The sequence below is a fragment of the Streptomyces sp. NPDC057617 genome (assembly GCF_042800555.1).
Lineage (GTDB): Bacteria > Actinomycetota > Actinomycetes > Streptomycetales > Streptomycetaceae > Streptomyces.
Window position 1 is genome coordinate 462,511 of record NZ_JBHVGV010000006.1, and the last position, 47,068, is coordinate 509,578.

31 protein-coding genes, 2 rRNA genes and 1 pseudogene are annotated in these 47,068 nt (G+C 70.9%); 16 read left to right on the forward strand and 18 right to left on the reverse strand.

What is annotated here, in order from left to right:
- Window positions 1–183: 183 nt before the first annotated feature.
- The 4 genes from ACFU9P_RS18355 to ACFU9P_RS18370 all read right to left on the reverse strand — a co-directional run bounded on the left by ACFU9P_RS18355 (window position 184) and on the right by ACFU9P_RS18370 (window position 5,660).
- Window positions 184–861 (reverse strand): LPXTG cell wall anchor domain-containing protein, encoded by a 678-nt coding sequence (locus tag ACFU9P_RS18355; RefSeq protein ID WP_376374253.1) that lies wholly within the window; start codon window positions 859–861, stop codon window positions 184–186.
- A 269-nt stretch (window positions 862–1,130) separates the two neighbouring features.
- Window positions 1,131–2,237, reverse strand: a complete 1,107-nt coding sequence (prfB, locus tag ACFU9P_RS18360; RefSeq protein ID WP_376374256.1) for a peptide chain release factor 2 — start codon at window positions 2,235–2,237, stop codon at window positions 1,131–1,133.
- Window positions 2,238–2,688: 451 nt separating this feature from the next.
- Window positions 2,689–3,873, reverse strand: coding sequence for a serine/threonine-protein kinase (locus tag ACFU9P_RS18365; RefSeq protein ID WP_376374259.1), 1,185 nt, complete (start codon window positions 3,871–3,873; stop codon window positions 2,689–2,691).
- Window positions 3,874–3,980: 107 nt separating this feature from the next.
- Complete coding sequence (locus ACFU9P_RS18370; protein WP_384081769.1) at window positions 3,981–5,660, reverse strand: serine/threonine-protein kinase; 1,680 nt, start codon at window positions 5,658–5,660, stop codon at window positions 3,981–3,983.
- 469 nt (window positions 5,661–6,129) lie between these two features.
- On the opposite strand from ACFU9P_RS18370, the gene ACFU9P_RS18375 reads away from it, so the two are divergent.
- The 4 genes from ACFU9P_RS18375 (at window position 6,130) to ACFU9P_RS18390 (ending at window position 14,609) form a co-directional block, all read left to right on the forward strand.
- Window positions 6,130–10,581 (forward strand): FHA domain-containing protein, encoded by a 4,452-nt coding sequence (locus tag ACFU9P_RS18375; RefSeq protein WP_384081772.1) that lies wholly within the window; start codon window positions 6,130–6,132, stop codon window positions 10,579–10,581.
- 258 nt (window positions 10,582–10,839) lie between these two features.
- Entirely contained in the window at window positions 10,840–12,240 is a 1,401-nt protein-coding gene (locus ACFU9P_RS18380) for an ABC transporter substrate-binding protein (protein WP_384081776.1), read from the forward strand.
- Between the two features lie 4 nt (window positions 12,241–12,244).
- Complete coding sequence (locus ACFU9P_RS18385; protein ID WP_384081779.1) at window positions 12,245–13,591, forward strand: carbohydrate ABC transporter permease; 1,347 nt, start codon at window positions 12,245–12,247, stop codon at window positions 13,589–13,591.
- Window positions 13,592–13,805: 214 nt separating this feature from the next.
- Window positions 13,806–14,609 carry a carbohydrate ABC transporter permease gene (locus tag ACFU9P_RS18390; protein WP_376374374.1) on the forward strand — a complete coding sequence of 268 codons (804 nt, stop codon included), beginning with the start codon at window positions 13,806–13,808 and terminating at the stop codon, window positions 14,607–14,609.
- A 251-nt stretch (window positions 14,610–14,860) separates the two neighbouring features.
- Here ACFU9P_RS18390 and ACFU9P_RS18395 read toward each other — a convergent pair whose 3' ends face one another.
- Window positions 14,861–15,469: a TetR/AcrR family transcriptional regulator gene (locus ACFU9P_RS18395; RefSeq protein WP_376374273.1), complete on the reverse strand. Its 609-nt coding sequence runs from the start codon at window positions 15,467–15,469 to the stop codon at window positions 14,861–14,863.
- A gap of 259 nt (window positions 15,470–15,728) precedes the next feature.
- Between ACFU9P_RS18395 and ACFU9P_RS18400 the strand changes: the two genes are divergently transcribed.
- Genes ACFU9P_RS18400 through ACFU9P_RS18410 form a run of 3 tightly spaced genes read left to right on the forward strand, consistent with a single transcriptional unit; the run spans window position 15,729 to window position 18,890 of the window.
- Window positions 15,729–16,682 carry an ABC transporter permease gene (locus ACFU9P_RS18400; RefSeq protein WP_384081784.1) on the forward strand — a complete coding sequence of 318 codons (954 nt, stop codon included), beginning with the start codon at window positions 15,729–15,731 and terminating at the stop codon, window positions 16,680–16,682.
- A complete protein-coding gene (locus ACFU9P_RS18405; RefSeq protein ID WP_376374278.1) occupies window positions 16,588–17,487 on the forward strand; it encodes an ABC transporter ATP-binding protein in 900 nt (299 codons plus the stop codon). The genes ACFU9P_RS18400 and ACFU9P_RS18405 overlap by 95 nt, the downstream gene beginning before the upstream one ends.
- A 56-nt stretch (window positions 17,488–17,543) precedes the next feature.
- Entirely contained in the window at window positions 17,544–18,890 is a 1,347-nt protein-coding gene (locus ACFU9P_RS18410; RefSeq protein WP_384081787.1) for a glycosyltransferase family 87 protein, read from the forward strand.
- A gap of 63 nt (window positions 18,891–18,953) precedes the next feature.
- Here the strand turns inward: ACFU9P_RS18410 and ACFU9P_RS18415 are convergent, their stop codons facing one another.
- Window positions 18,954–24,029 carry an NAD-glutamate dehydrogenase gene (locus ACFU9P_RS18415; RefSeq protein ID WP_384081790.1) on the reverse strand — a complete coding sequence of 1,692 codons (5,076 nt, stop codon included), beginning with the start codon at window positions 24,027–24,029 and terminating at the stop codon, window positions 18,954–18,956.
- A gap of 434 nt (window positions 24,030–24,463) precedes the next feature.
- Between ACFU9P_RS18415 and ACFU9P_RS18420 the strand changes: the two genes are divergently transcribed.
- A complete protein-coding gene (locus ACFU9P_RS18420; RefSeq protein ID WP_376374285.1) occupies window positions 24,464–25,030 on the forward strand; it encodes a DJ-1/PfpI family protein in 567 nt (188 codons plus the stop codon).
- Between the two features lie 127 nt (window positions 25,031–25,157).
- Here ACFU9P_RS18420 and ACFU9P_RS18425 read toward each other — a convergent pair whose 3' ends face one another.
- Both ACFU9P_RS18425 and ACFU9P_RS18430 read right to left on the reverse strand, forming a co-directional pair.
- Window positions 25,158–25,823: an HAD family hydrolase gene (locus tag ACFU9P_RS18425; RefSeq protein WP_376374288.1), complete on the reverse strand. Its 666-nt coding sequence runs from the start codon at window positions 25,821–25,823 to the stop codon at window positions 25,158–25,160.
- 97 nt (window positions 25,824–25,920) lie between these two features.
- Window positions 25,921–26,427, reverse strand: coding sequence for a DUF6912 family protein (locus ACFU9P_RS18430; RefSeq protein WP_046507231.1), 507 nt, complete (start codon window positions 26,425–26,427; stop codon window positions 25,921–25,923).
- A 436-nt stretch (window positions 26,428–26,863) separates the two neighbouring features.
- Between ACFU9P_RS18430 and ACFU9P_RS18435 the strand changes: the two are divergent.
- Window positions 26,864–27,283, forward strand: a pseudogene (locus ACFU9P_RS18435) (Rv3235 family protein); the annotation flags it as partial.
- Window positions 27,284–27,417: 134 nt separating this feature from the next.
- Here the strand turns inward: ACFU9P_RS18435 and secA are convergent.
- Window positions 27,418–30,246, reverse strand: a complete 2,829-nt coding sequence (gene secA / locus ACFU9P_RS18440) for a preprotein translocase subunit SecA (RefSeq protein WP_376374294.1) — start codon at window positions 30,244–30,246, stop codon at window positions 27,418–27,420.
- A 240-nt stretch (window positions 30,247–30,486) separates the two neighbouring features.
- Between secA and ACFU9P_RS18445 the strand changes: the two genes are divergently transcribed.
- Window positions 30,487–31,059: a GNAT family N-acetyltransferase gene (locus ACFU9P_RS18445; RefSeq protein ID WP_384081795.1), complete on the forward strand. Its 573-nt coding sequence runs from the start codon at window positions 30,487–30,489 to the stop codon at window positions 31,057–31,059.
- A 30-nt stretch (window positions 31,060–31,089) separates the two neighbouring features.
- Complete coding sequence (locus ACFU9P_RS18450; RefSeq protein ID WP_384081798.1) at window positions 31,090–32,286, forward strand: winged helix-turn-helix domain-containing protein; 1,197 nt, start codon at window positions 31,090–31,092, stop codon at window positions 32,284–32,286.
- A 27-nt stretch (window positions 32,287–32,313) separates the two neighbouring features.
- Here ACFU9P_RS18450 and ACFU9P_RS18455 read toward each other — a convergent pair whose 3' ends face one another.
- The 7 genes from ACFU9P_RS18455 to mtnA form a co-directional block, all read right to left on the reverse strand.
- The gene (locus ACFU9P_RS18455) at window positions 32,314–33,075 is read right to left on the reverse strand and encodes a response regulator (protein WP_376374302.1); all 762 of its coding nucleotides are present in this window, start codon (window positions 33,073–33,075) and stop codon (window positions 32,314–32,316) included.
- 268 nt (window positions 33,076–33,343) lie between these two features.
- Window positions 33,344–34,033 (reverse strand): ribosome hibernation-promoting factor, HPF/YfiA family, encoded by a 690-nt coding sequence (hpf, locus tag ACFU9P_RS18460; protein ID WP_376374305.1) that lies wholly within the window; start codon window positions 34,031–34,033, stop codon window positions 33,344–33,346.
- Window positions 34,034–34,345: 312 nt separating this feature from the next.
- Window positions 34,346–35,068: a ComF family protein gene (locus tag ACFU9P_RS18465; protein WP_376374307.1), complete on the reverse strand. Its 723-nt coding sequence runs from the start codon at window positions 35,066–35,068 to the stop codon at window positions 34,346–34,348.
- Window positions 35,069–35,230: 162 nt separating this feature from the next.
- Window positions 35,231–37,084, reverse strand: coding sequence for an LpqB family beta-propeller domain-containing protein (locus tag ACFU9P_RS18470; protein WP_384081803.1), 1,854 nt, complete (start codon window positions 37,082–37,084; stop codon window positions 35,231–35,233).
- Window positions 37,074–39,143, reverse strand: a complete 2,070-nt coding sequence (mtrB, locus tag ACFU9P_RS18475; protein WP_384081806.1) for an MtrAB system histidine kinase MtrB — start codon at window positions 39,141–39,143, stop codon at window positions 37,074–37,076. Before mtrB ends, ACFU9P_RS18470 begins: the two co-directional genes overlap by 11 nt.
- 1 nt (window position 39,144) lies before the next feature.
- Window positions 39,145–39,822 (reverse strand): two-component system response regulator MtrA, encoded by a 678-nt coding sequence (gene mtrA / locus ACFU9P_RS18480; protein WP_009333493.1) that lies wholly within the window; start codon window positions 39,820–39,822, stop codon window positions 39,145–39,147.
- 7 nt (window positions 39,823–39,829) lie between these two features.
- The gene (mtnA, locus tag ACFU9P_RS18485) at window positions 39,830–40,984 is read right to left on the reverse strand and encodes an S-methyl-5-thioribose-1-phosphate isomerase (RefSeq protein ID WP_384081809.1); all 1,155 of its coding nucleotides are present in this window, start codon (window positions 40,982–40,984) and stop codon (window positions 39,830–39,832) included.
- 194 nt (window positions 40,985–41,178) lie between these two features.
- Between mtnA and ACFU9P_RS18490 the strand changes: the two genes are divergently transcribed.
- Genes ACFU9P_RS18490 through ACFU9P_RS18510 form a run of 5 tightly spaced genes read left to right on the forward strand, consistent with a single transcriptional unit; the run spans window position 41,179 to window position 46,651 of the window.
- On the forward strand, window positions 41,179–42,405 hold the full coding sequence (locus ACFU9P_RS18490) for a glycerophosphoryl diester phosphodiesterase membrane domain-containing protein (protein WP_384081812.1): 1,227 nt from the start codon (window positions 41,179–41,181) through the stop codon (window positions 42,403–42,405).
- A gap of 4 nt (window positions 42,406–42,409) precedes the next feature.
- Window positions 42,410–43,102 (forward strand): DUF4129 domain-containing protein, encoded by a 693-nt coding sequence (locus tag ACFU9P_RS18495; protein ID WP_384081815.1) that lies wholly within the window; start codon window positions 42,410–42,412, stop codon window positions 43,100–43,102.
- A complete protein-coding gene (locus tag ACFU9P_RS18500) occupies window positions 43,099–44,340 on the forward strand; it encodes a DUF4350 domain-containing protein (protein ID WP_384081818.1) in 1,242 nt (413 codons plus the stop codon). Before ACFU9P_RS18495 ends, ACFU9P_RS18500 begins: the two co-directional genes overlap by 4 nt.
- Window positions 44,337–45,329: an AAA family ATPase gene (locus ACFU9P_RS18505; protein ID WP_384081821.1), complete on the forward strand. Its 993-nt coding sequence runs from the start codon at window positions 44,337–44,339 to the stop codon at window positions 45,327–45,329. Before ACFU9P_RS18500 ends, ACFU9P_RS18505 begins: the two co-directional genes overlap by 4 nt.
- 11 nt (window positions 45,330–45,340) lie before the next feature.
- The gene (locus tag ACFU9P_RS18510) at window positions 45,341–46,651 is read left to right on the forward strand and encodes a DUF58 domain-containing protein (RefSeq protein ID WP_384081824.1); all 1,311 of its coding nucleotides are present in this window, start codon (window positions 45,341–45,343) and stop codon (window positions 46,649–46,651) included.
- Window positions 46,652–46,771: 120 nt separating this feature from the next.
- Here the strand turns inward: ACFU9P_RS18510 and rrf are convergent.
- A 5S ribosomal RNA gene (gene rrf, locus ACFU9P_RS18515) occupies window positions 46,772–46,888 on the reverse strand.
- A gap of 80 nt (window positions 46,889–46,968) precedes the next feature.
- A 23S ribosomal RNA gene (locus ACFU9P_RS18520) occupies window positions 46,969–47,068 on the reverse strand; the annotation flags it as partial.

Below are 47,068 nucleotides of genomic sequence, written 5' to 3' on the forward strand. Positions count from 1 at the left end.
GACCCGTCTGGGGGGGGGGGGGGGGGGGGGGTGGGGGGGGGGGGGGGGAAACGGGTGGGGGAAAAACCGAAAGGGGGGAGGGGGGGGGGCAGGAAACGGGGGGGGGGCCTTCCCGGGCCCCTCGTGCCTGTTCTGGCTCCTGGCCGGTCCCCCGCTGACGAGGGCCCGGCCGTCCGTACGCGCTTACGCGACCGTACGGCCACCGCCCACCAGACGCGGCAGCATCCGGAAGCCGATACCGCCCGCGATCATGGTCGCGGCACCGATCAGCAGGAACGAGGTCTCGGCGGCGCCGGTCTCCGCCAGCTCCTCCTTGGCCGAACCCTGCTGGACCGGCTGGGAGCCGGCGCTGTCGGTGTCGGTGTTGTCGACGCACTCGGCGCCGTCGAGGTCGACGGTGCAGGTGCCCGCGCCCTCGTCGCCACCCGTACCGCCGCCGTTACCGCCGGTACCGCCACCCTCACCGGGCTTGGTCGGCGTGCTCGGGTCACCGGTCGGCTCTTCGGTCGGGTTCTCGGTCGGCTCCTCCGCCGGAGGGTCGGTCGGCTCCTCGGCGGGCGGGTCCGTCGGCTCCTCGGCCGGCGGGTCGGTCGGCTCCTCGGCCGGCGGGTCCGTGGGCTCCTCGGCGGGAGGATCGGTCGGCTCCTCCTCCGGCGGGTCCGGGATCTCGCTCGGCGGCGCCGTCGGAGTGTCGGTCGGGTCGTCTCCGATACCGGTGAGGCCGACATCGACGGAGACACCCGCGACATCGACTCCGATACCGGCGGCCTGAGCGGCGCCCGCGATGGTCAGCGAGGCGCCGGCGGCGATCACCGCACCGGCCGCCACGCGTGCCACGCGGATCCGCGTCTTCTTGGTCATCTGCTTGCTACCCCCAGTAGCTCATTCGTCATCGGTGCAGCGCCCGGCGCAGCGGCCACGAGGGTCCGTCGTACTCCGCCCCCGGTCTCACGCGCCTCGGAATTACGCATGCCGCGCGCCAGCTTTCCGACTTTTCATATACGCGTCAAGGTGGTTGCGAGCGCGATGACCGTTATCGCGTCAGTTGTCCCGCGCCGGGCCGGGAACTGTGACGAAAAAGGGAACTGCCGCCCCGTAGGCGGCAGTTCCCTTGTCGACAAAGCGTGAGTTTACTTCTCCTGCTGCTTGCGCCAGCGAATTCCCGCTTCCAGGAAACCGTCGATCTCGCCGTCGAGCACGCTCTGCGGATTGCCCACCTCGAAGTCGGTCCGCAGGTCCTTGACCATCTGGTAAGGGTGCAGAACGTACGAACGCATCTGGTTGCCCCAGGAGTTGCCGCCGTCGCCCTTGAGCGCGTCCATCTTCGCCTGCTCCTCCTGGCGGCGGCGTTCGAGCAGCTTCGCCTGGAGGACGTTCATGGCGCTCGCCTTGTTCTGGATCTGCGAGCGTTCGTTCTGGCAGGAGACGACGATGCCGGTGGGGAGGTGCGTGATACGGACCGCGGAGTCCGTGGTGTTGACGCCCTGTCCGCCGGGTCCCGAGGCGCGGTAGACATCCACGCGCAGCTCGGACTCGTCGATCTCGACATGGTCGCTGGACTCGACGACCGGGAGCACCTCGACCCCGGCGAAGGAGGTCTGACGGCGGCCCTGGTTGTCGAACGGCGAGATACGGACGAGCCGGTGGGTGCCCTGCTCGACGGAGAGCGTGCCGTACGCGTAGGGCGCCTTGACGACGAAGGTGGTCGACTTGATGCCGGCCTCTTCCGCGTACGACGTCTCGTACACCTCGGTGCCGTAGCTGTGCCGCTCGGCCCACCGCAGATACATGCGCTGGAGCTGCTCGGCGAAGTCGGCGGCGTCGACGCCGCCCGCCTCGGCGCGGATGTTGACGAGCGCCTCGCGCTCATCGTACTCGCCGGACAGGAGCGTACGGACCTCCATCTCGTCCAGCGCCTTGCGCACCGACTCCAGCTCGGACTCGGCCTCGGCCCGGGTGTCCGGGTCGTCCTCGGCCTCGGCCAGCTCGAAGAGCACTTCGAGGTCGTCGATCCGCCCGCGGAGCGCCTCCGTCTTGCGGACCTCGGCCTGGAGGTGCGAGAGCTTGCTGGTGATCTTCTGCGCCGCCTCCGGGTCGTCCCAGAGGGACGGGGCCGCGGCCTGCTCTTCCAGCACGGCGATGTCGGCCCTCAGTTTGTCGAGGTCCAGGACGGCCTCGATCGACCCCATGGTCGAGGAGAGGGACTTCAGCTCTTCGGATACATCGACGACTGCCACGCCACCAGCCTAGCCCCTCTTTTTTTGGGCTCGGTTCGCCTCCCGGGCGCTCATGTCGGTGCCGACGGTCGACCGTGCTCGGTCCGCTCGTACCTCGCTACCCTGCGCGCTCTCCCTTTCGGCACCGACCGCGCCCCTTCGGCTCACTCGCCGGGCGTCCGGCAGCGGCCCGCACATGGTCCGTACCCCAGGCGGTCGGGGTGACCGGGCCCCGCGCGAGGCTCCGCCCGGCCGCTGCGGTGACGTCGATGTCCGGGCCCCGCACGGCCGCCGGCGAGTGAGCCGAAGGGCGCCGGGCGCTGTCGAAAGGGAGGCTGTGCTCAATATGCGGCTCCGCCGCGTGGGCGCAGGCCCCGAGGTACGAGGGGGCGAGCACGGTCGACCGTCGACAGGGTCTTGAGGCGCCCGGAGGCGAACCGAGCCTCCAAAAAAAGGGGGGGCGAACCGAGCCTCAAGAAAAAACAGCCAGCCAGCCGCCTGCGGCTACGGCTATGACCACCAGTGCCACCACCACCCCCAGTGTGAGTCGGCGCTTCCGGACCGTCTCCGCCTTGTGGCGGGCCGAGCCCGGCCTGCGCTGGCCCGGGGAGCGGGGGGCGCGGGCCGTGCCGCGGGCGCCGCCGGCCAGTTCGTCGGGGCCCGGGACGCGCATGCTCGTGTGCGTGTCCCGGTTGGAGTCGGGTGCCGCGCCCGGGACCAGGGGGACCGCGCCCCGGCGGCGCGGCTCCTCGGGGGCGACCGGCCCCCGCTCCTCGTACGCCGCCGGCTCGGCCGGCTCCGCGTCGGGCTCGTCCACGTCCAGCGGGGGGATGCCCGCCAGCGACGGGAGCTGCTCGCGCAGCCGCGCCGCCAGCTCGGAGGCGCGCAGCCGGGACGCCGGGGCCTTCGCCAGGCACTGGACGAGGAGCTGCCACAGCTCCTCGGGGATACCGGGCAGCGGAACGACGGTCTCGGTGACATGCCGGCGCAGTACGGCCCCGGGGTGCCCGCCGCCGAACGGGGTGAAGCCGGCGAGCAGCTCGTACAGCACCGTGGCCAGCGCGTAGATGTCGACGGCGGCGCGCGGCGGCAGCCCCTCGACGATCTCGGGCGCCAGGTAGTCGGGCGTGCCGATGATCCTGGTCGCCTTGGTGCGCCGGGGGGTGTCGATCAGCTTGGCGACCCCGAAGTCGGTGAGCAGCGCGGGGTGCGCGCCGCCGGGGCCGAGCGGGCCCTCCATGTCGAGCAGGATGTTCTCCGGCTTGACATCGCGGTGGACGACCCCGGCCGCGTGCGCGGCGGCGAGGCCGTCGGCGACATCGGCGATGATCGCGACGGCGGCCTCGGGGGCGAGCCTGCGCTCGCGCTCCAGCCGGGTGCGCAGATCCGTGCCGCGGACGAGCTGCATGACGAGCGCCAGGTCATTGCCGTCCACGACGAGATCGCGGACGCCGACCACCCGCGGGTGGTCGAGACCGAGCAGGGCGGTGCGCTCCTGTACGAAGCGCCCGACCAGCTCCTGGTCCGAGGCGAGGTCCTCGCGCAACAGCTTGATGGCGACGGGTCCTTCGGGCCCCTCGCCGAGCCACACCGTGCCGGCGCTGCCCCGCCCCAGAATCTGATGGGCGGTGTACCGGCTGCCGATATTCCGTGCCAAGACTGCTCCCTCAGCGGCTGGCGTTGCCCATCAAAGTACGCGGGTACCGGGGTGTTCCGTACGGGTTCCGGGCGTTGTCACCCCTGGGGTCTCTGTCCGGCCCGGGATCACTGCCCGGGGACGGAACCCGTACCCGATCCGGAACCGGTGCCCGGGTCGGAACCGCCCAGCTCCGAGAACCAGTTGGTCACCGCCGTGAACGCGTCACTTATGGCTGACCAGTAGCTCTTGCCCTCGGCGATCCAGTCCTGAAGCGGGGTCAGTTCCCAGACCAGCCAGCCCGCGACGAAGAGCAGGACGAGCGTGAACAGACAGCCCTTGAGGCAGCCCAGGCCCGGGATGCGCATCGGGTTCGCGCTGCGCTGCCGCGGCTGGCGCGGGGCCGGCTGCTGGGGCGGCGGCTGCGGAGGCGCGTACTGCTGTTGCTGCGGGGGCGGCGCGTACCGCTGCTGCTGGGGAGGCTGCGGGGCGTACGGCTGCGGCTGCCGCTGAGGGCGCTGCTGGCGTACGGGCGGCGGCGGGGGCTGCTGCTGCCGGGGCGCCTGCGGGCGCTGCGGGCGGCGGCGCAGCGGGTCCTGGTCCGGGTCCAGATACTGGACCTGCGTCTGTTCGTTGCGGTCGCGCGCGGCCTGGAGCTGGCTCTGCCAGGGGTGCGGACCCTCCGGCTCGGGGGTCCCGTCGGGGCGCGGCGGTACGGGCGGCATGACCGCGGTCGGGTCGGCGGCGCCCGACGGCCCGCCGAATCCGGGACCGCCGGGGCCCACGCCGCCGGAGGGCAGGACGCTGGTGGCCGCGTTCGGATCGTACGAGCCGGCGTTGCCCGGCAGGACCTGGGTGGGGTCGGCGGCGCCCGGAAGGTCGGGCACCGGCGCGGGCGCCGGGTCGGGCGCGAGCAGCGCGCCGACCCCCAGCGCGGCGTCGACCTGGGCGGGGGTGGAGTGCACCCCGACCCCGGCGGCGACGGTCCGCAGGGCGCGGGCGAGGTTCTGGGCGCTGGGCCGCTGGGCGGGGTCCTTGCGCAGACAGCGCTCTATGACCGTCCACAGCGGCTCGGGCACGGTGGTGGGGCGGCGGGGCTCCTCGCTGAGATGGCGGTGGAGCACCTCCAGCGCGGTCGCGCCCGCGAACGGCGGACGGCCTGTGACCAATTCGTACAGCAGGATGCCCGCACCGTAGATGTCGACGGCGGAGGTCTGCGGGCGGCCCTCGGCGGACTCCGGCGCGACATAGGCGGGGGTGCCGACGAACTCGTGCGTACGGGTCAGGCCCGGGGAGTCCGCGAGGCGCGCGATGCCGAAGTCGGTGAGCATCGGGTGCATCTCGCCGCCGGCGTCCTTGAGGAGGACGTTGGCGGGCTTGAGGTCCCGGTGCACGACGCCGTCGGCGTGGCTGGCGGCGAGCGCGTCCGCGATCTGGGCGGTCAGCAGGGCCGCGGCGACCGGGGAGAACGGGCCGTTGTCCCGCAGATAGCGGTGCAGATCGGGGCCGTCGACCAGGTCCATGACCAGCGCGAGGAGATCGCCCTCGACGACCAGATCGCGGGTGCGGACGATATTGGGGTGCGTGAGGCGGAGCAGTACGGAGCGCTCGCGCAGGAAGCGCATCACGACATCCGCGTCGTTCGCCAGCTCCTCCTTGAGGACCTTGATCGCGACGGTCTCGCCCGGCTGGCCGGCGACGGCCGCCTCGGCGCCCGCGGCCTCACGCTGGCGGGCACGCCAGACGGTGCCCGTGGCGCCGCGGCCGAGGGGCTCCTCTAGCAGGTACTTGCTGCCTACCGGCCGCACGTCATGCGCTCCCTGCTGGTGATGGTCGGGTCAGTGCCCCGGGCGCCCCGGGCCTGCGACCCACTTTAGACCGCCCGAACGGGTCACCGAGCGGATCGGCGGGGGGATCACCGGTCGGTCATCTTCCGCTCCCACTCCGGTCGTGTTCGGAGACAAGACGCTCACATAGTGCGGACGGTTGCCGAACAGCAGGTCGGAGTGGCTCGCAGATGATCACAAGCCGTCCCGAAGCGACATTCAAGCAGGTACTTTTGCGCCAACAGCCGACTATTCAAGATCACTTGGCGTCGGCCGCCGGGCGTGTTGTCAGTGGCAGGTGCGAGGATGCCTCCAGCGCGCGAAGGTGTGGCGGGGGGCCACGCCGTCCGTGCCGACCTGTACCGGGCGACGCGTCCGTGCGTGGTGGGGGGAAGAGATTCAGGGCAGTTCCCCTGCCGGGCACCCCGCGCAGAAGGGACCGCTGACGGCGATGCAGATCCGGCTGACCGTCCTCGCTCCGCACGGCGGGCATGCCGCCGCGCGCGCGTGCGATGTGCTCGTCACCGCCCCGGCCGGGACGGCGCTGGCCGCCGTCGCCTCCGGCCTCGCCACCGCCGTCTCGGGCCCGGACGCCTCGGGCGCGGTCGTCCTGTACGCGGGCAGGGAGCGGCTGGACGCCCAGCGCCGCACGCTCGGCGAACCGCCGCTGATCGACGGAGCGGTGCTCTCGCTCCAGGTCCCCGGGGAGGACGACGCACCGGCGGACGACGCGCCGACGCAGCTCCATGTGGTGGCGGGGCCGGACGCGGGCGGGGTGCATCTGCTGCACGGCGGGCGGATCAGGATCGGCCGCTCCGCCGACGCGGATGTGCCGCTGGACGACCCTGATGTGTCGCGGATCCACTGTGCGGTGACAGTCGGCGAGGACGGCCGGGTGTCGGTGGCGGACCTGGGCTCCACGAACGGTACGACGCTGGAGGGCGCGCCCGTCGGCGAGCGCCCGGTCCCGCTGCCGCCCGGCGCGCTGCTGCGGCTCGGCGAATCGGCGCTGCGGCTCACCTCGGGCGAGCGCCCGCCCGTACTGCCCACGGCACCGGACGGCGAGGGCCACCTGCGGATCGTCCGCACGGACGGGCCTCCGGGGTCTTCGGGTACGGGCGGTCCGGCCGCGGCACCGGGGAGCGGGCCGACGACGGGTGCGTACGGCACGGGCGGATTCGGCACGGACGGCTCGGAGTACGGCCCGGAGGGCGCCTCGCCGGGCCCGCAGTACGGCAGCGGCCTGCGCGAACCCGCACCGGACGGGCCGGTCCGCGGCGACCAGGGGCGTGACGGCCAGGGGCGTGGCGAAAGTCATACGGGGCGGGGTTACGGCGGCTCGGTCCCGGCGGGCGCGTCCAGCCGGGTCCTGGGCCCCCAGTACGGCAACCCGCCGGGCGCCCCACGGGTCCCCGACCCCCGCACCGCCGACACCCACTACGGCTTCCGCGGCCGCATGGAGCCCCCGTCCGACGACTCCCACACCAGGGCCACCACCCCGGACCCGTCGGAGGCCACACCGTCCCGCCACCCGGGGGCGGCTCCGGGGGACAGCACCCCGTACGAGCACACGGGCACGGGACCGGACGACCCGTGGCAGACCGGTACGAGCAGCGGGCGCGGGCGGCACGCGGGCAGCGGACCGGACGACGGCACCGCATGGCAGAGCGGCGGAGGCCCGGCCGAGGAGACCCCGTACCGGCAGTCCGGCGCGGGACAAGCGGGGCAGCCGGGGCAACCGGACGGCTCCGCCTGGCCGACGGGCACCGGACCGGACGACTCCTGGCGCACCGACGCGAGCATGTCGGACGGCCGCGCGCGGCCGTCAGGCACAGGCGCAGGACCGGACGACAGCACCCCCTGGCGCACCGGCTCAGGGCCCGCCGACAGCACCTCGTACGGGCACGGCCTCGGCGGGCCCGGTTCCGGCGTCCCGGCGCAAGGGAGCGCGGGCGCCGCCGATGGCCACGCCCGCCACGCGGGCACCCCGTACAGCGCCGGTTCCGCGTCCGGTTCCGGTTCCGCTTCCGGCGACGACGGGCCGCAGGGGCACAGCCGTACGGGCGGCGCCCGGCGGCAGGGCACGCCTCCGCGGGGGACCGAGGCGCCCGAGGCCGCGGCCCGGAGGCGGGGCGGGATAGGCGCCTGGGCGCGGCGGCTCGCCGGCGGGCGGGACGAGGAGCCCGCCGCAGCCGGGGACGGCGGCCCCGGGAGCACGGCCGGAGCCGCGGGGCAGGGCCGGCCCGAGACCTGTCCGGACCCGGCCGCCGTGCTGCTGACCGCGCTCGGTCCAGGACCCCGGCTCTGGGAGCGGGACAGCCGCCACCCCGACGCCCTTGTCGTCCGGCTGGGCACCGCGGACCGCCCGGCCGCCGCCGCGCCGGTGACGGTCTGTCTGCGCGAGGCCGGTTCGCTCGCCCTCGCGGGCCCCCGGGAGCGGATCAGCGGCATGGCGCGCTGGGCCGTGGCGCAGCTCGCCGCGCTGCACTCCCCCGCCGACCTGGAGATCGTCCTGATCAGTACGGACCGGACGCGCACCCTGGAGGAGCGCCGGGACGACTGGGGCTGGCTCGGCTGGCTCCCCCATGTACGGCCCGCGCACGGCCAGGACTGCCGGCTGCTGCTCGCCTACGACCGTGACCAGGCGGCAGCCAGGACGGCCGAGCTGACCCGCCGGCTGGACGACGGCCCGCTGGGCACCGGCTGGGCCTCGGCCGACCCCTGGACCATCACGGAGGCCGCGGCCCGCCACGACGGCCCGTACACGCTGGTGATCGTCGACGGCGATCCCGGTTCCGCCGCGCTGCGCGAGACGACGGCGCAGCTCGCGGGGGCGGGGGCCGCCGCCGGTATCCATCTGCTCTGTCTCGCCGAGACCCCGGCCGCCTCACCGCTCTCGCCGGTCGCCGCGACGTACGAGACGGCGTGCGCGGCCTCGCTCCCGTTCCGTGAGTGCGGGGCGGTCGCCCTGCTGAGCGGTGATGTGGCCACCACGCTGCGGCTGCTCCGTACGTCCGTGGGGCAGCCGACGGGTCATGGCACGGTCGCGGTGGTGGACGCGGTGTCGGCGGCCTGGGCCGAGCGGTTCGGCCGGGCGCTGGCGCCGCTGCGCGCTGCGGCGGGCAGCGGCAGGAGCCGTCCCACGGCCGTGCTGCCCCGGTCGGCCAGGCTGCTCGACGAGCTGGGCCTGGCGCGGGCCACCCCGGCGTCGCTGATGGCGCGTTGGGCGTCGGCGGCGGACCGTACGGGCGACTGCACGGCCGTCCTCGGCGCCGGGCCGCGCGGTCCGCTCAGCGTCGATCTGACCGAGGAGGGCCCGCATCTGCTGATCGAGGGCCCGCCGGGCAGCGGCCGTACGGAACTGCTGCGGTCCGTCGCCGCCTCGCTGGCCGCCGCAGGTCCGCCGGACCAGCTGGGGCTGCTGCTGGTCGACGGCGCGGGGGGCGAGCGCGGCGAGGGCCTCTCGGCCTGTACGGAACTGCCGCATGTGACCGAGCACTTGATCGCCTCCGACCCCGTCAGAATGCGCGAGTTCGCGCAGGCCCTGGGCGCCGAACTGAAGCGCCGCGCCGAGCTGCTGGGCCGGTCGGACTTCGCGGAGTGGCACAGGGAATGGGGCGCCGCCCAGGACACACGCGAGGTCCCGGACCGGTTGACCGGCCAACGCGGCGCCGGTACGGACCGCTTGACCGCCCAGCGCGCGCCGGGCGTCGACGCGCCGACCGGCCGGCATGCCCCCGGCGCCGACGCGCCCATCGGCCGGCACACCTCGGGCGGCGACCAGTCGACCGGCCGGCATGCCCTGGGCGGCGACGGACCGGCCGACCAACGCGGCCCGGCCACCGACCGGTTCGCGGACCAGCGCTCTTCGGCCACCGACCGTTTCGCCGACCAGCGCACTCCGAGCGGCGACCGGTTCTCGGACCAGCGCGCCCCGAGCGGCGACGGCCTGATGGGGCAGCGCGGACCCACCGCCGACCAGACGATGGGCCGGCGCACGCCCGGCGCCGACCGGTTCCCCGACCGTTTCCCCGGTCAACGCACCGTCGGCACCGACCGGTTGACCGATCAGCGCACCCCCGGCCCGGACCCGATGACGGGTCGGCGCGCCCCAAGCCCCGACCCGTCGACCGGCCGCCGTATCCCCGGCGCCGACGCGCCCGCCGGCTCGTACGCCCCGAGCCCCGACCGGCCGGCCGGCCGTCACGCCCAGGCCGCCCCTGAGCAGCGCTCCCCGCGCCGCGCCGAGTCCCGTGTCGATCTGCCCGAGCAGCAGCAGGACGGGCCGCGCGCCGACCCCGAAGCCGCCGCCCGGGGCGCGGTCCGGCTCCGTACCGCCGCCGGGAGCCCCGGCCACGGACAGCGTCCCGCGCCCCTGCCCCGGCTCGTCGTGCTCGTCGACGACTTCGACGCGCTGGTCGCGCCCGCGCTCGGCAGCCCGGGCCGCCCGGCGGCCGGTTCGGTCGTACGGGCCCTGGAGGCCGTGGCCAGGGACGGCGAGCGCCTCGGCGTGCATCTCGTCGCGGCCTCGGCGCGCCCCGACCGTACCGTCGACACCGAGCTGGCGCAGGGCGCCAGGCTGCGGGTCGTGCTGGACGCCCCGCCCGTCGCGCCCTCCCCCGACGATCCGGCGCCGGGCCGCGGCCGGCTGGGGCATCCGGACGGCCGGGTCACCCCGTTCCAGGGCGGCCGGGTCACCGGCCGTATCCCCCGTACGGCCACGCTCAGGCCCACCGTGGTGGTGCTGGAGTGGGAGCGGATGGGCGATCCGCCCGCCCGCCGGCCGGTGAGGGAGCTGGGCAACGGACCGACGGATCTCGCCCTGCTCGCCAGCGCCCTGGACCGGGCCGCGCGTTCGGTCGACGCCGTCCCGGTCGCCCCGCTGACCCCCGCTCACCCGTGAGCATCTCCTGACCGTCCCCCGCCCGCCCCGCAAATCCTGAGGCACACATCCCGGAAACCCTGAAGATCCCTTTACGTCCGCAGCGCCACGTCACGAGCCCATCACGATCAAGGAGTTGACGCCGGTAACAGTATTGCGACGGCAGATCACCGGGCGTAGGACTGTCCGCACGGGACGAGAGCAGCGCCGCCACGTCACGGCCGCGAAGCCGTTCCACACGCGTAGATCCGTACGCACTAGGACAGAGACGGGGCAGTGATGGGTACAACTCGTAGGGCACGCAGGGCTCTTGGCACCGGCAGGGGGCGGCTCGGCACCCGCAGGGCCGCCGTGGCGGCCGTCGCCGCCGGCGCCCTGGCACTCACCGGTTGCAGCAGCGGCGACTCGGGCGACGACAAGGGCTCGGACACCGGCGCGAGCAAGGAACCGGCGGCCAGTGTCCAACTGCCCCAGCTCAAGGGCGAGACCATCCAGGTCGCCGCGGTCTGGACCGGCCCCGAGCAGGAGAACTTCACCAAGGTCCTGACGGAGTTCGAGAAGCGCACCGGCGCGAAGGTCACCTTCGTCCCCGCGCAGGACCCGATCGTCAACTTCCTCGGTACGAAGATCGCCGGCGGCAGCCCGCCTGATGTGGCGATGCTGCCGCAGGTCGGCGCGATCCAGCAGGCCGTCGAGAAGAAGTGGGCCAAGCCGGTCGGCGCCGAGGCGAAGGCCCAGCTCGCCAAGAACTACGGCCAGGTGTGGCAGGACCTCGGCTCGGTGGACGGCGAGCAGTACGGCGTGTACTTCAAGGCCGCCAACAAGTCGCTGGTCTGGTACAACAACGCCGCGTTCGAGAACGCGGGCGCCTCGGCCCCCGCGACCTGGCCCGACTTCCTGGCCACGGCCGAGACCATCTCGGCGTCGGGCGTCACCCCGGTCTCGGTCGGCGGCGCGGACGGCTGGACCCTCACCGACTGGTTCGAGAACATCTATCTCTCCCAGGCCGGCCCGGAGAAGTACGACCAGCTCGCCAAGCACGAGATCAAGTGGACCGACGGCTCCGTGCGGGACGCGCTCACCACCCTCGGCCAGCTCTTCGGCAAGCCGAACCTGATCGCGGGCGGCGCCGACGGCGCGCTCCAGACCGAGTTCCCCGCCTCCGTCACGCAGACCTTCACCGGCGGCGACCAGCCCAAGGCCGCGATGGTCTTCGAGGCCGACTTCGTCGGCGCCATGATCGGTGAGACCGAGGCCAAGATCGGTACGGACGCCAAGGTCTTCCCGTTCCCGGCGGTGGGCCCCGAGGCCCCGGTGGTGACCGGCGGCGACGCGGCCGTGGCGCTCAAGGACAGCAAGGGCGCGCAGGCGCTGCTGACCTTCCTGGCCTCGACGGACGCCGCGAAGATCTGGGCGGAGGCGGGCGGCTTCATCTCGCCGAACAAGTCCCTGGACGGCGCCGCGTACCCGAACGAGGTGCAGCGCGGTATCGCCAAGGCCCTGATCGACGCGGGCGACAATGTCCGCTTCGACATGTCGGACCAGGCGCCGCAGTCGTTCGGCGGTACGCCCGGCAAGGGCGAGTGGAAGACGCTCCAGGACTTCCTCAAGAACCCGAAGGACATCGCGGGCGCCCAGCAGAAGCTGGAATCGGACGCGGCCAAGGCGTACCAGAGCTGACGCGGTGACAACGGCGACAACGGGGGGCACCGTGCCGGTGCCCCCCGGCTCAGGCAAACGCAAGAGCGTGACAGGCACACGTAAACTCGTCGCGGCCGGCTTCCTGCTGCCCGCGCTGGTACTGCTCGGCGCGCTCGTGGTCTACCCCATCGGGTTCTCGGTCTACCGGTCCTTCTTCGACAAGTCCGGCGACAGCTTCGCCGGTCTCGACAACTATGTGGAGATCTTCACCGACGACACCATCCTGACCGCGGTCCAGAACAACGCGGTCTGGGTGGTGGTGGCGCCCACCGTCGCCACCGCGCTCGGGCTGATCTTCGCCGTACTCACCGAACGGGTGCGCTGGGGCACGGCGTTCAAGCTGATCGTCTTCATGCCGATGGCGATCTCGATGCTCGCTTCGGGCATCATCTTCCGGCTGGTGTACGAGCAGGATCCCGACCGCGGCGTCGCCAACGCGGTCTGGGTGGGCGTGCACGACACCTTCAACGAGTCGGCGGGCTTCCCCAACGCCCATCCGCTGCCGGTCCATCCGCTGAAGCCGGCGGGCGGCGGCGCGTTCATCACCAAGGACCCGGTGAGCGCGGGCAGCGTCGTCCAGCTCCCGCTGGTCGGGGTGGCGCCCGCGAAGATGCCCTCCGACGCGGCGCCCGCCAAGGCGCCCGCGGCGGAGGACGGCCGGGTCACCGGCACCGCCTGGCTGGACTTCACCAAGGGCGGCGGCGGCAAGCCCAATGTCATCGACCCCCAGGAACTAGGCCTCCCGGGCATGACGGTGGAGGCGGTCAAGGACGGCAAGGTCGTGGCCTCGGCGAAGGCCGGTGCCGACGGTACGTTCAGCCTCCCCGCGGCCGCGGACGGAGCCCAGCTCCGGCTTCCCGAGGCCAACTTCAGGGAGCCGTACAACGGTGTGGACTGGCTCGGTCCCTCCCTGGTCACCCCGGCGATCATCGGCAGCTATCTGTGGATGTGGGCCGGGTTCGCGATGGTGCTGATCGCGGCGGGTCTGGCGAGCGTGCCCCGCGAACTCATGGAAGCCGCGCGGGTGGACGGCGCGAACGAGTGGCAGGTCTTCCGGCGGATCACCGTGCCGCTGCTGGCACCGGTCCTCGCGGTCGTGATGGTCACGCTGATGATCAATGTGCTGAAGATCTTCGACCTGGTCTTCATCATCGCGCCGGGCTCGTCGCAGGACGACGCGAATGTGCTGGCGCTCCAGCTCTACCGCTCGTCGTTCGGCACGGACGCGGATCTCGGCGTGGGCAGCGCGATCGCCGTACTGCTGCTCCTGCTGGTGATCCCGGTGATGCTCTTCAACGTGCGGCGCATGCGAAAGGAGACCCGCCGGTGAACGCCAACCGTCTCCTCGCCCCCGCGCACTGCCGGGGGTCCGGGGGTCGCCCCCCGGGACAGCACAGCAACGTGCGGCGCATACGAAGGGAGACCCGCCGGTGACCACAAAAGCTGAGACGGTCCCGGTGGCCGCGAACGGCCGGAGCGATCAGCCGGTCAAGGCGCGGCAGTCCCTCGCCGGCCGGATCGCCGCTCGCGCGGGCGGCGGGGCCATGCGGGTCTTCCTCGTCCTCGTCGGCCTGTTCTGGCTGATGCCGACCATCGGGCTGCTGCTCTCCTCGCTGCGTGACTCCTCGGACATCGCGGCGAGCGGCTGGTGGAAGGTCTTCACGGCCCCCGCCCAGCTCACCACGGAGAACTACGCGCAGCTCCTCGACAACGACATCATCACCAACTCCCTGCTCTCCACCATCCTGATCACCGTCCCCTCGACGGTCCTGGTCGTGGTGATCGGCTCGCTCGCCGGATACGCCTTCGCGTGGATGGAGTTCCCCGGCCGCGACTGGTGGTTCCTGGTGGTCGTGGGGCTGCTGGTGGTGCCGGTGCAGGTCGCGCTCGTACCGGTCTCGAAGCTGTTCGGCGCCATCGGCATCTTCGAGACGACCTTCGGCGTGGTCATCTTCCATGTCTCCTTCGGTCTCCCCTTCGCGATCTTCCTGCTCAGGAACTTCTTCGCGGAGATCCCGAGGGAGCTGCTGGAGGCCGCCCGGCTCGACGGGGCGGGCGAGATACGGCTGTTCGCGCGGGTCGTGATGCCGCTGGGCGGTCCGGCGATCGCCTCGCTCGGCATCTTCCAGTTCCTGTGGGTCTGGAACGACATGCTGGTCGCGCTGATCTTCGCCGACTCGGAGAGCCCGCCGATCACGGTCGCGCTCTCGCAGCAGGTACGGCAGTTCGGCAACAACATCGATGTCCTGGCGCCGGGTGCCTTTGTCTCGATGGTGATTCCGCTGGTCGTGTTCTTCGCGTTCCAGCGGCAGTTCGTGACGGGTGTGATGGCGGGAGCCGTCAAGTAGCCCTGAGCTGAGAAGCGGGAGAGGGCCGGTCGCGGGACGACCGGCCCTCTTCGGCGTTTCACGGCGTTTACGTCGGAAGGCCGGGCCGGGCGGCGAGGGCTCCGGTCCGCGCGCGTGCGGTCCGATCCGGCGCGTGTGCAGTCCGCGCCGTACGGTCCGGTCCGGTTCGCGCCGCGCAGGTACGGTACGGTCCGCGCCGGGTGCCTTCCGCGTACGTTCCGGTAGCCCCACGTACGTTCCGTTCCGGTACGTCAGGTACGGCGCAGCGCCGCCACCGCCGAGGCCGCCAGGTCGTCCAGATACCCCTTGGGCAGATCGCCCCGTACAACCACCAGCCGCCAGTAGAGCGGCCCGACGATCAGGTCCAGCGCCCGGTCGGCGTCGGCGCCCTCGGGGAGTTCGCCCCGTTCGACCGCCTCCCGGACGATCACCGCGGCGATGCCCCGCTGCCCGTCCAGCAGCGCCGTCCTGATCGCGTCGGCGATCTCGGGCTGACGGGCCGCCTCCACCAGCAGATCCGGGATGACCTGCGAGGCCACCGGGTGGCGCAGGGCGTGCGAGGCCACTTCGAGCAGGGCGCGCACATCGCCGTACAGCGAACCGGTCGCGGGGGCGGGCAGCCCCTGTGACGCGAAGGCCGAGACCAGGTCGAGGACGAGCGCCAGCTTGGACTTCCAGCGCCGGTAGACGGCGGTCTTGCCGACCCCGGCCCGGCGCGCGATGCCCTCGATGGACATCCGGGCGAACCCGACCGCGGCCAGCTCCTCGAAGACGGCGGCGCGGATGGCGTCGGTCACATCCTCCCGGAGCACGGCGGCTCCCGCGGGGACGCGGCGTGAGGTGCGGGGGTCCGTGGTCATGAACACCGAGCATAGCGTGACCGCGGCGTCACGACGAGACGGTTGCGTTCCGGCGTACTCCGTCCTACCTTTGGCGTTGCGACGATACGGATCCGTTCCGACGTAATCATCTCGCAAAAACCTGGTAAGCGTCCGCCCTCCCACGGCGCCCGGCGCCCCAGCCCCCGCAATCCGTACGCCCGCAGTACGCCCGTACGCTCCCAGCTCACCAGCCCCCCCAGCCACCAGGCCCAGCCACCGCCCGAAAGCCGACATCTCCGTGAGCCAGCCGATCGCACCGACCGCACCGGTCCCGGATCCGGACCCCCTCCTCGACCGGACGCCCGGCGCAGCCACCGACACCGACACCGACCTCAGCGCCCTCGCCCGCCGCCACGGACTGACCGTGAGCGGCGCCCGCCCCACCCTGCCCGCGTACCTCCGCGGCCTCTGGTCCCGGCGCCACTTCATCACCGCCTTCGCCACCGCCCGGCTCACTGCCCAGTACAGTCAGGCCAAGCTCGGCCAGCTCTGGCAGATCATGACCCCGCTGCTCAACGCGACGGTCTACTACTTCATCTTCGGAGTGCTGCTCGGCACCAAGAACGGTGTGCCGGACTTCGTCCCGTTCCTGGTCACGGGCGTCTTCATCTGGACCTTCACCTCCAGCTCGATCATGGCGGGCACCCGCGCGATATCGGGCAACCTCGGTCTCGTACGGGCGCTCCACTTCCCGCGCGCCGCCCTGCCCGTCGCCCTCGCCCTCCAGCAGCTCCAGCAACTCCTGTTCTCCCTGGGCGCGCTGGCGGTAATCCTGGTCTGCTTCGGCGAGTACCCGAAGCCGAGCTGGCTGCTGATCGTGCCGGTCCTGGTGCTCCAGTCCCTGTTCAACACCGGGGTCTCGATGGCCGTGGCGCGGCTGGCGGCCAGGACCCCGGACATCTCCCAGCTCATGCCCTTCGTCCTGCGCACCTGGATGTACACGTCGGGCGTGATGTGGAGCGTCGACAAGGTGGCCGGCAACGGCCGGCTGCCGCATGCCGTCACGGTGGCCCTGGAGTGCAATCCGGCCGCCGTCTACATCGACCTGACGCGCTTCGCGCTCATCGACAGCTTCACCGCCGCCCGGCTGCCCCCGCATGTCTGGGCCGTCGCCGCCGGCTGGGCGCTGCTCGCCGGAATCGGCGGGTTCCTGTTCTTCTGGAAGGCCGAGGAGGAGTACGGACGTGGCTGACCGCATCCCCGCCGGCGCGGGACACACCCCCGCCGTCCCCGAACGTGTCCCCACCGTCGTCGCCGACGGGGTCCACATCACCTATACGGTCCATGGCACCCGGGGCGGCCGCGGCAGCGCCACCTCCGCCCTGAGCCGGATCGTCACCCGCCGGGCCACCCCGGGCGCCCGTCAGGTCCATGCCGTACGGGGTGTCAGCTTCGCCGCGTACAAGGGCGAGGCGATCGGTCTGATCGGCTCCAACGGCTCGGGCAAGTCGACCCTGCTCAAGGCGGTCGCGGGACTGCTCCCGCCGACCCGCGGCAAGGTCTTCACCCGGGGCCAGCCCTCGCTCCTCGGGGTCAACGCGGCCCTGATGAGCGATCTCACCGGCGAGCGCAATGTCATCCTCGGCGGGCTGGCCATGGGCATGTCGCGCGAGCAGATCCGCGAGCGCTACGACGCCATCGTGGAGTTCTCCGGGATCAACGAGAAGGGGGACTTCATCTCCCTGCCGATGCGGACCTACTCCTCGGGCATGGGTGCCCGGCTGCGTTTCTCGATCGCTGCCGCCAAGAGCCATGAGGTCCTGCTGATCGACGAGGCGCTCTCCACCGGCGACGCGAAGTTCCAGCGGCGCAGCCAGGAGCGCATCGCGGAGCTGCGCAAGGAGGCCGGGACGGTCTTTCTCGTCAGCCACAGCAACAAGACCATCACCGAGACGTGTGACAGGGCGCTCTGGCTGGAGTCGGGAACGCTGCGGATGGACGGCCCGGCGGCGGAGGTCGTCGCGGCCTACGAGGAGTTCACAGCCAAGAAGAAGTAGGGCAAGCAGGGATGAGCATGACTTAAGGTCGAAAAAGCGGGCTAGGGTGCCGGTCGATGACAAACCCTCCGACCGGCACGGCCGACACCCCCGAGCCCACGCCCGCCCGCGCCCCCGCCCCGCCGCGCGCTTCTTCCCGTACGGAAGAGATCCCGATCGCTCCGCCTGTCCAAGGCGCGCTCCTCACCTGGTCCACCTGGTCCATCTGGACCTCATGGGCCACCTGGTCCACCCCCGCCGTCTGGACCCTCTGGGCCGTGACCCGGCTGGCGATGCTCCATCTGGTCCTTCATGACACCCTCGGCGTGGGCGCGGTCGGCCGCGAGGTGTACGGGGTCTACCGGCGCTGGTACGAGCAGCTCAAGCTCGGCTCCTTCCCCGTCGACGACGCGACCTGGCAGTATCCGCCCGGCGCCGGGGCCGTACTGCTCTCCCCCGCGCTGCTGCCCTGGCTGACCTACTTCCAGGCGTTCATCGCCCTGGCCCTGCTCTCCGACGCGGTCATCACCTTCGCGCTGGTACGGGCCGGCCGCCCGGCCGGATCCTCGGCCGCCGGGGCCTGGCTCTGGGCGGGCGGCTTACCGCTGCTGCTGCACACCCCTCTCGTACGGTACGACGTGCAGGCCACCGCCCTCGCCGTCCTCGCCCTGCTCGCCGTACGCCGCCACCCCCGCACCGGCGGGGCGCTGGCCGGGCTCGGCGCGATGGTGAAGGTCTGGCCGGCGCTGACCCTGCTGGGCACCCCGCGCGGCCGTACCACGCGCGCCGCCTGGACCTCCGCCGCGGCCGGCGCCCTCGTACTGCTTGGCGTCCTCGCCCTGAACTTCGGGCACCCACTGGACTTTCTGCGCCAACAGGGCGGCCGGGGCATCCAGATCGAGTCGCTCGGCGGCACCGCGCTCTCCCTGGCGCGGCTGGCGGGCTGGTCCGGCCGGGTCGAATACCGTTACGGCGCCTTCGAGTTCACCGGCCCGCATGTGACGGCCGTATCCCTGGCGGCCCTGCTGCTGACCGCCTCGGCGTTCTGCTGGCTGCTCCTCTGGCGAGTACGCGCCAGACACTGGACGGCGGCCACCCCCTTCGACGCGGCGCTGACGGCCGTACTCCTCTTCACCGTCACCAGCCGGGTGATCAGCCCGCAGTATCTGATCTGGCTGCTGGGCCTGGCCGCGGTCTGCCTGACCTGTCGGGGAACGACCCAGCGCCCGGTCGCCCTGCTGCTGCTCCCCGCGACCGTCCTCAGCGCCCTCGGCTATCCGGTGCTGTATCTGGATGTCATGGCCGTGACCCCGCTGGGCTGTGTGGTGATGGCGCTCAGAAACGGCCTTCTGCTCGCCGCGGCCCTGCTGGCCTGCCGACGCCTGTGGACCGGAACGCGATGGGGTGCGCCCGGCTCATCCTGAGCCCGGCGCACCCTCACCCATGTACAGCTATACGTACGCGTATATACGTACGCGTATCAGCTATCAGCTATGCGTACGCAGCAGCGTCCGCATCGTGCGCATCGCGACCGACAGATTCGCCAGATCGAACGCGTCCGACCCCTGGATCTCCTCCAGCGTCGCCCGCGCCCTGGACAGGATCGCCGCGTTCTTCCCCTCCCACGCCGTGAAGCGCTCCGCCGGCGTCGAGTTCCCATTGCCCACGGTCAGCACATCCGCGGTCAGCGCGGCATGCGCCGCGTACAGGTCCTCGCGGATGGAGGCGCGGGCCATCGACTGCCAGCGGTCCGCCCGCGGCAGCTCCACGATCCGGTCCCTGAGCTGGGTGATCCGCAGCCGCTCCCCGAGGTCGTAGTACACCTCGGCGACCGAGAGCGGGTCCTGTCCCGTACGGTCCGCGATCGCCACGATGTCCAGCGTCGGGAAGGCGGACGAGAACCCGGCGACCCGTACGGCCAGTTCCTCCGGGACCCCCGCCTCGGTCAGCTCCGCCAGAATGCGCTGGTACCACTCCATCTCCGCACCGCGCAGCATCGTGGGCAGCTGCGCCCACACCCGCTCGACACCCGCCGCGAAGAACTCGATGGTGCCGGTGATCTCCAGCGGCTGCGGCCGGTTGCCCAGCAGCCAGCGCGTACCGCGCTCGACCAGTCGGCGCGAGTGCAGCCTGATCCGGGTCTGGACGTCCGCGGGGACCTTGTTGTCCAGCGCCTCCACCGCGTCCCAGACCGCGTTGAGCCCGAAGATGTCCCTGGCCGAGGCCTGTGCCCGGACGATCTCCTCGATCGACGCCCCGGTCTCCTCGCGCAGCCGGTGCAGGAAGGTCGAACCACCGCTGTTGACGGTGTCGTTGACCAACACCGTCGTCACGATCTCCCGGCGCAGGGCATGCGAGTCGATCCGCTCGGGGAACTGCTCGCGCAGCGCCGAGGGGAAGTACGCGTGCAGCAGCTTGCGCAGATACGGGTCGTCCGGCAGGCCGGTGTGGATCAGCTCCTCGGCCACCGTGATCTTGGTGTACGCGAGCAGCACCGCCAGCTCCGGCTGCGACAGGCCCCTGCCCGCGCTCAGCAGTTCACGGATCTGCCGGTCGGTCGGCAGGAACTCCAGCGCCCGGTCGAGATGGCCGTCCCGCTCCAGCCTGCGGATGAACCGCTGGTGTGCGTGGAGGAGCGACGGCGCCTGGGAGCAGGCGTTGGCGAGGGCCGTGTTCTGCGCGTAGTTGTTGCGCAGCACCAGCGCGCCGACCTCGTCGGTCATCTCGGCGAGCAGCTTGTTGCGCTGCTTGACGGTCAGATCGCCCTCGGCCACCAGACCGTTCAGCAGGATCTTGATGTTCACCTCGTGGTCGGAGGTGTCCACGCCGGCGCTGTTGTCGATCGCGTCGGTATTGACCCTGCCGCCGGCGCCGCCCGCGCCGCGCCGCGCGAACTCGATCCGGCCGAGCTGGGTGAGCCCCAGATTGCCGCCCTCGCCGACGGCCTTGACCCGCAGCTCCTCGCCGTTGACGCGGATCGGGTCGTTGGCCTTGTCGCCGACATCGGCGTTCGACTCGGTGGAGGCCTTGACGTACGTACCGATCCCGCCGTTCCACAGCAGGTCCACCGGGGCCTTGAGGATCGCCTTCATCAGCTCGGCGGGGGTCAGCTTGGTGACCCCGGGCTCGATACCGAGGGCGTCACGGACATGCGCGTTGACGGGGATCGACTTGGCGGTACGCGGGTGGATGCCGCCGCCCTGCGACAGCAACTGCTTGTTGTAGTCCGCCCACGAGGAGCGCGGCAGCTCGAACAGCCTGCGGCGCTCGGCGTACGAGGTGGCCGCGTCCGGGTGCGGATCGAGGAAGATGTGCCGGTGGTCGAAGGCCGCGACCAGCCGGATGTGCTCGGACAGCAGCATCCCGTTGCCGAACACGTCACCGGACATGTCACCGACGCCGACGACCGTGAAGTCCTCGGTCTGGGTGTCGTGGCCCAGCTCGCGGAAGTCCCGCTTGACCGACTCCCACGCCCCGCGGGCCGTGATACCCATGCCCTTGTGGTCGTAACCGGCGCTGCCACCGGAGGCGAAGGCGTCGCCGAGCCAGAAGTCATAGGCAAGCGCGACCTCGTTGGCGATGTCCGAGAAGCTCGCGGTGCCCTTGTCGGCAGCGACGACGAGATACGTGTCGTCCTCGTCGTGCCGGACCACATCGGCCGGCGGCACGACCTCGCCCGCGACCATGTTGTCCGTGATGTCGAGCAGCGCCGAGATGAAGATCTTGTACGAGGCGATGCCCTCGGCGAGCCAGGCGTCCCGGTCCACGGCCGGGTCGGGGAGCTGCTTGGCGACAAAGCCGCCCTTGGCGCCGACCGGCACGATCACGGTGTTCTTCACCATCTGCGCCTTGACCAGGCCGAGCACCTCCGTACGGAAGTCCTCGCGCCGGTCGGACCAGCGCAGCCCGCCACGGGCGACCTTGCCGAAGCGCAGATGGACGCCCTCGACGCGCGGTGAGTACACCCAGATCTCGTACGCCGGGCGGGGCGCGGGCAGATCGGGGATGGCCTGCGGGTCGAACTTCATCGACACATAGCTGTGATGCCCGCCGCCCTGCTTCTTCCCGCCCTGCTTGTCCCTGTCGTCCTTCTGCTCACGCTTCCCATCGGCGCCCTGGAAGAAATTGGTGCGGAGCGTGGCCTTGATGAGGGTGAGGAAGGACCTGAGGATCCGGTCCTCGTCCAGGCTCGCGACCTGGTCGAGGGCGCCGTCCAGCTCCTCCAGCATCGCCTCCGTCAGCTCCGTGCCGGCGCGCTGGCGCTCCGGCGCCATCCGGGCCTCGAAGAGGGAGACCAGCAGCCGGGTGGTGTGGACATTGCTGCGGAGGGTGTCCTCCATGTAGTCCTGGCTGAAGGTCGTGCCCGACTGGCGCAGGTACTTGGCGTACGCGCGCAGCACCATCGCCTGCCGCCAGTCCAGACCGGCGCGCAGGACAAGGGAGTTGAAGCCGTCGTTCTCCGCGGCACCGGTCCACACCGCCGCGAAGGCGTCCTGGAAGCGCTCGCGGGCGTCATCGGCGAGATAGTCGCCGTCCGCGCCGCCCAGCGGCATCCGCAGCCCGAAGTCGTAGATCCAGGCGATCGTACGGTCGGTGCAGCGCAGCTCGTACGGACGCTCGTCGACGACCTCCACCCCGAGCCGCTGGAGCACGGGCAGGACGGCGGAGAGCGAGACCTGCTCGCCCGAGCGGTAGATCTTGAAGCGCCGCTCGCCGGGACCGGCGCCGACCGGCTCGTACAGCGAGAGCGAGAAGTCCGACTCGGCCTTGTTGAGCGCCTCCAGATGCACCAGGTCCGCGACGGCGGCGCGCGGCGAGTGGTCCGCCTTGTACCCCTCGGGGAAGGCGTTGCCGTACTGGCGCAGCAGCTCGGCGGCGCGCTCCTCGCCGCATTCGGCGTTCAGCGCCTCACCGAAGGCATCGCTCCAGGAACGGGCGGCCTCGACGAGCCGGGCCTCGATCCGCTCGGTGTCGGCGTCGGTGAGCTTGGCCAGCTCGGTGCCCCGGGGGACCCGGACGACGAAGTGGAGCCTGGAGAGGATCGATTCGGTGTTCCACGCGGTGAAGTCGACGCTGGAGCCGCCCAGCTCCTCCTTGAGGATGTCGACCAGCCGCAGCCTGACCCCGGTGGTGTACCGGTCGCGCGGCAGGTAGACAAGGGCCGAGTAGTACCGCCCGTACTCGTCCTGGCGCAGATACAGCCGCAGCCGTCTGCGCTCCTGGAGGTAGAGCACGCTGGTGACGATCGAACGGAGCTGGTCCACCGGCGTCTGGAACAGCTCGTCGCGCGGATAGGTCTCCAGGATCTGGAGCAGATCGCGGCCGTCGTGGCTGTCGGGCGAGAAGCCCGCGCCTTCCAGCACCTCGGCGACCTTGCGCCGGATCACCGGGACCCGCCGTACGGACTCGGTGTACGCGGCCGAGGAGAAGAGCCCGAGGAACCGCCGCTCGCCGACGACATTGCCCTTGTCGTCGAACTTCTTCACCCCGACATAGTCGAGATAGCCGGACCGGTGAACGGTGGAGCGGCTGTTGGCCTTGGTGAGGACGAGCAGCTTGTGCTCGCGGGCCTTGGCACGGGCGTCGGCGGGCAGCCTGCTGAAGGACGGGCTGACCGGATGGTCGTCGTCCTCGCTCTGCCGCGGGTCGGAGCGCAGAATGCCGAGACCGGTGCCGGGCACGGCGGACAGGGCGTCCGCGTCCGTGAGCTGGTACTCGCGGTAGCCGAGGAACGTGAAGTGGTCGGCGGCGAGCCAGCGCAGCAGCTCGCGCGCCTCCTCGACCTCCTGGTCACGCAGATCGTCGGCGGTCGGCTCGGTGGGCAGCTCCTCGGCGATGCGCAGCGCGGAGTCGCGCATCTTCTTCCAGTCCTCGACGGTCTCACGGACGTCGGACAGGACACGGAGCAGATCGGCGGTCATCTGCTTGAGATCGGCGCGGTCGGTCTCGCGGTCGATCTCGACATGGATCCAGGACTCGGTCAGCACATCGTGCGGCCGGTCCACGGCGGTGGCGGTCGCCTCGGGGAGCACCTCGATGAGCTTGCCCGTGACATCACGGCGTACGACGACCTGTGGGTGGATCACCGCGTGGATACCGCGGCCCTGACGGGACAGCTCATTGGTGACGGAGTCCACCAGGAACGGCATGTCGTCGGTGACCACCTCGACCACGGAGTGGCTGCACGTCCAGCCATTCTCCTCGACCGTCGGGGTGTGCACCCGTACGCTGGCCGTCCCCTGCGGGCGGTGCCCCGCCAGCCGGTAGTGCGAAAGCGCCGCGCCGAGGATGTCGACCGGATCGCGGTCGGAGAGGTCCTCGGGGGCCGTGTGCAGGTAGTAACGCTGGAGGTACGCACGGAGCGCGCCCTGGCCGTCGAGACCGGCACCGCCGCCGGGCACACCTGGGGCGCCGGCGGGCGCGCCGTCACGGAGGCCGGTCGCCGCCTCGTCCTCCCGGGGGCCGCCCCCGAGCGCCCCGGTCCACCCCGCCGGGCTGTTCTCAGCGGCCCGGGCCGCCTGTTCCAGCAGCTCAGCCTTGGCTTCGTCCAGCTTGATCTGCATGTCCTCTGACTCCTGTCGCGCGCCATTGCGTGACGTTGGTGAAGGATGCGACGCAACGCCACGACGCGGGGTTTCCGGTCGAGGTCGACGTTATGCCGCGATGAGAGATGTCCGGGGTGTTATTGGCCAATTTTGGTGGTCGGCCCGGACCATGGCGATCAGCGATCGCCCGGACGCTGTGGCGCTCCGGGCACGGGCGGGAGGCCTCACTGCCCCCACGGCATATCGCACTGATCACCGCCCAAGGCTATATCCCCTCACCGGGAGGCCGTCATGAGCCGCATGTGCAAAAGACGGCGCCCAACTTTGACACTCTGGACAGCGACACGGACCGCGCCGACCGGGACGGGAAGCGGCCCACGGGACGACACTGGTCGACATATGGACAGATCTCGACAGATGGACGGATCGACCCACCCCTTCCGGGAGCAGTCATGACAGCCAAAGTTCTGATCGTCACCGGCGACGCCGCCGAGTCCCTCGAAGTCCTCTATCCCTATCAGCGTCTGCGCGAGGAGGGGTACGAGGTCCATATCGCGGCCCCCACCCGCAAGAAGCTCCAGTTCGTCGTCCATGACTTCGAGCCCGGTTTCGACACCTACACCGAGAAGCCCGGCTACACCTGGCCCGCCGACCTGGCCTTCTCCGAGGTCGACCCCACGCAGTACGCCGCCGTCGTCATTCCGGGCGGCCGCGCCCCCGAGTATCTGAGGGCCGACGCGGAGCTGCGCAAGATCCTCAAGTCCTTCTTCGACGCCGACAAGCCGGTCGCCCAGATCTGCCACGGCCCCCTCCTCACCGCCGCCCTCGGCGAGCTGGCCGGCCGCCGGGTCACCGCGTACCCGGCGCTGGAGCTCGACATGCAGGCCGCCGGAGCCACCTTCCAGGACGCCGAGGCGGTGGTGGACGGCAATATCGTCTCCTCCCGCGCCTGGCCCGACCACTCGGCCTGGATGCGCGAATTCCTCACCGTCCTCCGAGCGACGGCCCCCGCCACCTGACCCGCCCGGCCCGCACCCGGCAGCCTCAGCACCTGTCCGCCTCGCCCGGCCTGCGGCGCCTCACGGCGTCACAGGCTCCGCCCGCCGGTGGCCCTGTGCAGCGGCTCCTGCCCGGACGCCCGGCTCCTCACAGGCTCTGCGCCGTGGCCACTGCCTCCGCCAGGGTGTCCACCACCGGGACACCCACCGCTTCCAGGCTGGCCCTGCTGTTCGTCCCGCCGGTGTAGAGCACGGCCCGCGCCCCCACATGCGCGGCCGCCACCGCGTCGTCGACCGCGTCGCCGATCACCACCGTGCGCTCGGCGGATATCGCGCCCGTGCCCGCCAGCGCGGTCAGATGGCGCTCCATGTGCAGCGCCTTGCTGCCGCCCGACGGCCCCGTGCGCCCGTCGACCCGGACGAAGTGGCGCTCGATCCCGTACCCCCGCACGGTCGGGACCAGCTCCTCATGCCCGTACATGCTCAGCAGCGACTGGCTGCGCCCGGCCCGCCGCCACTCCTCCAGCAGCTCCTCGGCCCCCGCCGTGAGACCGCAGTGCACGCGCCGCTCCGTGTAGTGCCGGTGGAAGGTCTCGTCCATGACGAGCCACTCGGCATCGCTCGGCAGGCGCCCCATCAGCCGCTCGTAGAACCGCGGGATCGGCACGCAGTACAGCTCTCGGTAGCGGTCCAGCGTGATGGGCTCCAGCCCTATCTCCGCGAAGGCCGCGTTGGTCGCCCCGATGACCGCTTCGATGTCGTCGAGAATCGTGCCGTTCCAGTCCCAGACCAGGTGTGTGTTCTGCTTCCCCATGGCAGAAACCGTACCGGCCGGGTCCGACAACGGCCCGGACCGAGCCCTGCCTGTGGATAACTTGCCCCGGCGCTGCCCCGGCGCGCGGCGCCCGCGCTCAGCCGATGAGGTTCGGGATCTCCTGGACCCCGTACCAGAGCAGCTCGTGGTCCTCCGCGCCGTCCACCGTGAACTGCGCGTCGTCGTCCCCGTGGTCCGCCGCCCCCAGTGCCGCCGCAGCGGCTGTCACGTCCTCGTCCGCCTCGTCCGAGTCGACATGCACCGCCGCCGCCCGGGCCAGCGCGACCGGCGAGGCGATCCGGACCTCGCCCAGCGTCGCCGCGTCCAGCCCCCGGTCCGGGTCCGACACGGCCTCCCGGTCCGGCACGTCCGCCGCGAGGACCACCCGGCGCCGTCCGACCCCGGGATCGGCGGCGAGCAGCCGGAGCGAGGCGGCCGCGGCCCGGTTCAGCGCCGCGTACTCCAGCTCCTCGATGTCGTCCGAGACGTACCACTCCCGCAGCCCCGGGGTCACCGCGTAGGCGATCAGCGGCCCCGGACCCACTTCGCCCGTCTTGTACGCCTCCGCGAGTCCGGACAGGGTCAGGGGGACATAGACGCGCATGAGGTGGCCGCTTTCATCGTCGGGAGAGCACTCAAGGATACGTCCGGGAGTCCCTCTTCGGAGTGATGCTCAGGGAGTCCCGGAGCGTCCACCGAGAGCCGCGCCCCACCCCGCACTCCCGCCTACGGCCGCCCGCCGGTCACTCGGACAGGTGATTCCGGCGCACCGTACCCCGATGGCGTACCCGCCTTGCGGGCGTCGCCCCAAGCCCCGTAAAAGATCCCCCAACACAAGTTACCGACCGGTATCGGACCGGACGGGCAGAACGGGGGCGATCTGCATGCATGCGACCGACACGACCGACACCACGACACGCACTGGCACCACCAGCCAGACCGGCATCACCAGCCGCACCAGCACCACCACACGCACGAACTCCACGACTCCCACCCGTACCAGGGCGGACCGCGCGGCGGCCAGGACCGTCGCCGCACCACGGCCTCCGGGCCGCCGCGACCCGCGCAGGCCCGGCACCGTACGCCCGCAGCGGCGCCGCCCGCCGGCCCCGCACGAACTCTTCGCGGAGCGTCTGCTGGCCGTCCTCAGCGGCCACCGCCCGGTCCACTGGATGCTCGGCCGGACCATCGGGGAGGCGTACGAACAGCTCGTCCGGCTCGCCCCCGGCACCCCGCTCAGGGCCCGGGGCGCGATCCCTGTCATCCGTACCTGCCACGGCTCCCAGCCCCGGCCGGGCGTGGTCGAGGCCTGCGCCAGCATCGCCGCGGGCGATCAGATCCGCGCCATGGCCTTCCGGCTGGAACAGAGCGCCGACCTGCGCTGGCGCTGCGCCGCCGTCGAACTGGGCGGCGAACCCGGCGTACGTACCGACGGCCGGAACCCGAACGGCACACCGTGAACACCGTGCCATGAAGCCCAAGGCACGAAGCGGCACAGGGCACAGGAACGGGCCGGGGCACGCATAGCACATGCGCACCCCGGCCCGTATCCCGACTGGCTGGTCTTCCTGCGACGGTTCTTTCTGCGGCGGCCTTACTTCTTGCGGCGCCGCCCGCCACCGCCGCCCTTCTGCGCCTTGCGCCGCTCGGCCCGCGTTAGCCCGTCCGTCGTGGACCGCGTCGGCCCTTCCGCGTTCTGGAAGTCGCCCTCGACGATGCCGCCCTCGCCGTCCACCGTGGGAGCGGAGAAGTGCAGCCGGTCGGGCCGCTGCGGCGCGTCGAGCCCCTTCGCGCGGATCTCCGGCCTCGGAGCGCCAGCGGCCACCGTGTCCTGCTTGGCGAGCGACGGACGCGCCGCCGCGTCCTCCTCCACCGGGACCTCCTCGACCTGCTGCTCGACCTGGACCTCCAGGTTGAACAGATAGCCGACGGACTCCTCCTTGATGCCCTCCATCATGGCGTTGAACATGTCGAAGCCCTCGCGCTGGTACTCGACCAGCGGGTCCTTCTGTGCCATCGCGCGGAGGCCGATGCCCTCCTGGAGGTAGTCCATCTCGTAGAGGTGCTCGCGCCACTTGCGGTCCAGGACGGAGAGCACCACGCGCCGCTCCAGCTCACGCATGATGTCCGAGCCGAGCTGCTTCTCGCGGTCCTGGTACTGCTCGTGGATGTCGTCCTTGATGGACTCCGCGATGAACTCGGCGGTGATCCCGGCGCGGTCGCCGGCCGCCTCCTCCAGCTCCTCGATGGTGGCCTTCACCGGGTAGAGCTGCTTGAAGGCGCCCCACAGCCGGTCCAGGTCCCACTCCTCGGCGAAGCCCTCGACGGTCTCGGCCTGGATGTACGCGTCGATCGTGTCGTCCATGAAGTGGCGCACCTGCTCATGCAGGTCCTCGCCCTCCAGGACGCGGCGGCGCTCGCCGTAGATGACCTCACGCTGCCGGTTGAGGACCTCGTCGTACTTCAGGACGTTCTTACGTGTCTCGAAGTTCTGCTGCTCGACCTGCGACTGGGCGGAGGCGATGGCCCGCGTCACCATCTTGTTCTCGATGGGGACGTCGTCGGGCACATTGGCCATGGCCATGACGCGCTCGACCATCTGCGCCTTGAACAGCCGCATCAGGTCGTCGCCGAGCGACAGATAGAACCGCGACTCGCCCGGGTCGCCCTGGCGTCCGGAACGGCCGCGGAGCTGGTTGTCGATACGGCGCGACTCATGGCGCTCGGTGCCGAGGACATAGAGCCCGCCCAGGTCCTTGACCTCCTCGAACTCCGCCTTGACCGCCTGCTCGGCCTTCTCCAGCGCGGCGGGCAGGGCCGCAGCCCACTCCTCGACATGCTCGACGGGGTCGAGGCCGCGCTGGCGCAGCTCCGCCTCCGCCAGATCGTCGGGGTTGCCGCCGAGCTTGATGTCCGTACCACGGCCGGCCATGTTCGTCGCGACCGTGACCGCGCCCTTGCGGCCGGCCTGGGCGACGATCGTCGCCTCCCGGTCGTGCTGCTTGGCGTTGAGCACTTCGTGCTGGACACCGCGCTTGCTGAGCTGCTGCGAGAGGTACTCGGACTTCTCGACCGAGGTGGTGCCGACCAGGATCGGCTGCCCCTTGTCGTGCTTCTCGGCGATGTCGTCGACGACCGCCGCGAACTTGGCGACCTCGGTGCGGTAGATCAGGTCGGACTGGTCCACCCGGACCATGGGCCGGTTCGTCGGGATCGGCACGACGCCCAGCTTGTAGATCTGGTGGAACTCGGCGGCCTCGGTCATGGCCGTACCGGTCATACCGGAGAGCTTGCCGTAGAGGCGGAAGAAGTTCTGGAGGGTGATGGTGGCAAGGGTCTGGTTCTCGTCCTTGATGTCCACCCCTTCCTTCGCCTCGATCGCCTGGTGCATGCCCTCGTTGTAGCGGCGGCCGGCGAGGATACGGCCGGTGTGCTCGTCGACGATCATGACTTCGCCGTCGATGACGACATAGTCCTTGTCGTTCTTGAACAGTTCCTTGGCCTTGATGGCGTTGTTCAGATAACCGACGAGCGGGGTGTTGACCGACTCGTACAGGTTGTCGATGCCCAGCCAGTCCTCGACCTTGGCGACACCCGACTCGTGGATGGCGACGGTGCGCTTCTTCTCGTCGACCTCGTAGTCGCCGGTCTCGTCGATGCCCTTGAGCGGATTGCCCGCCTCGCCCCTGGTCAGCCGGGTGACGAGCTTGGCGAAGTCGCCGTACCACTTGGTGGCCTGGTCGGCGGGGCCGGAGATGATCAGCGGCGTACGGGCCTCGTCGACCAGGATCGAGTCGACCTCGTCGACGATCGCGTAATTGTGGCCGCGCTGGACCAGTTCCTCCCGCGACCACGCCATGTTGTCGCGGAGGTAGTCGAAGCCGAACTCGTTGTTCGTGCCGTACGTGATGTCGCAGGCGTACTGCTCACGGCGCTGCGCCGGAGTCATGTTCGCCAGGATGCAGCCGACTTCGAGGCCGAGGAACTTGTGGACGCGGCCCATCATCTCGGAGTCGCGCTCGGCCAGATAGTCGTTCACCGTGATCAGGTGGACGCCCTTGCCGGACAGCGCGTTCAGATAGGCGGGCAGCGTGCCGACGAGGGTCTTGCCCTCACCGGTCTTCATCTCGGCGACATAGCCGAGGTGCAGCGCGGCGCCGCCCATGAGCTGGACGTCGTAGTGACGCTGGCCGAGGACGCGCTTGGCCGCCTCACGAACGGTCGCGAAGGCCTCGGGGAGCAGGTCGTCCAGGCTCTCACCGTCGGCGAACCGCTCCTTGTACTCGGCGGTGAGCGCCCTCAACTCGGCGTCGGAGAGGCTCACGAAGTCCTCTTCGATGGAGTTGACCTGGTCCGCGATGCGGTGCAGTTTGCGCAGGATCTTGCCTTCGCCTGCACGCATGAGCTTGTTGAAGACGGACACTGAGGTTGGTCTCCTTGCCGGTCGGGCCGGGCACGTGGGTCGGATACGGACACGGGCGCGGGCACGGCAGGCGGGCCCCACCGCAACGGCCATCGTAAGCGAGGACCCGCCCGCGCCGGGAGGGCCGCCGTCACGCCGGCCTGCTGTCACCCGCAAAGAGAACGCGCGGAACCGGCCGAAGGTGCCGGTGCCCCGGGAAAAGTACTCGTGATAAGCGGCACGCCTCGGCAGAATCCGGGCATGGAACCCCTCATTCTCACCACCGGGCGGCTGCGGCTGCGCGTGCCGGAACCGGCCGACACGGACGCGGTCCTCGCGGCCTGCCAGGATCCGGACATCCAGCGCTGGATACCGGTCCCGTCGCCCTACGAGCGGCGGCACGCGGAGGACTTCGTCGCGCGGATGGTCCCGGACGGCTGGTGCCGGGACACCGAGTACACCTTCGCCGTGGAGCCGCTCGACGGCGGCCCGCTGATCGCCGCGATCAGCCTGCACCACCCGCGCTCCGGCGTCTGGGAGGTGGGTTTCTGGACGGCCAGGGAGCACCGGGGCCGCGGCTTCATGACGGAGGCGGTGACGGCGGTGGCCCGCTGGGCCTTCACGGCGCTGGCCGCGGAGCGGCTGGAGTGGCGTGCCGAGGTCGGCAACACGGGCTCGCGGGCCGTCGCGGAGAAGGCCGGGTTCATGGTGGAGGGCGTCCTGCGCGCGGGGCTGCTCAACAAGGGAACGCTGCGTGACTGCTGGATAGCGGGGCTGCTGCCGTCCGATCTGGGGCTGCCGAGCGCGCATCCGTATCTGCCGGCGCGCGGCTGACTGTCAGTGGCGCGGTCTATCGTGCGGACCATGACGACTGCGCCGCCGCCCGCCGCCGAACTGTCCGCCGACGAGGCCCGCCGGATAGCCCTGCACGCCCAGGGATTCCTCGGGGTGCCCGACCGGCGCGGCGGCGTCCGGGGCGTGCTGCGCCATCTCGGAGCCGTCCAGCTCGACACGATCTCGGTGCTGGCCCGGTCGCACGAACTGATTCCTTACGCGCGGCTGGGCGCCGTTGGCCGCAAGACCGTCGAGGACGCCTACTGGACGCCCGCGCCCCTCGGCGCGTCGTCACCGCGCCCCCACGCCTTCGAGTACTGGTCCCATGCCGCGTGCATCCTGCCCATCGAGGAGTGGCCGCACTTCGCCTTCCGCCGCCGTGCCTACCGCGCCCGCCCGCACTGGTACCACGACCTGCGGGACGGCGCGTACGAAGCGGTGATCAAGCAGTTGCGCACGGAGGGCCCGCTGACCGCCACTGAGCTGGGCGGCGCCAAGAACGGCGGGCCGTGGTGGGACTGGTCGGAGGCGAAGGTCGCCGTCGAGCGCGCGCTGATGTACGGCGAGGTCGTGTGCACCGGGCGGCGTAGCTGGAAGCGGGTGTACGACCTGGCGGAGCGCGCCGTCCCCGGCGAGTTCCTCCATGACGATCTGGACGACCGGGAGTGTCTGCGCCGGCTCGTCCGGCTCGCGGGCCGGTCCCTCGGTGTCGGCACCCGAGCCGATATCGCGGACTACCACCGCCTCAAGGGCGAGCAGTTCGACGCGGTGGTGGAGGACTCGGGGCTGGTGCCGGTGACGGTCGAGGGATGGGGGAAGCCCGCCTGGGCCGATCCCGAGGCGCTGACGACCGCCCCGCGCGGACGGCACCGTACGACGCTGCTGTCGCCGTTCGACTCCCTCATCTGGGAGCGGGCGCGTACGGAGCGGATCTTCGGCTTCACCCACCGGCTGGAGGCATACGTCCCCAAGCCCAAGCGGGTGTACGGCTATTTCGCGATGCCGCTGCTGTCCGGCGGCAGACTGCTGGGCCGGGTCGACCCGGCGCGCGAGGGAAAGACGCTGGTGGCCAAGCAGGTGTCCCTGGAGACCCGCAAGGCCGTGCTGCCGATGGCCCGGGCGCTGCGGGAGGCGGCGGAGTGGGTCGGCTGCTCGGACGTACGGGTCGAGCGCGTCGACGCACCGGAGTTGCGGGGGCCGCTGGCCGAGGCGCTCACCGACCTCTGAGGCCCTCTGAGGCCTCTGACAGCTGGCTCAGCGGATCTCCAGGATCTTCTCGCGCATCGCGTAGACCACGGCCTCCATCCTGGAGTGGAGCTGCAGCTTCTCCAGGATATTGCGGACATGGTTCTTCACGGTGTTCTCGGAGATGAACAACTCCTTGGCAATATCACGGTTGTTCATTCCCGTGGCGACCAGTTTGAGGACTTCGAGTTCACGGTCCGTCAGACGTGGCGCGGGCACCAGTCTGCGCTCGTCGGTGCGCTGAATCATCGACTTGAACTCGGTCAGCAGCTTGGACGCCATGGACGGACTGATCTGTGACTGCCCGTCGGCCACGGCGCGGATCGCGGTGGCCACTTCATCGGTGGAGATCTCCTTGAGGAGATAGCCGGTCGCGCCCGCTTTGATCGCGTCGTAGAGGTCGGCCTCCTCGTCGCTGATCGTCAGCATGATGATCTTGGCACTGGGGGCCACCTCCTTGATGGAGGTGCAGGCCTCGATACCGCCGCGCCTGGGCATCCGTACGTCCATCAGCACGATGTCGGGCAGCAGATCGGCGGCCTTGTCCACGGCCTCCGCGCCGTCGCCCGCCTCACCGATGACCTGGATGTCCTCCTCCTGGGCGAGGACGATCTCCAGTCCGCGGCGGAAGAGGGCATGGTCGTCCACGACCAGGACCCGGATCGGCTCCTTGCGGGAGCCGTCCCGGTCCGTGTCCGCGTCGGACCGGGCGCCGCCGACCGTGTCGTCGGCATCGTCCGCGCTGTGCACCGGTCCGAAGCTGTCCGCCATCGTTCCTCCCCCTGAAGGCCAGTGGCCCGAGTTCATGAGAGCCGGCCAACCGCAGTTCGCAGACCACTTGTTGGCTTGCGACGCCATGATTTCATGCCTGGATGACAGTGCGGTGATCCTTCCGGCCGGGCGCCGGTGCCCCTGAGGCGCGGGGGGCGCTCAGGGGCACCACGGGAGCACGGATCCCTGCGGGAGTCCCAGCCGGTTTCCGGCCCTTCGTTTCCGGCCTTCCGCGGGCCCTTGTGCCCGCGGTCCGCCGGCCGGTGGCTCAGCCGCCGAGGGCGCCGCCCGCACCCCCCGTCTCCGAGCCGGCGAACGGGTCCGTCCTGAGGTGGATCACTCCGTAGTCATAAGCATGGCGCCGGTAGACGACGCTGGGTTCCTTGGTGTCGGAATCGACGAAGAGATAGAAATCGTGCCCGACCAGCTCCATCTCGTAGAGAGCCTGATCGAGCGTCATGGGCGCGGCCACATGGTTCTTCTCCCGGACCACCAGCGGCCCGTCGCCCTGCACTTCGAGCGTGCCGATCCTGGTGGTGGGGACGGCCTGTGCGGCCTCTTCCCGCGCGGTCTGGCCGTTCGCGTTCAACCGAGCCACATCAGGAACGACTTCGACGACCTCGGCGGCCGAAAGCCGCCCGTTGCCACGCCGGTTGTGGCGCTTCTCGTGCTGCTTGCGCAGCCGGGCCTCCAGCTTTCCGGTGGCCAGATCGAGCGCCGCGTACGGATCGGCGGCGGCCGCCTCCGCACGGATCACGGGGCCACGGGAGTGGAGCGTGATCTCCACCCGGTCGCACCGGTCGGCCTGCCGCGGGTTGTGCTCCTTGGACACCTCGACGTCGAGGCTGATCACCTTGCCGTCGAGCTTCTGGATCTTCTCCAGCTTCAGCTTCTCGGCCACGTGCTTGCGGAACCGCTCGGGCACCTCGGTCTTGCGGCCCTTGACGACGATGTCCACGCAGAACTCCGTTCCCGGATCACTCCGCCTCGCTGCGGAGTTACTCCCTGTTGCACCAGACCCCAGTAGTCACCGGAGCCTCGGACTTGGCGACTTTCACCTCCTCCTCCCCCATCGGCAAGATCCCCACCCCAGAAGTTGCGAGGTTCTGAAAACGCCGAAGCAGACCAGTGCATTCAGTGAGCGATGGCTTCCGCCATTCCTCATAACCGAACATAGCCCTCTCGGACGGGTGTCGGCACCCGCTACCGCCATATACCTCTGTTCGGCCCTGCTTCTTCCCCGTTCACCTGCGAAGATGCAAGATCTCGATCAGTTCCGGTTTATTTCGAAAGAGAGGGGCGGCGCGGCCACAACTGCCGCGCTCACCTGTGCGAATCCAGAAATGCCGGGCCGCTTTATGGCACGCAGTGCCCTCGCCGCCTCGACGAGCGAAGAACCGGTGGTCATGAGATCGTCCACCAGCACTACCCGGCCGCCCTCCAGCAGCCGCGCACCGCCGCTCGCCACCTCCAGCGCTCCCGAGAGATTCGCCCGCCGCTGGCGGGCACCGAGCCCCGCCTGGTCGGCCACCGCCCGCCGCTGCCGCAGCACCGGCAGCACCCGGCACGCCCGGCCCGTACGCCTCAGCTCACCAGCAGCGGCCAGGGCTATCCGGCGCGTCGCGTCATGTCCCCGCGCTCCGACCGCCCGCCGCGAGGACGGCACCGGTACGAGGAGCAGCGGCCCCACGCCCGTACCGGCCGGCGCGACGTCCCGTACCGCCCCGGCCAGGGCCCGGCCCAGCGGCCCCGCGAGCCCGAGCGCGCCCCGTTCCTTGTGGGCCAGCAGCACGGACCGTACGGCGTCCTCGTACGGCGCCGCCGCGTACACCGCGGGCAGCCCCACCGGCTCGGGAACCGGCCGCACCCGGCAGGGCCATGTGCCGTACAGCGCCCGGCCGCAGTCCTCGCACAACGGTGTCCTGGGGCTGCCGCAGCCGCCACAGGCGACCGGCAGCACCAGCCCTGTGATCTCTCTCCACCACCCCCGCATGGGAGCCACTGTGCCAATGTCGGGAGCCGCGGGCCACCCCTGTGGACAACTGGTTCCGGTAAAGCTCCAGCCATGGGTCATATGCCTCCGGCCAAGGCACCCGGTGCGCGTCGGCCGGGCGCGGCGGCCTCTCCCCAGGCCACGGCCGTATCGCGCACGGGATCAACCGGGATAGACCGGCGACGAGCCGTCCTCGACCATCGTCTGCCAGTTCGCCCCCATGGGGAGCCGTACGATCCCCGCGTCCTGCGAATCGGCCACCAGCGGCTGCTGGTCGTCGTCGGCCGCCGCGATCGCCGTCACCGGGGACAGCCCCGGCAGCACACCCGCGGCCGAGGTCGACCCGTCGGTCTGTATGTAGCGCACCTGCTCCACCCCGCCGGACTCCTTGCCGACCACCACCAGCCGGCTCGGCCCGGCCCAGGACACCGCGGTCACCGACTCCATCTGCGGGGCCGCGGGCTGGAGCCCCAGTACGGACACCTCGGCCTTGGCCCCGGAACCGTGCCGCTCCACCCGTCCGATCTGCAGGGTGGTCCGCCCGTCCTTCACCAGCAGCAGCGCGATCCGTACACCGTCCGCCGAGACCTTCAGCGCGTCGATCCGCGCGCCGTCGAGCCCGTCGACCGTGACCTCCTGCCCCGCGCCGGTGCCGTCCGCGAACCGCAGCAGACGCGGGTTGCCCGGGTCCCGGTCGGCTATCCACAGATCGCCGTGCCCGTCCCAGCTCGGTGCGGACAACCGGTCCTGCGGGCGTGCGCCCTCACTCTTCACCAGCGCGTCGCCCAGCTCGCCGTCCGAGAGTATGGACGCCACATAAAGGGACTTGGCGTCCTCCGAGACCCCCGCCGCGTGCCTCTCGTCCCGTGCCACCGCGACCGAGCCGAGTTTCAGCGCGCCATTGCCGAACGGCCCGATGACACGCGCCGGATCGGCGTTCTCGTCGGTGCCCACATGAAGCGTCGACAGCCGTCCGCCGCTGTCGATGAAGTACGGATTGTCCGGACGGCCCGTGGTCCGGTCGGGCGCGAACTCCTCGGCCTGGTCCCCGCTCAGCACACAGAGCGAGGACCCGTCCGCCAGCAGCTCGACCTGGCTGACCGGGGTCGACGTCAGGTCCCGCAGGGTGAACAGGAGCTGCGCCGCCATCTTCCGGCACTGCGTACGCCCCGCCTTGGCCGCCTTCTCGTTCAGCGGCACCTTCAGCGCGTTGCGGTCGTCGAACTCCAGTGCTCTGGTGCCCTTCTGAAGGGCCGTCCCCGGCGGGAAGGGCGATTCGACCACGGGCTTCAGCCAGTCCGTCGGCCCGTCCAGCAGCACCTTCACCGCCTGGGTGACCGGGTCCATCCGCGTCGTGGGGTCTATGCGCTGACGGATATACACCGGGTCGGCGACCAGCCAGTTCTCCCCCGCGGCGAAGTAGTACTTGTTCATGGACCGGTAGTTGCGCTGGAAGTCCGACTCACCGAGCACCAGCCCCGGCGGCAGACTGTCGATGCGCCACTCCTTGGTGTCCGCCGCGGTCTTCTCCTGCACCAGGTGGATCGCCCCGTTGTACGGCGTCGGCTCGACCGGCTGGTAGGCGTGCGCCGAGTCCACATCCGCTATCCGGTCCCCGTACAGCGGATAGGTACGACCGGGGTCCCCGGATCCGGACGGCTGCTCCTTGGATGGGCTGGGGTCGGGCGCGGCGCGCAGTACGGTCGTGCCCTCAGCCGGCTTCCAGTCCCGGGACGCCTCCTTGGTCAGATACTTCCTGGCCATCGCGAAGTCGGGATCATCGCTGGTCATGGCCTCCAGGAAGCCGTCGACGATCTCGTCCGGGCCTGCCTTCTCGCGCGGCGGCACCGCGTACACCCGCACCTGCGACTCACCGGGCGGCGATGCCCTCACCGGCTCGACGTCGCCGCTGTCCGGGATCGACGCGCACCCGGCCAGCAGCGCGGCGAGTGTGCCCAGCACCGCCGGGACCCTCACCGCGCGTCCCAGGCCGTACCGACGGCGGTCAGCGCCCACGAATCGTGTCCTCCCGCTCCGGAACCTGGTGTACGGAATCGTCGGCCTCGCCCGTGCCGCGCCCGCCGCCCGGCAGTGCCTCTTCCGCGGGCCGGGCCACCACCCGCGCTCCGCTGCCCGGCATCGCCGCCGGGTCCACCGCCGCCGCGGTACGGGGCGGCGCGGCCGGAGCCGGCACTACCGGCGCGCCGGACGGCGCGGGCCGGTCCGCGCGCTGCTGCGCGGGTACGCCCCCCAGTCGCTGCGCGCCGTCCTTGAGATCCTGCGCCCCGGCACGCTCACGGTTGCGCCGGGAATCCTCGGGCTCCAGGGGTATGGGCGAGCCGCGCAGCGCCTCGTCCGCCGTACGCGGCAGCGTCAGCCGGAACTGCGAACCGCCGCCGGGCTCGCCCCACGCCTGGAGCCAGCCGCCGTGCAGCCTCGCGTCCTCGACGGCGATCGACAGCCCGAGCCCGGTGCCTCCGGTGGTACGGGCGCGCGCCGGATCGGCCCGCCAGAACCGGTTGAACACCCGGGTCGCCTCCCCGGGCTTGAGCCCCACACCATAGTCACGCACGGCAACCGCGACAGCTCCGCCCGCGACCCCCATGCGTACGACGACATCCCGGCCCTCGCCGTGCTCGACGGCGTTGACGACCAGATTGCGCAGCACCCGCTCGACCCTGCGGGCGTCGGCCTCCGCGACAACGGGCTGCTCGTCCCCGAGGACCCGGATGCGGGTGCCCTTGCGCTCCGCCAGCGGCTCGGCCCCGCCGATCACCCGCCGTACGACCACCCGCAGATCTATCGGTTCCGCCTCCAGCGCCGCCGCGCCCGCGTCGAAGCGGCTGATCTCCAGCAGGTCCGACAGGAGCGACTCGAAGCGGTCGAGCTGATCACCGAGCAGCTCGGCCGAGCGCGCCGTCACGGGGTCGAAGTCGCCGCGCGCCTCATGGATGACATCGGCGGCCATCCGCACAGTCGTCAGCGGGGTACGCAGCTCGTGCGAGACGTCCGAGACGAACCGCCGCTGCATCCTGGACAGCTCCTCCAACTGCTGGATCTTGAGCTGGAGGTTCTGCGCCATCTTGTTGAACGCCTCACCGAGCCGGGCGATGTCGTCCTCGCCGGTGACCTTCATCCGCTCCTGGAGCCGCCCGGTGGAGAGCCGCTCGGCGATCCCCGCGGCCATCCGTACGGGCGTGACGACCTGCCGCACCACCAGCCAGGCGATGGCCCCCAGCAGCACCACGACGAACAGCCCCGCCGTGGCGAGCGTGCCCTTGACCAGGTTGAGCGACTGCTCCTCCTGTGTCAGCGGGAAGAGGTAGTACAGCTCGTACGCGTTGCCGTCGACGTCGTTCAGCCGTTTGCCGACGATCAGCCCCGGCTCCGGCTCCCGGTCCTCGGTCGCCCCGGTGTATCTGATCTGGGCGTACGTCTCGAACGGCCCGGTCCCGCGCGCGACGGCCGACCGCAGATCCGCCGGAACGCTCGCGAAGTCCACCCCGCCCGATACGCGCGGTGCCCGGCTGGTGGAGGCGGCATCCTGCTCGTCGGGGCTCAGCGCCACCACATTGAAGGCACCCGGACCGCCGCTGGCGAGCTGTTCCACCAGGTCGGAGCGCCAGTTGACGGAGTTTCTGCCCGCCTTGCCGCTCGTACCGTCGCCGTCCCTGCCACCCAGCGCCGCTGGTGCGTCGGCTTTCTCCTTCGCCACGGTGAACCCGCCGGCCGCCTGACTCTGGGCCGCCTTCTCCTTGGCTTCGAGCAGACCGTTGCGCACCTGGCCGATGACGACGAAGCCGAGCAGCAGCACCACGCCCAGCGACATCAGCAGCGTGGCCGCGACGACACGGAGCTGGATATTGCGCCGGTACAGCCGCACGGCGGGCAGCAGCGGACGCCTCACCCAGCGCACCAGCAGCCGCAGCGCCGGCCCGCCCGGTGAGCCGTCCTGAAGCAGCCGGCCGCTCTGGAAGAGCCGGCGGAACCGCGCCAGGACACGCCCAGGACCGGCAGCCCGCCCCGCACGGACCCCCGGCTCCCCGGGCTTCGGAGCAGCGCCGCCGCCGGACATGTCAGCTCGGTCCGGCCTTGTAACCGACACCGCGGACGGTCACCACGATCTCCGGACGCTCGGGGTCCTTCTCGACCTTGGAGCGCAGCCGCTGGACATGCACATTCACCAGCCGGGTGTCCGCCGCGTGCCGGTAGCCCCACACCTGCTCCAGGAGCACCTCACGCGTGAACACCTGCCACGGCTTACGGGCCAGCGCGACCAGCAGATCGAACTCGAGCGGGGTCAGCGCGATCGACTGCCCGTCCCGCTTCACCGAGTGACCCGCCACATCGATCACGAGGTCGCCTATCGCCAACTGCTCCGGCGCCGGCTCCTCGGACCTGCGCAGCCGCGCCCTGATCCGGGCCACCAGTTCCTTGGGCTTGAACGGCTTGACGATGTAGTCATCGGCCCCCGACTCCAGCCCCACCACCACATCGACCGTGTCGCTCTTGGCCGTCAGCATGACGATGGGAACCCCGGACTCGGCCCTGATGAGCCGGCACACCTCAATACCGTCCCGGCCGGGCAGCATGAGATCCAGCAGCACCAGATCCGGCTTGGCCTCCCGGAAAGCGGCAAGTGCCTTGTCACCGTCCGCTACGAACGACGGCTCAAAACCTTCTCCCCGCAGCACAATGCCCAGCATCTCGGCCAGTGCGGTGTCGTCATCGACGACAAGGACGCGTCCCTTCATATCGACATCATCCCATTAGCTCATCGTTACCTTGGCGTGACCTGACACACAGCTCCGCGATTCCGGCCCCGGTCACCGGGGACAGCGCGCCATTTTCGGTGACGATCGCCGTCACCAGTTCCGGGGGTGTGACGTCAAAAGCCGGGTTGTACGCCTGCGTTCCAAGCGGCGCCACCGGCATCCCACTCCCCGCTTCCGCTCCCGCCGCCACCTGTGGCGCCGTGACCTCTGTCACTTCGTGCCCGGGCCGCTGCTCGACCTCGATCGATGCCCCGTCCGGGGTGTCCAGGTCGATCGTGGTGGTCGGGGCGACCACAATGAACGGCACGTGGTGGTACCTGGCCAGCACGGCGAGCGGATAGCTCCCCACCTTGTTCGCCACGGAACCGTCCGCGGCGATGCGGTCGGCCCCGATCAGAACGGCGTCCACCTCGCCCGCGGCGAACAGCGAACCAGCCGCATTGTCCGTGAGCAATGTGTACGCCATCCCGTTACGAGCCGCCTCATACGCCGTCAGCCGGGCCCCCTGAAGGAGCGGACGGGTCTCGTCCACCCACAGGCGCCTCAGCCGCCCGGCCCGGTGGGCCGACAGTGCCACGGCGAACGCGGTCCCCTCCCCGCCCGAGACCAGCGCCCCGGTATTGCAGTGGGTCAGGATCCGGTGCCCGCCCCCCGGCAGCAGTTCATCGAGGAGACTAAGCCCAAACTCCGCCATCTGCGCGCTGGCCTCGGCATCTTCCCGGTGCAACCGCTTCGCTTCGGAGAGCGCCGCGGCGGCCGCCCGCTCAAGACCGGCCCCCTGATCGACCGCCGACCGGTACGCATCCTGCGCCCGCCGCACCCCGTACCCGAGGTTCACCGCGGTGGGCCGCGCCTGCGAAAGCTGCGTCGCCGCGTCTTCCACGTCGTACCCCCGCAGCGCCGCCAGCGCCACCCCGTAGGCACCCGCGATCCCCAGCAGCGGCGCCCCCCGCACCGCCAGCGTCCGGATCGCCTGTACCAGCGCGGGTACATCCGTACAGACAAGCTCGGTCTCCTCGGCCGGAAGTCTCGTCTGGTCGAGGAGTACCAGCACGGGCCCTTCCGGCGGCTCGTCCCAGCGGATCGAGGGGAGCATGGACGGCTCCGCGCCGACCGGGGTTTGTGCGTACTGATCAACCATTCGCTCAGTCTGCCCGCTACGGCGCGGACAATGAAGGCAAGCACGAACGTGAGAAGGAGATACGGCCCCCGGTCCGCCCACAGCCGTCGCGTGGCACGATGGCTGCCAGCCCGCCGCCCCGCTCCGCGGACAGGCACCGCTGACACGCCGGCTCTCCGAGCCGGTCCCGCAACCAATCCACGAGGTGGACGACCGTGAACGACACTCCGGGCTGGGCCTCGCCCGGATCCGCCCCGTCCGACGGCCAGGACCCCACCGTGCCCCGGCCCGCCGAGCCCGCCGACGGCTCCTCCTCGAAGTGGTCCGCCGCCCAGCCGCCTCCCGGCCAGTGGTCCCCGCCCAGCGCCCCCGGCACCGGGCCCCCGCCCCCGCGGCCCGCGCCGGGCCCGGGCGGCCCGCCCCAGGGCGGCGGCCCTGGTTACGGCGGTGGACCCGGCTACGGCTGGGGCCGCCCGCCCGCCGCCAAGCCGGGCGTCATCCCGCTGCGCCCGCTGGGCGTCGGCGAGATCCTCGACGGCGCCGTCTCCACGCTGCGCGCCCACTGGCGCACCGTGCTGGGCGTCACTCTCGCCGTCGCGGTCGTCTCCCAGATCGTCGACATACTCATCCAGCGGTACTTCCTCCCCGAGCCGGTGGCCCTCGATCCCGAAGCCACCCCCTCGGAAGCCCTCAGCCAGGCCGCCGACTCGGCCCAGCAGAGCCTGGTCTCCCTCATCCCGTCGCTGGCCATCACCGTGATCGGCACCCTCTTCACCACCTCGATACTCACCGTGGTGATCAGCCGCTCCGTGCTGGGGCGCCCTGTCACGCTCTCCGAGGCCTGGCGCGAGGCCCGGCCCCGGCTCCCCCAGCTCCTGGGCCTGACGCTGCTGCTCCTCCTCATGAGCAGCGCCGTCATGACGATCGGTATCGTCCCCGGCCTGCTGCTGGGCTCCGCCGGGGGATTCGCGCTCGCCATGCTCGGCGGATTCGCGGGCCTCGCCGTCATCATCTGGCTGATGGTCCGCTTCAGCCTCGCCTCGCCCGCGCTCATGCTGGAACGCCAGGGCGTCATGCCGTCCCTGCGCCGCTCGGCCAAGCTCGTGGGAGGCGCCTGGTGGCGCACCTTCGGCATCCTCCTGCTCACTCTCGTGCTGACCTTCCTCGTCACGCTGGTCATCGCGGTGCCGTTCGGCATCCTCGCCACCGCCGTGGACGGCGACGGTCTCGACGGTCTGGTCTCCGGCACCAGTACGGGCTTCGGCTGGCCCTTCCTGATCATCACCGGTATCGGCACGGTGATCGCCACCACGATCACCTATCCGATCTCCGCCGGTGTGACCGTGCTCCTCTACGTGGACCAGCGCATCCGCCGCGAGGCCCTCGACCTCGAACTGGCCCGGGCCGCGGGCGTACCGGGCTACGGCCCGTCCGGCGGCTGATGCGGTGTCCATCACGGGGGGAGCGACATCCGCGCGGCTGCTGCTGATACGCCTGAGCGACGACACACCGGTGGACACCCCTCGCGTCCCCGCCCGTGAGGCGGCGGAACGCGAACTGTCCAAGCCGATGTACCACGAGAACGACCCCAACCTTCTCCAACGCGCACTCGACCGCTTCTGGGACTGGGTCGGCGATCTTTTCGACTCCGCTTCCGGAGTCGCCCCCGGCGGCCTGCTCGGCCTGCTAGTCGTGATCCTGGTCGTACTGGCTCTCCTCGCCGCCCTGTGGTGGCGGCTCGGCACACCCCGCCGCATACCCGGCTCGGCCGGCTCACTCTTCGAGGACGGCCCGCGCAGCACCGTGGAACACCGCGCCAGCGCCGAAGCACATGCCGCCGCCAACCGCTGGAACGAGGCCGTCCAGGAACGGATGCGCGCCATCGTCCGCTCCCTGGAGGAACGAGCACTCCTCGATCCGCGCCCCGGCCGCACCGCCGACGAAGCCGCCACCGAGGCCGGGCGCGCGCTCCCCGGCCACGCGGACCGGCTCCGCGCCGCCGCGCGCGAGTTCGACGACGTCACATACGGAGGCCGCACCGCCGACCAGCGGACATATCTGCGCCTGCGTGATCTCGATCTCGATCTGGACCGCGCGAAGCCGCAGTTGAGCACCGCATCCGGAGGAACGGCCGAGTGACCTCCACCACCAGCCCGACGTCGCTCTCCCTCACCGCCGGCCAGATCTGGACCCGAACCCGCGGACTGCTCCTCGCACTCGTGCTTCTCCTGGCCGCCGGGATCGTCATCGCCGCCCTCAACTCCGGTGACCAGCACGGCCGGCTCGATCCCCGCTCCGCCGACCCGTACGGCAGCCGCGCCGCCGCCGAACTGCTCAAGGCCAACGGGGTCTCCATCGAAGTCGTCACGACATTGGACGAGGCCATGGTCGCGACCGGCCCTGACACCACGCTCCTTGTCACCAATCCAGACCTGCTGACACCCCATCAGCAAGGGCTCCTCCACGATGTGACCGCGCTCTCGGGAGGCCGCGTCGTCCACCTCGACGCCGGCCCGCCCTCGGTGGGCGTGCTTGCCCCCGGTGTCCGCACCGACACGTCCACGCCCGTCTCGGCACGGGCCCCGCAGTGCTCGCTGCCCGCCGCCGACCGCGCGGGCAAAGTCGACATCGGTGGTGACCGATACATCACCGACTCGCCCGACGCCGACGGCTGTTACCTGAGTGACGGCGTGCCGACCCTGCTCAGGATCCCGGCCACAGCGACAGACCCGGATCCGGGTCCGGACCCGGATACGCACACCGGCGACACCGTCCTGCTCGGCTCGCCTGACCTGCTCTACAACGACCGTCTCGACAAGCAGGGCAACGCCTCGCTCGCTCTTCAACTCCTCGGCTCCCGGCCTCATCTCGTCTGGTACCTCCCTTCTCTCAGCGATGCCTCTGCCTCCGACGGCAGCGGCGACAACCGGGGAAACGACAGCAGCAGCGGCTTCTTCGATCTGATCCCTTCAGGCTGGCTCTGGGGCGCCTTCCAACTCCTCCTCGCCGCGGTGCTCGCCGCCGTCTGGCGTGCCCGCAGACTGGGTCCGCTTGTGGCCGAACGACTCCCCGTCGCCATCCGGGCCTCCGAGTCCGCCGAGGGCCGTGCCCGCCTCTACCGCAAGGCGAACGCCAGGGACCATGCGGCATCCGCCCTGCGCTCGGCGGCCCGCGAGCGTCTCGCTCCTCTCCTCGGCGTCTCACCCGCCGAGGCGCACACCCCCGAAGCCCTGGTCCCTGCCGTCGCCGCGCAGCTCGCGGACACCGTCCCGGACTTGCGCACACTGCTCTTCGGCCCGGCCCCGGCCGACGACGCCGCTCTTATCCGCCTGGCGGATCGACTCGACGCCCTCGAAAGAGAGGTACGCACCTCATGAGTGCTCCGACCACACAGAACGCCGGGAACACCCAGGACACGGACAGCGCCCGCGCGTCCCTGGAGGCCCTGCGCGCCGAGATCGCGAAGGCGGTGGTCGGCCAGGACCCCGCCGTCACCGGCCTCGTCGTCGCCCTTCTCTGCCGTGGCCATGTCCTCCTCGAAGGAGTCCCCGGCGTCGCGAAGACCCTTCTCGTACGGGCACTCGCCGCTTCCCTCGAACTCGACACGAAGCGCGTCCAGTTCACCCCGGACCTGATGCCGAGCGACATCACCGGATCCCTTGTGTACGACGCCAGAACCGCCGAGTTCTCCTTCCAGCCCGGCCCCGTCTTCACCAATCTGCTGCTGGCCGACGAGATCAACCGCACGCCGCCCAAGACCCAGTCATCGCTCCTGGAGGCGATGGAGGAACGTCAGGTAACGGTCGATGGCACTCCGCGCCCGCTGCCCGATCCATTCCTTGTCGCCGCCACCCAGAACCCCGTCGAGTACGAGGGCACCTACCCCCTCCCCGAGGCCCAGCTCGACCGCTTCCTTCTCAAACTGACGGTGTCGCTGCCGTCCCGCGACGACGAGATCAGTGTCCTGACCCGCCACGCGGAAGGCTTCAACCCGCGTGACCTCAAGGCCGCGGGGGTACGGCCCGTCGCCGGGCCCGCCGACCTGGACGCCGCACGAGACGCGGTCGCCAAGACATCCGTCTCACCCGAGATAGCGGGCTACGTCGTCGATATCTGCCGTGCCACGCGTGAATCCCCCTCGCTCTCACTCGGCGTCTCCCCGCGAGGCGCCACTGCCCTGCTCTCCACCGCCCGCGCCTGGGCCTGGCTCACCGGCCGGGACTATGTCATCCCGGACGATGTGAAGGCCCTGGCTCTCCCCACGCTCCGCCATCGCGTCCAACTGCGGCCCGAGGCCGAGATGGAAGGAGTCACCGCCGACTCCGTCATCACCGCGATCCTCGCCCATGTCCCCGTTCCCCGATGAGGCGCTGACTCATGGCTCTCACCGGACGAACCGCGCTCCTAGCGGCCCTCGGCACTCTCCCCGTCGGCATCTACGCCCCCAGCTGGGCCGGGATCCTTGCCGTCAACGCCCCGCTCTCGCTAGCAATTCTGTGCGACTACGCCCTGGCCGCACCAGTGCGAACGCTCCGATTCACTCGAAGTGGTGATACGTCTGTTCGACTCGGCGAAAGCGCCGAAGTCCACCTCACCGTCACCAATCCCTCGGGCCGCCGTCTCCGCGCCCACCTGCGCGACGCCTGGCCGCCCAGCGCCTGGTTCGCCGGTACCGAACAGGCCGCGTCCCGGCACAAGCTGACCGTCCCGGCGGGTGAACGCCGCCGGCTCACCACCGCCCTGCGCCCCACCCGTCGCGGCGACCGCCGCACGGAGCGCGTCACCGTCCGCTCGTACGGACCCCTGGGCCTGGCGGCCCGCCAGGGCAACCACGACGTCCCGTGGACGGTCCGAGTACTGCCGCCCTTCACCAGCCGCAAGCACCTGCCGTCCAGGCTCGCCCGGCTGCGCGAGCTGGACGGCCGGACCAGCGTGTTGACGCGTGGCGAAGGCACCGAGTTCGACAGCCTCCGTGAGTACGTTCCCGGGGACGACACCCGATCCATCGACTGGCGGGCCACCGCGCGCCAGTCGGCGGTGGCCGTACGGACCTGGCGTCCCGAACGTGACCGGCACATCCTCGTCGTCCTCGACACCGGCCGCACATCGGCCGGCCGGGTCGGCGACGTACCCCGCCTCGACGCGGCCATGGACGCCACGCTCCTCCTCACCGCGCTCGCCTCACGAGCCGGCGACCGGGTGGACCTCCTCGCCTACGACCGACGCACACGCGCCCAGGTCCAGGGCCGCTCAGCAAGCGATGTCCTGCCTGCGATGGTCAACGCACTTGCCCCGCTCGAACCGGAGCTGGTGGAGACGGACGCTCGCGGCCTCAGCGCGGCCGCGCTGAGGAGCGCACCGCGCCGGTCGCTCATTGTTCTCCTCACCAGCCTCGACACCGCCCCGATCGAGGAGGGACTTCTTCCCGTCCTCCCTCAGCTCACCAAACGCCACACGGTCCTCGTCGCCTCTGTCGCCGATCCCCACATCGAGAGCATGAGCACGAGGCGGGGCACAGTGGACGCGGTGTACGAAGCAGCCGCCGGCACCCAGGCACAGGCTCAGCGACGTCGTACGGCGGAACAGCTACAGCGCCACGGTGTCACGGTCGTCGACGCCACTCCGGAGAAACTGGCTCCGGCTCTGGCGGATGCCTATCTCGCGCTGAAGGCTGCGGGACACCTCTGATCTACGGGCTGCCGAGTACGGCCGGTGAAAGCCGGCCAAGCATCGCATTCTTGAAATAGCCCTGAACGCAAAAATGCCCTTGTACCGGGTCCCGGTACAAGGGCATTCCTTATAAAGTTTGTTCGGCGGCGTCCTACTCTCCCACAGGGTCCCCCCTGCAGTACCATCGGCGCTGTAAGGCTTAGCTTCCGGGTTCGGAATGTAACCGGGCGTTTCCCTCACGCCATAACCACCGAAACACTTTGAAACACACAACCCACCGGATGACTACACGGCTGTTCGTGGTCTCAGAACTAACACAGTGGACGCGAGCAACTGAGGACAAGCCCTCGGCCTATTAGTACCGGTCAACTCCACCAGTCACCTGGCTTCCATATCCGGCCTATCAACCCAGTCGTCTACTGGGAGCCTTACCCC

Coding starts and splice junctions, on each gene's coding strand:
- ACFU9P_RS18455 (WP_376374302.1), bottom strand. CDS start 33,075: ATGGCGGACAGCTTCGGACCGGTGCACAGCGCGGACGATGCCGACGAC.
- ACFU9P_RS18510 (WP_384081824.1), top strand. CDS start 45,341: ATGGCTCTCACCGGACGAACCGCGCTCCTAGCGGCCCTCGGCACTCTC.
- ACFU9P_RS18390 (WP_376374374.1), top strand. CDS start 13,806: ATGCGGGTCTTCCTCGTCCTCGTCGGCCTGTTCTGGCTGATGCCGACC.
- ACFU9P_RS18395 (WP_376374273.1), bottom strand. CDS start 15,469: ATGACCACGGACCCCCGCACCTCACGCCGCGTCCCCGCGGGAGCCGCC.
- ACFU9P_RS18465 (WP_376374307.1), bottom strand. CDS start 35,068: ATGCGGGGGTGGTGGAGAGAGATCACAGGGCTGGTGCTGCCGGTCGCC.
- ACFU9P_RS18450 (WP_384081798.1), top strand. CDS start 31,090: ATGACGACTGCGCCGCCGCCCGCCGCCGAACTGTCCGCCGACGAGGCC.
- ACFU9P_RS18425 (WP_376374288.1), bottom strand. CDS start 25,823: ATGGGGAAGCAGAACACACACCTGGTCTGGGACTGGAACGGCACGATT.
- mtrA (WP_009333493.1), bottom strand. CDS start 39,822: ATGAAGGGACGCGTCCTTGTCGTCGATGACGACACCGCACTGGCCGAG.
- ACFU9P_RS18375 (WP_384081772.1), top strand. CDS start 6,130: ATGCAGATCCGGCTGACCGTCCTCGCTCCGCACGGCGGGCATGCCGCC.
- ACFU9P_RS18420 (WP_376374285.1), top strand. CDS start 24,464: ATGACAGCCAAAGTTCTGATCGTCACCGGCGACGCCGCCGAGTCCCTC.
- ACFU9P_RS18505 (WP_384081821.1), top strand. CDS start 44,337: ATGAGTGCTCCGACCACACAGAACGCCGGGAACACCCAGGACACGGAC.
- ACFU9P_RS18410 (WP_384081787.1), top strand. CDS start 17,544: ATGACAAACCCTCCGACCGGCACGGCCGACACCCCCGAGCCCACGCCC.
- ACFU9P_RS18380 (WP_384081776.1), top strand. CDS start 10,840: ATGGGTACAACTCGTAGGGCACGCAGGGCTCTTGGCACCGGCAGGGGG.
- mtrB (WP_384081806.1), bottom strand. CDS start 39,143: ATGTCCGGCGGCGGCGCTGCTCCGAAGCCCGGGGAGCCGGGGGTCCGT.
- ACFU9P_RS18430 (WP_046507231.1), bottom strand. CDS start 26,427: ATGCGCGTCTATGTCCCCCTGACCCTGTCCGGACTCGCGGAGGCGTAC.
- ACFU9P_RS18415 (WP_384081790.1), bottom strand. CDS start 24,029: ATGCAGATCAAGCTGGACGAAGCCAAGGCTGAGCTGCTGGAACAGGCG.
- ACFU9P_RS18405 (WP_376374278.1), top strand. CDS start 16,588: ATGTCTGGGCCGTCGCCGCCGGCTGGGCGCTGCTCGCCGGAATCGGCG.
- ACFU9P_RS18445 (WP_384081795.1), top strand. CDS start 30,487: ATGGAACCCCTCATTCTCACCACCGGGCGGCTGCGGCTGCGCGTGCCG.
- mtnA (WP_384081809.1), bottom strand. CDS start 40,984: ATGGTTGATCAGTACGCACAAACCCCGGTCGGCGCGGAGCCGTCCATG.
- ACFU9P_RS18355 (WP_376374253.1), bottom strand. CDS start 861: ATGACCAAGAAGACGCGGATCCGCGTGGCACGCGTGGCGGCCGGTGCG.